This is a genomic window from Gottfriedia acidiceleris, from assembly GCF_050457485.1.
Taxonomy (GTDB): domain Bacteria; phylum Bacillota; class Bacilli; order Bacillales; family Bacillaceae_G; genus Gottfriedia; species Gottfriedia acidiceleris_D.
The window spans coordinates 403,700-461,370 of record NZ_JBCMJM010000003.1; the positions used below are offsets into that span (position 1 = coordinate 403,700).

Genomic DNA, 57,671 nt, shown 5'->3' on the forward strand with positions numbered 1-57,671 from the left:
CAAAAATATCATTAATTTGCTCAAAACTTCTAATCAAATTCGATTTTATTTGCTATAATATATAATAATCCCTTGAAAATTCCAAAAATTATCTTGTTTGGGAGTAACAAGATTTAGTACGTCTGCCGTATTCATTGCTTTTTTTATTAATTAACTATTATTTTTAAATTATATATTATAGGAGCTTGGAGTGATTTATTTGGTTTCTTCACACGATGTTGCGAGGCTAGCCGGCGTCTCTCAATCTACTGTTTCTCGTGTATTAAATGGATCTAAAAATATTAAACAATCTACAGTAGAGAAAGTAGAGAGAGCCATTAAAGAATTAAACTATCATCCGAATTTGATTGCCAGAAATCTCGTAAAAAAGAAAACCAATATGATTGCGTTAATTACAGGACATACTCATGATCCTTTTTATGAAGAATCTACTCGGGGAATTGTATCGATTGCAGCAAAAAAAGGATATAACGTACTCGTATTTTTTAATAAAATAGATAACGATAAAATGCTGTATAACCAAGTATTAAGCGCCCCTGTTGATGGAATCATAATGTCTTCTATTTTAATGAATGATTCTATTTTTCCCGTTTTAGAGGGTTTGGAAGGTAAACCGTATGTGACCTTCAATCGGAAGCATTCGTCTGGGACAAACTATTTTGAGATTGATAACGTAAAAGCCGGCGAACTAATAACAAATCATATGATCGAATTTGGTCATAAAAATCTAGCGTATATAGGTGGCCCGCTACAAGCATCTACTTTTCACGGTCGTTTAGAAGGGTTTAAAAAAGAGGCTAATAGACAAAAAATAGCAGTTCGTGAGGATTGGATAAAAACGACCGATACAACTATAGAATCCATCGTCCAAGCCTGTAAGGAGTTATTTTCAGGTATTGAATTTCCAACAGCCATAGTCGCTGCGACGGATGCTATTGCATTAATTTGCTTGGATTTCCTTCTTAATAAAGGCTTTAAAATACCGGAAGATATCAGCATTGGTGCAATTGATAATATCGAGTTTTCTGCCCATGCATCTATTCAATTAACAACAGTAGGAACTCATTTAAGTCAGTCTCTAGGAAATCTGGCTATGGAACATCTAATTGATTTGATTGAAAATAAAAATAAACAATTAAATTCCGTAACAACTACAATCACACCTCATTTAATTGTTCGACGATCAACTGGGAAGCCTAGAATAAAATAGATTTTAAATTCGAAACTATTTTAACAAGTAATAAATTGAGACGTGAATAACCCACGTCTCCTATTTCCGCTCCATTTATTTATAGCATTATATTCACTAACAACAATTCCATCCGAAATTCTACTCTTGAACTCGCATGCCATCATTTGTCATTAACTTAAACTCTTTTCTTTATTACTCTTTTTACGATTAATATAAAACAAAAAGGATTGTCCCCTGTGCAATACAGAGTCCAATCCTCTTTAGCAGCATTAAACTATTTGTCTAACTTTTTCGGTTCACTTTAAATGTGCTTTACTTCCACACTGTCATATATTTTTTTCGATATTTTGGATCTTCTTCTGTTTTAATCAACTCTAAAGCCTTTTGTTTAATCTCTTCGTTTTTAACTGCATCATACAGATTTCTCATACATTGAATGATATCGTAACGAATCAATGTATAGTTTTTCTCTTCTTTGCAATTTAAATAACGATTTACTAGATGATCAATGACAATCCCTCTTTGATCTGGACCAGCTAAGCCTACTCTCCATATTGACTGTAAAGTGTGTCTTGCCGTAACAAATTTTGGATCATATGTAACTTGCCAAATTGAAGGAAAATCGTTTAGCATCCTCTTCTCTGGATCACTGATCGCTAAATTTGAGAGAAACTGTGCAGCTCTTGACCTTTTATGATTTCCTTTATGCGTTAGCTCCGATTTTAATCGATCCCATACTTCATACGACCAATCCACTTTCTCTTTTGTAACGGAAATAATGTAGTTAAAGGCTTCGAATTGCAAATTCTTGTCATTTGATTCAAGGTTTTCAAAATAAGTTTGTACTTGTTGATCCATTTTACGTACCTCTTTGAGAATAGTAAATAATTCTTTTATCTAGATGATATCATTCCCTAGCATTAGCTAGCTATGAATAAAAAATTATCTAACGTACAATTTTTTTCGATTTTTACTAATACTAAGCATACCTATTATGAGTCTGAATACTTTAAAATCACGATAATCGTTGCGTTATATATTTAATTAAACGTTTGTTTAGTTTTTAAAATAAGTGGTTTCGGTAAAAAGTACACCCATGTATTAATAATTAAATTAAAATAAATGAACGATATGCAGTCCCTTGTCGTATAAGAAGTAAGGAGGGATTTTTTATGAAAACAATATTATTTGAAGAAGATAAATTATTCATTACACTTTCTAGTCTTGAAACAATATTAGGATTAAAACATACCATAGAGGTTCCCTATAGTGATATCAGTGATGTTTCTATTGAGGATATACATGAATTTCTTTGGAAAATATACGGTACACACTTAGGAGCATCTAAATATGGCCATTTCAAAAAAGACGGAGTGAATTATTTTATTGCTACAAGCACTAACAAGGGAAATTTAGTATTAACCTTGAACAATCACAAGTACGATAAAATCATTTTAGAATTGGATCATGTTGATGATATTTTCAAGCAAGTACAAGATAGGTTACGTTCTTATATTAAATAACTTAAGTAAGACTGTCTTTTACGGACAGTCTTTTCAAATTTATAAATGAATAATTTCAAAACGATTATCAAATTCTCTTAAATATTCTACGACTAGCTTGCGGTGACAATGGTGTGGTTTTTCTTCGCTACACATAAAACATGGAACGCCTTTGCTTATGAAGTCGTTTATTTTTGTTTCGATTTTACGATTTTGGATTAAGTTTAAAAAGTCTTTTTCAAAATCATTCCATGAGATTTCTTTTTTCTTAATTGCTTTAAGTAGTTCTTCTGTTGGAGCTAATTCAGTGTCATGTGTATATTGAATATTTAATAAATCCATTACAAAATGTAGATCATCTTTTTTTGCAAATCCAGCTAGTTGTGAAGTGTTATGTAATCGAGTATCAATTAGATGAGTTACGTTACTTTGTTGGAGCATTGATGCAAATGTTCTTAAAGATTTTTTTGAGAATCCGATTGTTGTTATGTTCATTTTGAATACCTCCTTCCTTTAATGTTTACTATTTTATAATTGGTTGAGTTAATCTTTATTGCTAAAAAAGCTATTCTTTGATTTCCACTAATCGATGTTCCCTTTTCTTGGGCCGTGCATTTAGCACCTACCCATTCCAATTTAATTCTTTTTCTTCAGTTGACCTAAGTAAATCTACACTTTAAGTAGTAGCAAATATTTAAAACAAGAATTTTTTTAGATAATTCAGACTTTTAACAAAAACAATACTTTAATTGTTACCAATTGTCAATTTGTACTAACCCTTTCTTTTCATACCAGAAATTAAAGGTTCTTGATGATGAAATTAATTCTAAAGAAATGACAAAACTCTTTTGCCCTTACCTCTCAGAGAATCATAGTTTATAAAATTCATCTCAACCGATTACTTTCTTTCGCCTTGGAAATAAATAAATCTGCTATAAAATCAGTTACAGAATCGAGTGGACCTCTAAACGGGGGAATTATATTAACTCTTGATACTAAAAAAAGTTATAAGTTTATATTTAAAAAGGAACGAGTTAAGGAAATAAAACACTATTTATCGGAGCAATATGGGCTAAATTTCTAATTACTTAAGTTACGTATACTATTCAGTTTTTAATAAAATAAAAGGATAGAAAAAGCTGCTGCTTCTCTATCCTTATTACTTTACTATTTAGTGGCAATCACAATAAAAGTTTCATAAGTCGTTGAATTAAAATTATGAATGTCTATTTAGTATCTTAAGACTTCACTGCCTCAACTGAAACTTCTTCAAATGGCCAAGCTGGAAGCATTTTTCTTAACACTTTATCTTCTCTATATCCAAGGTCATATTCAGCTTGCATAATTGTATGAATTTCTCTTGTTCCTTCGTAGATAACAGGTGCTTTTGAGTTTCTTAAGTAGCGTTCTACTGGGAATTCGTTTGAGAATCCGTATGCACCGTGAATTTGAACTGCATCATTTGCTGCTTCGTTTGCGGCATTGCAAGAAATCCATTTTGCTAGTGATGTTTCTCTTGTATTTCTCTTTCCGTTATTTTTTAACCAACCAGCCTTATAAACTAATAGACGTGAGATTTCAAGGTTTGATGACATTTTCGCGATCATTTGTTGTACTAATTGATGTTTACCAATTTCTTTACCAAATGTTTTTCGCTCATTACAGTATTTTACGCTTGCTTCAAGTGATGCCTGGATTAATCCGCAAGCACCAGCTGCAACTGTGAATCGTCCGTTATCAAGCGCAGACATTGCAATTTTAAACCCTTCACCTTCGAAACCTAGTAAGTTTTCAGCTGGGACTCTTACATCATCTAAAAATACTTCACCAGTATTCCCTGCTCTAATTCCCATTTTTCCTTTGATTGCTTTTGTGGAAACGCCTTCAAAAGTCCTTTCTACGATAAAGCAAGAAATGCCATGATGCTTTAAGTCATGATTTGTTTTCGCAAAAATTAAGAAATGGTCAGCTACATCACATAATGAGATCCATGTTTTTGATCCGTTTAAGATATAACTATCTCCATCTTTTACAGCCGTTGTTGCCATTGCTACTACATCTGATCCTGCATTTGGCTCTGTTAATCCAAACGCACCAATTTTCTTACCTTGCGCTTGAGGAACAAGATACTTTTTCTTTTGTTCTTCAGTTCCCCATTGAAGTAATGTCATACTATTTAAACCAGTATGTACTGAAACAGCAGTACGGAAAGCAGTATCTCCACGTTCTAATTCCTCACATACAATTGCCAATGTGTTATAATCCATTCCTACTCCACCGTATTGTTCTGGAATACATACACCCATTAGTTGTAAATCTGCAAGTCGTTTTAGAATATTAGCTTCAAAATGTCCTTTTTCATCCCATTCTTTTATAAAAGGGATAATTTCTCTGTCTACAAATGACCTGACTACTTTCCTTACACTAATTTGTTCCTCTGATAATGAAAAATCCATTTTTATTTCCTCCTTAAATTGTTTTATTTCGTTGCATTTCTTCTATTTCAATTTGGGAATATCCTAGTTTACTTACTATTTCTTCTGTATGCTCCCCATGTAAGGGTGGGTGTCTTAATACTTCAATAGGTGTTTTTGATAATTTTAACGGTGATCCGACTAATTTCAGATCCTTTATAAAAGGATGTTTTACATCCAACACCATATCTCTCGATTTAGCTTGTTCAGACTGTAGAGCTTCACTCACATTATTTATTGGACCATTTGGGATCCCTATTTGATCTAATAATTGTTTCCACTCATTTTTACTTTTCAACTTTAACTTATTTTGAATTAATTGCTCTATTTGTTTTCTATGCTGTAAACGGCCAGTATTTGTCTTAAATTTTTCATCTAATAAATCTGGTTCATCAATTAGTAAGGTAAACCTTTTAAATTGTTCGTCATTACCTACCGCTATGACTAATTCACCGTCACTTGCAGTAAAGACTTGATATGGAACGATATTTGGGTGTTGATTCCCCATTCGTTCAGGAACAATTCCACTACATAAATAATTACTAGCTACATTTACTAAAGCAGCTAGCTGAGAGTCAAATAATGAAATATCGATTTCCTGACCTTCTCCTGTACGATCTCGATTCTGAAGTGAAGCAAGAATCCCAATACATGTAAATAGACCAGTTAAAACATCCGAAATGGCTACACCTACTTTTGTTGGCTCGGCCTCTTTCTCACCAGTAATGCTCATTAATCCAGACATCGCTTGGATGATATAATCATATCCTGGTAAACTTGAATTCGGTCCTTCACTACCAAACCCACTAATCGATGCTAGTATTATGTCTTCTTTTATTTTTTTCAAATCCTCATACCCAAAACCTAATTTTGTCATTGTTCCAGGTTTGAAATTTTGAACAACTACATCAGCCTCTGAAACTAGCTTTTTTAAAATTTCTTTACCTTGTTCACTTTTTAAGTTTAGTGTTATGCCTTTTTTATTGCGGTTCGCACATAAATAATAAGCGCTTTCACCTTCAACGAAAGGTGGCCCCCATCCCCTTGTTTCATCGCCATTATTTATACTTTCTACTTTTATAATCTCTGCTCCTAGATCCCCAAGGATCATCGTACAAAAAGGTCCGGCTAGTACTCTTGTTAAATCAATGATTTTTACTCCATGTAATGCACCTGGCAATTTTTCCACCTCTATTAATCTAGTTAATAAGCCAGTAAAACGATCAATCACAATAGTTGAATTGAATGTTTAACTGGCTTACAACTGCGCTTTGTATTAACAGTAGATTTATTAAATGTCTAACCCAATTGAAATATATTTAACTTCTAAAAATTCCTCAATTCCAAAGTGACCGCCTTCTCGTCCAAGACCGCTCTCTTTATAGCCGCCAAATGGAACTTGTACAGCAGAAGGTGTACCATCATTTAGTCCAATAATTCCGTACTCAAGTGCTTCTGTAACGCGGAAAGAACGACTTAAATTTTCCGTATAAACATATGCTGCCAGACCGTAATTTGAATTATTTGCTCTCTCAATTACTTCTTCTTCGGTTTTAAACGTAGTAATTGGTGCAAGTGGACCAAATATTTCTTCCTTCATACATGCCATTTCATCCGTAATACCCGTTAATATAGTTGGTGCATAATAATATCCATTTTCCTCTGAAGGTTTATTCCCACTATATACGATTTTTCCACCATTATTAGTAGCGTCTTCAACCAGTGTTTTTACCTTTTCTAAAGCAGCATGATCAATTAGTGGACCAACATCAATTCCTTCTTCTAAACCGTTACCCACTTTTAATTTTTCTAGCTCTTTTGTAAATAACGCTGTAAATTCTTCGGCTACACTTTCCTGTACATATATACGATTTGTACAAATGCAAGTTTGACCTGCATTGCGGAATTTTGACTGAACTAAGCCAACCGCTGCTTTTGATAAATCAGCATCATCCATGACAATAAATGGTGCATTTCCACCAAGTTCTAGCGAAACCTTTTTGACATTCTGTGCTGCTCCTACCATTAGCGTTTTTCCAACTTCAGTGGAGCCAGTGAATGTAATCTTTGTTACTCTTGGATCTTTTAGCCATACATCGCCAATTTCAGAAGACTTACCAGTAACAACATTAATTACACCTTTTGGAATTCCCGCTTCATGAGCAAGTTCTGCAAGCTTTAATGCTGTTAAAGGAGTTTGGGTAGCTGGTTTAATAACCGTTGTACAGCCAGCTGCAAGTGCAGGAGCAACTTTTCTAGTAATCATTGCTGCTGGAAAATTCCATGGCGTAATTGCAGCTACAACTCCTACAGGCTCTTTTCTAACTAGAATTCGTTTATTAGGTTGTGATGCAGGAATTGTTTCTCCATATACACGTTTGCCTTCCTCTGCATACCAAGAAATAAAACCATTTGCATAAACAGTCTCACCTAACGCTTCTTTTAATGGTTTACCTTGCTCAATTGTCATTAATTTAGCAATTTCTTCTTTCTTTTCGTCAATGAGACGATACCAATTCATTAATAAATGGTATCTTTCTTCTGCTGTCTTTTTTGACCAAGTTTTAAATGCTGTATGAGCAGCATCAACAGCTAATTTAGCTTCATATGTACCACCCGTTGGAATTGCCCCTACAACTGCACCAGTTGCAGGATTTGTAACCTTCGTATAATATTCATGATCGTTCCCTACCCATGTACCATCTATATACATTGGGTAGACTTCATACTTCTCTTTAATTTGGCTCATGAGTTTACCTCCAATTGTAATTCTGGTAGTAATACAGCTTCAATTGACTCCCTTATAATATCTAGTCCCTCTTCAAGCTGTTCATCTGTAATCGTTAGTGGCATTAACAAACGAATAACATTGCCAAAGATACCTGCGCTTAACAACATTAACCCTCTATTGTTAGCTTCTTTTACAATCTTTCCAACTGTCACTTTATCTGGTGTTTTATCTTTCTTATTTGTTACAATCTCCATTGCACACATTGCGCCAATTCCGCGAATATCCCCTATTTGTTCAAACTGCTTAGCCCATTTGTGCATTTCCTCATTAACTTTTTCGCCAATTACAACAGCTCGCTCATTTAATCCTTCTTCCTCAATGATATCGAGTACTGCTAATGCTGCACGACATCCAAGTGGACTTCCAGAGTATGTTCCACCTATTTCTCCGGCATCAGAAGCTTCCATAATTTCTTTTCTACCGATAACGCCACTAATAGGTACTCCTGCACCCATTGATTTTGAAATTGTAATTAAATCTGGCTCAACTCCAAAGTGCTCAATTGCAAAATATTTACCTGTTCTAGCAAAACCAGTTTGAATCTCATCTGCTACAAATAATATTCCATATTGCGTACAGATTTCTCTAACCCTTTTTACAAAATCAAGATCAGGAACAATAAAGCCACCTTCACCTTGGATTGGTTCCATTACAACTGCAGCAATTGTTTCTGGTGCAACCTCTGCAATTAAAAACTGTTCAAATTGTTCAATGATAAATTTACTATATTCTTTTTCATCCATTTGATCTGGACGACGGTAAACATATGGATAAGGTGCTTTATATACTTCAGGAGCAAATGGTCCAAACCCATACTTGTATGGCTTAACTTTACTTGTCATCGTCATTGTCATTAATGTTCGACCATGGAATCCTCTAGTAAAAGAAATGATTCCTTGACGCTTTGTATACTTTCTTGCAATCTTCACTGCATTTTCAACAGCTTCTGCGCCACTATTAAAAAATGCTACTTGTTTTTCAAAACTTCCAGGTGAAAGATCTGCTAATCTTTCTGCAAGCTGAATATAAGATTCATACATCATGACATTAAAGCCTGTATGAATATAATCACCGGATTGAGCTTGAAGCGCTCTTACAACTCTAGGATGGGAATGTCCTACATTTAACGTTCCAATTGCACCTGCAAAGTCAATAAATGTATTACCATCAATGTCCTCAACAAGTGCACCCTTTGCTTTTTTTACAAACGCTTCACTATTATTACTAATTCCTTTTGGAACCACTATATTTCTTCTAGCAAGTAACTCTTGTGATTTTGGTCCTGGAATTGAAGTTTGGATTTTAACAAATTTTCGATCTGCCATCATTACACCATCCTATCTATAACGATTTTTTCAGTGGGTAGACAAAGTCCTAAAAATCTAATTTCAGACTAATTGAAAACGCTTGACTTTCAAGGCGCTAAACCTGATGAAAAGCGGAGTTACCCAAAAGAGTAATGAGCACCACAGACAGGCGAAGCAACGAAGAAAGTGAGCGTTTGGTGGGCAGTCTGAGCATGTCATGATTATTTGTCATGACATGCTGGATGAATAAATTAAGCTTTAATAGTAGCTAAAATTTCTTTAAATGTACTTACTACAATATCAACCTCTTCATAGCTAATTTTTAATGAAGGCTCGATACGGATTGTTTTTGAGTTAATTAATGTACCAGCAACTAGGATCCCTTTATCAAACATTCCTTTAGAAACTTCATAGCCGATTTCATCTTGATGGAACTCAATTCCAATCATTAAACCTTGACCACGAATTTCTAAAACTTTGTCTTCATGTCCTTTTGCTGCTTCTTTTAATTGATCTAAGAAGTAAGCCCCAACTACTTCCGCTCTTTCAGGTAATTTTTCTTCAAGTAGCACACTGATTGTAGCAATAGCAGCTGCACATGCTAATGGATTTCCACCAAATGTTGTTGTATGCATGAATGGATTTGGGAACCAGCTTTTGAATACTTCTTCTTTTGCAACTACTGCTCCAGCCGGCATAACTCCGCCGCCAAATGCTTTCGCAAGACAAATAATGTCTGGAACTACTTCATATAGTTCAGCAGCAAACATTTTACCAGTACGGCCCATACCTGTTTGAACTTCGTCAAAAATTAATAATGATCCATATTCGTCACATAGTTCACGAACTTCTTTTAAGTAGTTTGGAGGAGGAAGAATAATTCCACCTTCACCTTGAATTGGCTCAAGTATAACTGCTGCAACATCTTCGCCTACTAAAGAGCAAGTTTCAAATGTTTTTCTCATCATATCAATGTCACCAAATGGAACATGACGGAATCCAGGAATTAACGGTAAAAATGGTTTACGGAACATGCCTTTTGCAGTACCTGATAAAGAACCTAAGCTTTTTCCGTGGAATGCACGTGTAGTTGAAATAAATGTACTGCGTTCACTATACATTTTTGCAAGTTTTAAAGCTGCTTCTACACTTTCAGTACCACTATTTGTAAAGAATGAGTATTTTAAATCACCAGGTGTAATCTCTGCTAAAATTTTAGCAAGCATTGCACGTAATGGATCTAATAAATCTTGGCTATGAAGTGCCTGTCTTTTTAACTGATCCGTAACAGCCTTTACAACCTTTGGATGACGATGCCCAACATTATAAATTCCAAATCCACCTAAACAGTCAATATATTCTTTACCATTTACATCTTTAAAGCATGAGCCACTATCAGACCATTCAACAGATGCAAATTGTCCGCCTTCAGTAACAGTTTTGCGGTAAGCAAGGAACCCTGGATTTACGTGCTCTCTAAAACCATCAACTGTTTCCTTTGTGATCCATGCAGCGTCTTCTTCTGTAACAGTCTCTTTTTCTATTAAACTTAAAACCTTATTAATGTACTCGGTTACATTTTTTTCTTCACTTTTTAATTCGTTTTTTAAATTGATACTCATTTTGTTCACTCCTATAGTCGTTTTATTTATTTTTTTCTTTCCTATATGTCTCTTCTTATAACTGCCTAAAATTATTCTGCAAACCATCCAATTGGTTCAACTTGTAGGTTAATGTTAATTTGCTTAATTTCTTGGAATTCCTCTAATCCAAATGTACCTAAGCTGCGTCCTACACCACTTTGTTTGTAGCCTCCCCAAGGTGCTTCATTATAAGTTGGGTGGTAGGAGTTAATCCAAGTAATGCCTGAACGTAACTTTTTGATCACTCTTAAAGCTTTCGCTCCATCTTTACTAAATACTGCACCTGCTAAACCATAAACAGTTCCATTTCCTAGTTTTATTGCTTCTTCTTCAGTTTTAAACTTTTGAATACATACAACAGGGCCAAAAATTTCTTCTTGAACGATACGCATAGTTTGTTCAACATCTACAAAAACAGTCGGTTCAACAAAGTAACCTTTTTCTAAACCATTTTTTTCAATGCGATTTCCACCACATGCAACTCTTGCGCCTTCTTCTTTACCTATTTGTATATAACTTAAAACTTTTTCTAAATGCTCTTTGCTTACAAGTGGACCCATTTCTGTTTCAGGTGCATCTCCAGGACCAACTTTAATTTTCTCAGCACGCTCTACAAATCGCTCAACAAAGCGATCATAAATTGATTCTTCAACTAAAATTCTTGATCCAGATGAGCAAACCTGGCCTGAACCTGCATAAATTCCGAATAAAGCATAATCTACAGCCGTTTCAAAATCTGCATCAGCAAAAATGATATTTGGAGATTTCCCGCCAAGCTCAAGCGATACTTTTTTCATCGTATCGGCCGCTGTTTTCATGATATGTTTACCTGTTTTTGTTCCACCTGTGAATGAAACCATATCTACATCAGGATTTGAAGCGATTTCATTTCCAACTACCGGCCCTGCACCCATCACCATGTTTGCTACACCGTGTGGAAGACCAACCTCTTCAAAAATCTCAAATAATTTCTTCGGAGTAACTGGTGTAACTTCTGATGGTTTGTAAACAACTGTATTACCTGCCGCTAGTGCTGGTGCAAGCTTCCAAACACTCATTAATAATGGGTAGTTCCACGGAACAATTAATCCACATACACCAATTGGTTCACGAACAACCATCGCTTGCATAGGATCTGCTACATGATAAGTAAACCCATCCGGCTTTGTAATTAACCCCGCATAATAACGGAAGCACGCTGCTGCATCAGCTACATCGAAGCCAGCTTCACGGTTCGGTTTCCCATTATCTAAAGTTTCAAGTTTCGTTAATTCTTCTTGGTACTCTTCTATTTTGTCTGCAATTTTAAATAAATAAGTTGCTCTTTCTTGAGCAGATAAATCAGACCATCTTCCATCATTGAATGCTTTACGAGCAACATCAATTGCTACTTTCGCATCCTCAACCGTTCCTTCAGGAGCATATGCAATGATTTCTCCATTTGCTGGGTTAATAACAGGGCGTTTCTCATGATTGCTAGAATCTTTCCATTCGCCATTAATAAACATCTTTAAATCAATTGTTTTAAATTGAACATCGACCATTGTATATAAACCCTCCTTAAATTCTTAACAATTTAATAGTTTGCAAGAACCGTGCCAACTTCAATACACCTAATTTATAAGGGTTTTACTTCAATAACCTGTACATTGTTATTCAATTTTGCATAACACTATTACACTTTGCATAATCTTTAAAACTCTTAAAAAATCTACGATAATTAAACGTTTTTAAAACTATTTCTGTAAACCGACATATTAAGAAAATTCATTGCATAGGCTAGAACACCATGAAAGGAGGAAATATTATGTTGCTTGCAGGAACATGCATTGCAGTAGGTCTCATCATCATATTCATGGCATTTAGTCTCTCGAGGGATCAAGTTAGTATGACTGAAGTAATTAATAGTAATGTTGAAAATATAGGGGATTTAGAGAAATAAAAAAAACGCACTTTGTGCGTTTTTTTATTTAAATGACATAAAGTCACTATTCATATCTTTTTCATTCATTATTTTTTGATACTTACGACTAACCGAGGACTGACTAATGCCTAAAACTTGTGCAGCCTTCGTTGTTGTTTTATATTGCTTCATCGCAAGCACGATGAGCTGCTCTTCGACATAATCAATTGCTTCTTGAAGAGGAATTACTTTATTAATTACAGGCTTTGATTTATTAAAGTCATAGCTATTTGGTAAGAATTGATTAACATCCTCTGCATTAATAATTTGATCTTCAGCAGAGACAACTAATCTTTCTATGATGTTTTGAAGTTCTCTGACATTACCTGGCCATGAATAAAATTCTAATACGTTAATTGCATCTGGTGTAAGATGAAAACTCTTATTATATTTTTCATTTAATTGCTGTAAGAAATGGAAAGCTAATAATGAGATATCTTCAATTCTTTCTCTTAACGGTGGAATATTTAAAGGTATAACATTTAGGCGATAATACAAATCCTCCCTAAATGTACGTTCTTCAACCATTTTTTCTAATCTTTTATTTGTAGCAGCAATAATTTGCACATTTACTTTAATTGGCTTTGTACTTCCAACTGGAATTACTTCTTGTTCTTGAAGGACTCTAAGTAGTTTTACTTGTAAATGCAATGGCATTTCACCAATTTCATCTAAAAATAAAACGCCTTCATCTGCTTGCTTAAAATAACCGTCCTTATTTTGATCTGCTCCTGTAAACGCTCCTTTAATATAGCCAAAAAGCTCACTTTCCAGAAGATTTTCAGGTATTGCACCACAATTTAGCTTTAGAAATGGTTTTGAAGAACGATTTCCTAACTGATGGATCGCCTGTGCAATGACTTCCTTTCCTACCCCGGACTCTCCATGTAGTAATACAGTGGAAGAAAAGTCAGCAATCTTTTTTGCTTGATTAAGAATTTGCTCCATTTTAGGGCTACAATAAATCAGTTTTTTAACAAAACGATCTTTGCTTTTAATATCTTCAAGTTCTTTTTTATATTGCTCAGAAATCTTCTTCATTTCTTTTAATTCAGTTTTAAGGCGTGAAGTTTCCGTAATATCTCTAGATGCAATAATAATACGTTCAATCTCCATATTCTCGTCAAAAACCGGATTTCCTACAGCAAGTACTTTACGTCCATTTATTGTTTCTTGAACGATAGATACTTTTTTCTTCTTTTCTAAAACTAATTTTGTAACTGATGGTGTAAAAAGTCCCTGGTTTCCAAATTCTAAGATACTCTTCCCAAGTAATTCCTTTAAATCTACATTCCAAAATCCAGGAATTATATTCTCACTGTAACGAATTAGTTCTCCTTTACGGTTTACTACAAGGATTTCATCATAAATACTCGATAAAATAGCATTCAAATCTTTATTTAAATCCTTAACGTATTCAATTTCAGAGGCCATTTCTTCAACCATTGGGAGATCTTGTACAACAATAATTACTCCTTCAACCTCGTTATCAACGAAGATTGGGCTATAATCGACAAGAACGCCTATATCATCATTTATTTGGATTTGATTAAGAATTGTTTTACCTGTATCAAATACAATTTCAACTTGTTCACCGCTAAAAATAGTTTCTGCTTTTGTATTAATTACTTTTTCGGATGTTGATTTAATCATTTTCAACCCAGCATCATTGCAATTTACAATTACTTTATTTTTATCTACTACAAACGTTCCCATTGGTATCGATGTTAAAATGCTCTTTAATAAATCCACACTTTTATTTTCTTGTTTGAATAGCTCCGCTAATATATCTTCGCGAAGTATGTAACCCATTGGCATGTCTTCATCTTCTTTTACAATTGAGATTGGTTCACCAATAATTTGAAATAGATCCGTTAATGAAATTTGCTCACTTAAGCGATATACACTAGTAATTGATTGAGAAGAGCTAGTAATCTTTGAAATTGCTATATTTTTCTTTTTATTATTACTTTGAGTAATATTATTTAATTGAACATAACCAAAAATCTGATTTTGCCTACGTAAGAATAAAAAGGGTTCATTTATATTGGATAAATCGATTTCATCATTTTCTTTAAATTGATCGATATCTATTGTGATGACTGGTCTTATTTGTTTCTCATTTATTGATAACATTACTTTCCCCCCTTATGTCTAAACCATTATACATTCCTATTTTAGCAGAATTTTTAAATTTATCATAAAAATCAAAAATTATAATTTACTAATCTATTTAACACAAACAAAAAGAAAGGGCAGTCTCTTAAGTCTATTCGACCAGAGACACCCCTTTATTTGTTAGAAAAGATAACGCGTTAATTGAATCAAAGTTGTTATTTGTAGATCCTCGAAATCTTAATCACACTTTACTCAATCGCTAGCGGTAACAAACAAATCTTCTTTAACATACGCAAGAACCATTCCAGGAACTATTTTGTCTCCATTTGAGACCTCCAATGAAACAACTTCACCACTTATTCCTTGATGAATAACTTTTGTAATTCCATCTGTAGTTTTAATAAAGAATAAAGGCTCCCATTCATAAATTCTTGAATCTTTCTGAATGGCAGTCTCTTCAACTGTTCCATGGTAGTCACTGACAATGACTCCATAATACATAAAACTCACTCCTTTTTTTGCACATTAAGAATGTAACTATTTGCAGCGAAGAAAGTGATTCGCCGTAGTTGCAAATTTTAGTAATTAAGAATATTTGCAACTTCACCTATGTCTTCGTCTTTAAGCTTGCCAATCAGCGATCCTTCTTTATAAATAATTCCTGATATTATAACTCGCAAATGTGTTTTGATGGTAAAACCAGGCTAAAGAAATTTTGGATTTCTAAAATATCCTCTTCAGCAATACCTAATTTAGGAGCCCAATAATGTTCAGAATGAATATCTTCTAAACATAATAATGCCATTTTACTAGATTGAATTGATGTAACCATTGATTTCCCATAAAAGTGGCTTGAAAAGGCAATTGATAAATCATATCGATGGTTTTGCGTTAATAAACAATAATGGTGTACAAGCTGTCTTTCCGTTGATTCAGAAATAATATCAATCATTCTAGATCTCTCCTTTTGTTTTAGTATCTTACCCAACCTCTCAAGCGACAAGCTTCAGCGATTTTACGAATTCCTTCGATATAAGCTGCTATTTTCATGTTTACATTATATTTTTGTGATGTTTTATAAACTTTTAAAAAGCTATCTGTCATTTTTTCTTTTAATCTCTCATCTACAGTACTCTCAGTCCAATAATAACCTTGCATATTTTGACACCATTCAAAATATGAAACAACAACTCCACCTGAGTTAGCTAAAATATCGGGAACGACTAAAATCTCTTTTTGATCAAGAATTTCTAGGGCTTCTTTAGTTGTCGGTCCATTCGCTGCTTCAACAACAATCTTGCACTTCAATTTATCCGCATTACGGTTGTTAATAACTCCACTTATTGCTGCTGGAATTAAGACATCACATTCTTTTTCTAATAACTCTTGATTAGAAATCGTATTTTTAAATAGATTAGAAACAACTCCAAATGAATCGCGATTGTCTAATAGATATGGAATGTCTAAACCTTTCGGATCATAAATTGCTCCGAGTACATCTGAAACTCCAACAACCTTTGCCCCAGCTTCATGTAAGTATTGTGCTAAGTAACTACCAACATTTCCAAATCCTTGAATAATGACCTTCATATTTTTAATCTCGATTTTCTGTATTTCACTAATTAATTCAAGAGCATAAAATACTCCTTTTGAAGTTGCCGTTTCACGACCTACTGAACCCCCTAAAGTTATAGGTTTACCAGTAATAAAGCTTGGTGAATCAAACTCTCTAATATGGTCATATTCATCTAACATCCAAGCCATTACCTGTGCGTTTGTATACATATCAGGCGCTGGAATATCTTTAGTAGGCCCTACAATTTGACTTACAGCTCTTACATAACCTCTACTTAGTTTTTCTAGCTCATTCATACTTAATAGTCTTGGGTCACAAACAACCCCACCTTTTGCTCCCCCATAAGGTAAATCAGTAATACTGCACTTTAAACTCATCCATCCAGCTAATGCTTTTACTTCCTCTGGCGTTACATCAGGGTGAAATCTGATTCCCCCTTTTGTAGGTCCTAATGCATCGTTATGTTGAGCTCGATATCCTTGAAATACTTTTGTCTCACCATTATCCATTTGAACGGGAATACTAAATTCTAAAAATCGCATTGGTGTTTTTAGAAAATCAAACACTTGACTCGGATAGTTCATTATTCCGATTGCTTCATTTAACGTTTCTCTAAACTCCTGAAGGGAATCATCTATTTCTACCTGTTCACTACTCTTTTCATTTTGTTCTACTTTAGTTAATTTTGAGCTCATTTTCTACACCTCATTAGTTATTTTAAAAATTTAATAGCAATTCCTGTGCCAACTTGAATTCATTTCATCATTTTGTGAAGTGATAAATAGACAAAAGCTTATAAGAAAGCCAATTACAAGACCTTCGTATATTTTTTTAAACGATCCTATTTATTGTTTTTTCCTTCAATAACCTAATTCGATCCATTAGTAAAAATATGATTGAATGCATGAATTATTCAATTTTGCATTAATCATTATTCAAAATTGAATTACTTAAAATGCATTTCAAAGAAAAGGGAAATGCGAACTAAATATTCCAGAGTAGACACAAAAAAAGTCACAAGGAGTGAATTTCCTTGTGACTTTTCTTCATTGTGAGGTTACTATACAGCAGCCTCTTCTTCATATTTAGGAGGTGCAATTTGGAATGCCTTAGTTAAGTAAATTAAATATAATAATCCAACGACGAACCAAACTGTTCCCATGATTAACGAGCTTTTTTCAATGTTAAACCATAGGATTGCTACAGAACCGGCTCCAATTAAAGGCAAAAGCAGGTAGGAAAAGAAGCCTTTGAATGATCTATGCTTTCCTCTAATGAAAAAATGGTTAATGACTGATAAATTAACAAAAGTAAATGCCATTAATGCTCCAAAGTTAATTAATGAAGTGGCTGTTACCAAGTTGAAAAAGATTGCTGATAACGAAATCACACCAACGAAAATTACGTTAAATGCTGGTGTTTTCCATTTTGGGTGAATAAATCCGAACCATTTATCTGGGAAAACCTTGTCACGCCCCATTACAAATAACAAACGTGAGACACTCGCATGTGACGCCAATGCAGAAGCAAGTGTATTAATAAAAGTAATGCATAAGAAAATTGATTGAAATAGTTTGCCACCCACATAGAGTGCAATCTCTGGTGATGCAGCATCTGGATGCTTAAATCTAGATATGTCCGGATAGTATAATTGAATAAAAAATGATGTAACCGTGAAGATTACTCCTCCCCAAAGAGCTGTATAGAGAATCGCTTTAGGAATTGTTTTCGCAGGATTTATTGCTTCTTCTGATAAAGTTGAAACAGCGTCAAACCCTAAAAATGAGAAGCAAAGGATTGTTGCACCGGTTACTAATGTACCAAAATGCATTCCTGCATTAAATAGTGGTTTGATGCTGAATCCACCATATCCTTCCCCATGATGTAAACCTTGGATTACTAGAATGATAAAAACAACCATAATCACAAGCTGGACTAATACAAAGAAGGTATTAAAGTTCGCCAGCATATTTATACTTCTTAAGTTTAAGAAAGTAACTAGTCCTACAAATCCAACTACCCAAATCCAAGTTGGAACACTTGGAAACAGTGCATTTAAGTAAATTTTAGTTAATAAAGCATTTACCATAGGAAGGAACAAGTAATCTAGTAAAGATGACCATCCAACAAGGAAGCCTAAGTGACCACTAATCGCTTTCTGGGTGTATGTATATGCAGACCCAGCTTCAGGAAATACTCTTACTAATTTGCCGTAGCTAACAGCTGTAAATAACATTCCTATTAGAGCTACTATATATGCACTTGGTACGTGACCATTAGTTACATCAGAAACAATTCCAAATGTGTCGAAAACAACCATAGGGGTCATATAGGCTAACCCCATCATAACTACTTGCCATAACTTTAAGGATCTTTTTAACTGTGTTTTATTTTCCACCTATCATATCCCCTTCGTTTTTTAGATTAAGCGCTTACATCGAAATTACTACTTCCTTATAATTCTTATTTTTCCGACAGAAACCTCCTTTTTTTGAATATTTAAATAAATCTTTTTTTAGAATTGCAAGTTTTATGCCAAAATATTAATTTTTTGTAAACGTTATAAAGAACAGCTACAATTGCATTGAAATTATTAAGTATTAATAGAAAAAACGAATTTCCTATCACTAAAATCTACTTTTATGATCAGCCTGGTCGTTATTCAGTCCTGCATACATTATTCAAGACCTCATAGGATTTACTTCTCTTTTTATACGAATCTCTAAAAATACTCACATCTATTAGACTGGCACGGAAGTTGCATTGTTAACGATAAACTATCACTCTGCCCAATTTTAGGTACGAGAAAAATAAGTAGATTTTTTACCCGATCGATAATAAAACTTTTAGTTAATCTAATCGGACTAACTACGAGTTTAATTATAAGAAAATTCTGTAAATATATTCAAATTTGGAGGAGATGATTTATGAGTAAACAAGGTATTGATTCAGATGCTTTACAATCGTTTAACTACAAACAGGAATTACAGCGATCATTAAAGTTTTTTAGTTCATTTGCAGTTGCATTCTCGTTTATCTCAATTACAACTGGTATTTTTAGCTCTTATAGTCTTGCTTTAGGAGCAGCCGGACCTGCTGGAATTTGGACATGGCCATTTGTCATGGTGGGCCATTTACTTGTAGCATTAATATTTGCAGATTTATCGAGCAAAATTCCTTTAAGTGGCTATGTATACCAATGGGTTAGCCGTTTAACAAATCGGGGATTTGGTTGGTTTACAGGTTGGGCAGCGTTATGTTACTTAATTATTGTTGTACCTACTGTTGATTATGGTGTAGCACCAATTTTTCTTGATTTAATTGGTATTAAGAGTACTACTACAGTTCTTACAACCGTCGTATTAATTACAATCGTTATACAAGCATTATTAAATATTTACGGAGTAAGGATCGCTACAATTATGAATAATTCAGCTGTCTATACAGAAGTAATCGGATTTATTGGCATTATTATAATTTTAAGTTTTGTCTTATTTTTCAAAGGAGCAGATTTTTCATTATTAACTTACACTGCTCACAAGGTCGGCTCAAATGGGAGCTATTTAACAGCATTTGTACTATCAGTCGTAATGGGCTCTTATACATTAGTAGGCTTTGAAGCAGCGGCAAATTTAGCAGAAGAAACAGTTGATGCTAATAAAACCGTACCTAAAGCCATCGTTTACTCAATGTTACTTGCAGGTGTAATTGGATTTGTTTTCTTAATCATTGTTACTTCGGGCATTAAAGATATTAATAGTATCATGGCTTCTGCTTCCCCTATTTCTGATATTTTACAATCACGTTTGGGCACTGCAGTTGCTGACTTCTTTCTTGCATTAGTAATTGTGTCAATTTTTGCTTGCGGATTAATTATTATGGCTTCTGCTTCTCGACTTATTTATGCCCTTTCAAGAGACAATGTGTTTTTCGCTTCAAATGTGTTTAAAAAGGTAGATAAAAAACATAATGTACCGTACAATGCGATAATTTTAGTTTCTGTATTAGGCATTATTGCCGTATTCTATTTTGGGAAACTATCATTATTAATAGGTACTTCTGCGGCACTTCCGGCCATAATTTACTTAATCACTGTAATCGCATACGCTACTAAAATTAAGACCTTACCGGATACAGATGGTTTTAAGCTAGGAAAATGGCGACTGCCTGTTACGATTCTTGCGATTATTTGGTTAGTATTTGAAGTTGGTATTTTAACGCTACCAAAAGAATTCCTACCAACTACTAAAGTTATCCTTTACTTATTTCTTGCTGGAATTGTTATTTACTGGGCTCTATTCAGATCTAGAATACAGGAAGGGAAAATTGGTATTAATTTAGAGAAGGATTTAGATGTGTAAAGTATGAAGTTATAAAATAATAGATTAATATAAAAATAACGTACATATTCATTTACAAATATGTACGTTATTTCTTTTATCTTTTAATTAAGTTGTTCCCCGTTAGTTTCAATAACATTTTGATACCAATAAAATGATTTTTTCTTTTTGCGCTCTAAAGTTCCACTTCCATCATCTTGTTTGTCTACATAAATAAAGCCGTAACGTTTAGACATTTCACCTGTAGACGCACTTACTAAGTCAATGCATCCCCATGGAGTGTAACCCATCAGTTCGACACCATCCTCGATCGCTTCACCGATTGCCTCAATATGACTACGTAGGTAATCAATACGGTAATCATCGTTAATCGAACCATCTTCTTCAATTTGATCGTATGCTCCAAGACCATTTTCTACGATGAATAGTGGTTTTTGGTAGTGGTCATATAACTGATTTAATCCAATGCGCAGACCAGTTGGATCGATTTCCCATCCCCAATCACTTTCTTTTAAAAATGGATTTTTAACGCCACCAACTAAATTACCTTGGCTACTTTCTTGGTTCGTTTTATGTTTTTTCTCAGTTCGTGACATATAGTAGCTTAGCGAAATGAAATCAACTGTTCCTTCCTTAATGATTTCTAAATCACCATCTTGAATATCTAAATTGATATCATTTTCTTTCCAGTAGCGTTTTGCAAATGCTGGATATGCTCCTCTAACTTGAACATCACCACAGTAGTTATTCCAAAGGCGAGACTCTTGTAGAGCATACATCACATTTTCAGGGTTTGAGTCGTAATTATAAGTTGGTACATACACAAGCATACAACCAATTTGGCTACCTGGAATGATCTTGTGACCTGCTTTTACAGCTAACGCACTTGCTACAAATTGGTGATGAAGTCCTTGGAAGCTATCCTGCAATTGTGTTTCTTTACTTTCAGGTGAAAAACCAAGTCCTAATAGTGGTAAATGTGTTGCACCATTAATTTCGTTAAAAGTTAACCAGTATTTTACTTTGTTTTTATAGTACTCGAATAATGTTGTTGCATATCGATTAAAGAATTCGATTACTTTACGGTTACGCCAGCCACCATATTCTGTAATTAAGTATAATGGAATTTCGTAGTGAGAAATTGTTACAACCGGTTCGATATTATATTTTTTCAATTCATCAAACACACGGTCATAGAAAGCTAAACCTGCTTCGTTTGGTTCTATTTCATCGCCTTTTGGAAAGATACGACTCCATGCAATACTCATACGATATGTTTTAAATCCCATTTCTGCAAAAAGTGCAATATCTTCTTTATAACGATGATAGAAATCAATTCCATCATGATTTGGATAGACATATTTTTCTTTATTTATTTTAAAATCAAATCCTGGTTCTTGAATGACCTTTAATCTTACTTTTCCTCCAGGCATAACATCTGCTAAATTTAACCCTTTTCCACCTTCTTGGTAAGCACCTTCTAATTGATTGGCAGCAGTTGCTCCGCCCCATAAAAATCCTTTAGGAAATGAATAGTTTTTTGTCATAATGTTCCCCTCCACAATTTTTATTAAAAGATTCTGACTGCTGACTTAAAATCAGACAGTCAGAATCGTTTTCTAAATTAACCACAAATCGTTAAAAGTGTTTCATTTTCTTTAACGTTTTCTTTATTTACTGCATTAATTTCTACATAATTAGTACTATTAGTAATAATGACAGGAGTTGTAACCTCATAGCCTGCTTCTTTGATTTTTACTAAATCAAATTCAACTAGTAAGTCTCCAGCTTTCACGACATCACCTTGGCTAATGTGTGCTGTAAAAAATTCCCCATCTAATTTAACTGTGTCCATTCCAACATGAATTAGAATTTCAATTCCATTTTCAGATGTAATGCCAATCGCGTGCTTCGTTCTAAATAAAGTTGTAACAACACCATCTACAGGAGAAACAACTTTACCCTCTTGAGGTTCAATGGCAATACCTTTACCTAAAGCTTCACTTGAGAATGTGGCATCCTTAACATCAGTTAAAGGTACAATTTTTCCTTTTATAGGACTTACTACTTCTTGAATACGGTTTAGATCAACGTTTTTTACTTCATTTACTACTTTTTCTTCCTTTTTGTCTTCTTTTACTTCTACATCCTCGAAGCCAATAAAGTATGCTGCGATTGTACCTGCGATAAACGCAATCGGGAGACCGATCAACGCATAAACAAATGTTTCACCAATAAAGAAAGGAATTCCTGGAAGGCCAGCGTTACTAGGAATAACGTAAAGTTTTACGGCCATCAATGCATAGTAAGCTCCACCGATTGCTCCACCTACTAAAGCCCCAATGAATGGTTTTTTAAGTCTCATATTTACACCATACATCGCTGGTTCTGTTACACCCATTAAAGCTGTCATACTAACTGAAAGTGCTAATGATTTAAATGATTTATTTTTTGATTTTAAGAATACTGCAAAAGCCGCTCCAGCTTGCCCCATATTGGCCATAAACATTGCTGGAAGAATTGTATCGTATCCTTTTGTGCTTAAGTTTCCAACTACAATTGGAAGAAACGCGTAGTGCATCCCAGTCATAACGATTAAAGAGAATGTACCTCCAAGCAGAAGCCCTGCAAAAATACCTGTATGAGCATATAGGAAAGTAACACCTTTAGAAAGACCACTACCAATGAATACACCTAATGGACCAACAACAATTAAAGTGATCGGAACCATTACTAATAGAGTAATAGTCGGTACAATAATTAGTTTAACCATGCTCGGAGTTACTCGATCAGTCCATTTTTCTACATAAGATGCAATCCAAATGGCCAATAAGATCGGAATAACGGATGAAGCATATGTTACAGCCGTTACAGGAAGACCGATAAAGTGTACTGGTTTGCCACTACTTAATAACGCTGTAATAGATGGATGCATAATCGCTCCAGCGATCGAAACTGCAACAAATTGATTGGATCCAAATTTTTTCGCTGCACTAAAAGCAACTAAGAACGGTATGAAGTAGAACGCACCGTCTCCGATCGCATTCATAATGATATACGCTTGGCTTTTATCTGAAATCCAGTGGAATGTCAAAAGAATAGCAAGAATTGCTTTGATCATACCTGCTCCAGTGATTGCAGGTAATATTGGTGCAAATGTTCCAGATATTACATCAAAAATACTTCCTATCCCTTTTCCTTTAGCCTTTTTATTACCATCTGAATTACTAGAATTAATATTGGCAATTTTATTTATTTCATCAAATACTTTTACAACATCGTTTCCGATGATTACTTGAAACTGAGTGCCGCTTCTGTTTACCCCCATAACACCATCAATTGCTTCGATTTTAGCCTTGTTTTTATCTGCAATGCTATCGTCGTTCAAATTAAATCGAAGTCTAGTAATACAATGAATCAAATTGGTTATATTTTTTTCCCCACCGACTAAATCTATAATCTCACTTGCAGTTCGCTTATAATCCATAAATACCCCTCCTTAAATTATGGAAAATTCCAAAAATAATTAAGACATCTTTCAATTTGTTATTTTAGTAAAATAAAAAACCTAAACTACAGGTGTATGTAAAAATCATCATACACTCTTGTAATTTAGGTTTTGCCTGCATGACCAGTAACAATCCTGAATTTTGTTATTTAATTTTTAATTAAATACAACGATATGTAAACTGGCTCATCTTGAGTTCCCTCGTCCGGATCAAAAGTGTCCCAAGAAAACAAAAAACCTAAACTGCACGCCTCTTAAAAAACATAAGAGACGACAATTTAGGTTTTGCCTGCACGACCAGTAACAATCCTATAAAATCGGATGTATTTAATTGATAACTTGATATTATCACTGTAAATCAACATTGTCAACGCTTTCATCAAAAAATTAATTTCTATTTACAACGCGAGCAAGATGAATTGTTAGATAAAGTTTTTCTTCTGTGCTTAATTCATACTCATATTTTTTTAGAACAAAATCTTTAATTTTTTCTGTACAAACAGAGGAATCTTTATATTTCTCTTTTATTGTATTGAACAGAAAATCTTCCTCATTATTTAAATATGTCTTACTAAAAATCCTTTGAGCAAAAAATTTAAGATGTGTGACAAAGCGATAATAGTTTAAAGATTCCTCATCAAACTCCATTTTAAAATGATATTTTACAATAGTTAATATTTCTTGAATGAACTTTGTAATATTTACAATATTTGTCATTTCCTCATTCAATTCCGCGTTTACTACATGCAAAGCAATAAAACCTGCTTCATCCTCAGGTAAACGGATCCCTGTTTTTTGCTCAATAATGTTTAATGCATGCTTCCCAACCGAAAATTCTTCCTTATACAGTCGTTTTACTTCCCAAAGTAAAGGATTCTTGATTTCCAGCCCATTTTTCTGTCTATATAAGGCAAAATGAATATGATCTGTCAGAGACACATAAATACTTTCACTTAATTTTTTTCCCAATGTCTCTTTTGCAAAGCGGATAATTTCATCTGATAGTTCCATATATTGTAAGGGAATTTCTTCAAGCAGCTTCTTAAAATGCTCAGATAAATCCTTGTTATCCAACTTGAAAACCTTTTCAATCAGTTGCTCATCAACAGGATCACCTGGTTTTTTCTTAAAGGCTAGCCCTCTCCCCATAACAACCATTTCTTTATTTTGCTCATTCAAAACGCTCACTACATTGTTATTAATCACTTTATGGATGATCATCTATCTCACCTCTTTTGCGTAGGATTATTTGCGAAACTATTTATTATTCCTATACTATATCTTCTTATTTTACAGGTCAATTTTACTACATCTATAGATAAAAAAAACCTAAATAACCAATGTCTAACATTAAGACATTGATTATCTAGGTTTTGCCTGCATTGCAGTAACAATCCTTTTACATATAAGATACAGATAATTATAAAAAATATCATATTTATAAACAAGTTATTTTTATTTTTTGATTCTGTAAGAGTATAAGATTGCTATATACACATAAAGACCAGTGTACTTTTTACTATTTTGCTCTGCTAGTTTATTCCAAATTCTTCAGATGGAAGAATGACTGAGTACTCTCTGTTGTCTGTTACAAAAAAACTTTTACTTAAAGGATACCGAATTTTCAGATAAAAAAGGAGATGCTAATTCTAATAAGAATTACATCTCCAAACAATTTCTCTTCAATTAAAAGCAAGATCTTTTAATCAATTAAAATATGTCGTTCACGCTCTATTCTCCAAATCACACTCATTAAGCTGAACAATTTTTGTTCTTTTTATTAGTTTATATCCAATCCATAAAACAAGGAATAATGGCAACCCTATATATGAAACAAGTACACCGTTCCAGTCAATTGCTTTGCCCATAAATGCTGAATAATTTTGTCCAAGAATAACGACCCCACATAGTACGAAAGCAAATATCGGTCCGAACGGGAACCACTTTGCTTTATACGGTAGGTCATTTAAATCCTTCCCTTGTGCTACGTAGGCTTTACGGAATCGATAATGACAAATTGCTATTCCAAGCCAAGCAATAAAACCAGACATACCTGAAGCATTCAGTAACCAAACGTAAACAACTCCGTCACCGTATAGTGAAGCTAAAAAGGCTAATGTACCGACTGCCGCTGTAATGATTAATGCATTAACAGGTACACCTCTTTTATTTAACCTACCTAATGCTTTTGGAGCTTTTCCTTGACGAGCCATATCCCACAGCATTCGAGCTGAAGCATACATTCCTGAGTTTCCTGCTGATAAAACAGCCGTTAGGATAACTGCATTCATTACAGACGCTGCAAATGCAATGCCAGCTTTATCAAAAACTAGCGTAAATGGACTAACAGCTACATCTCCACTTGCTAGATTATGATTTGTATAAGGTATTAGTAGACCTATTACAAATACAGATAATACGTAAAATAATAAAATACGCCAAAATATTTGGCGAGCCGCACGAGGAATATTTCGCTCTGGCTCCTCGCTCTCCCCAGCTGCTATCCCTAATAACTCGGTACCTTGGAAAGAAAATCCAGCTGCCATAAAAATTCCAAGTGTCGCCATGAACCCTCCATGAAACGGAGCATCACCAACTGTAAAGTTTTTAAACCCTACTGCTTCTCCACCAATAATGCCAAAAATCATTAAAAATCCCGAAATTAAAAAAATGATTACTGTAACAACTTTTATAATAGAAAACCAGTATTCAGATTCCCCAAACCCTTTAACAGACAGATAGTTTAACAGAAAGATAATAGCTAAAAATAATGAACTCCATAAAAGTGAGGATGTATGTGGTAACCAGAATTTCATTACCATTGTAACTGCAGCTAATTCAGCTGCTATAGTAATTGCCCAGTTATACCAGTAATTCCAGCCAAGTGCAAAACCAAGTGCAGGATCAACGAATTTTGTTGCATATGTACTAAAAGATCCGGCAACTGGCATATATGTAGCCATCTCAGCAAGGCTTGTCATTAAAAAGTACACCATTATTCCAATCGCTATGTACGCCGCGAGAACACCACCTGGTCCTGCATTATGGATTGCACCTCCACTTGCCAAAAATAGACCTGTTCCAATTGTTCCTCCTAGTGAAATCATTGTAATATGGCGTGGTTTTAATCCACGCTTTAACTCTTGAGGCATAGAAGGAATATGATTCTCAGAATCAATGACTGTAATTGTGTTTACCGTATTTTTCATTAAAATACTCCTTTTCAGTCGTTTTTTGGATTCGATAATTTTCTGCTTTTTTTCAAACATCCATCGGTTGTTTAGGAAAAGTTTGAACATTAGAGAAAATGAGAAGCGAATGGTCGCTTCTCATTTCTTATTTGGAAAAGTCAAAATAATTCCTCTTTAATAATCTTTCTTGCTCGATCAACCCATTATATGAAGTTGATTTACCAAGCAGCTTAGTATCGATTAAGTATAATTGCTCCTCAATCGCACTAACAGTATCATCTATTTGATATGTTATTTTACAATCTAAGCAAATGATACATGGTGTTTCTTTAATCTCAATTGCCTTCGTACCATCAGGAAGTTCCCAGTAGACCGTATTTGTTGATTCAACTATGTTAGCTGATTCACACCACTGACATTTCATCATTCAGCGTCTCCTTGCGCACTTCCTACTAGCTTTTCACTAACTTGGATTTTTGTAATCTGTGCTTGGAATTTCTTTTCTTTTAATTCGTCGCGTTTATCGCGCTTATCTTTCAAAGAAGCATGCTCTGGGTTTGTTGCATATGTTTTACGAACTTCCATACGTTGTAAACCTTCTGGTACAAGATTGAATTTTGTTTCATTCATTAATCCTGCGATTCCTGCATTGGAACGCTTTTCATCCATATTAGGATAAATTTCTTTAAAGTATGCTTCTGCTCTACCTGGTACGTAATTTTGTGGTTCTGGATAAGTAGTAATTACACCTTCAAAATTACGAAGAACAACTTTATCAGCACTTTGAGAAATTAAGTAATTTGGTTGAAGAGAAATTTTTCCTCCACCACCTGGTGCATCTACTACAAATGTTGGTACTGCATATCCAGAAGTATGGCCGCGTAATCCTTCCATAATTTCTAAACCTTTTGAAACAGGCGCACGGAAGTGTCCAATTCCTTCTGATAAATCACATTGATAAATGTAATACGGACGAACACGGATTTTAACTAAATCATGCATTAGCTTTTTCATAATTGGTACACTGTCGTTAATTCCAGCCAAGATTACGGCTTGGTTTCCTAACGGTACACCAGCATTTGCAAGCATTTCACAAGCTCGTTTCGATTCCTCTGTAATTTCAATTGAAGTATTAAAGTGAGTATTTAACCAAACTGGATGATATTTTTTTAAGATATTACAAAGATTTTCAGTAATACGTTGTGGGAATACTACAGGTGCCCTAGTACCAATACGGATAATTTCCACATGTGGAATTTCACGTAAATTTTTTAAAATATACTCTAAAATATTATCGTTAATTAAAAGACCGTCCCCACCTGAAATAAGTACATCTCGTACTTGAGGATTGTTGCTAATGTAATTAATAGCAGCATCAAGTTGTTTCTTTGGCACTCCCATTCCAATTTGTCCTGAGAAGCGACGTCTAGTACAGTAACGACAGTACATTGAGCATTGATTTGTTACTAAAAATAGTACACGATCTGGATAACGATGTGTTAAACCTGGTACAGGAGAATCTTCATCCTCATGAAGAGGGTCCTCTAAATCATACTTAGTTTTATGAATCTCCGCAGAGATCGGAACTGATTGCATACGAACTGGACAACGTGGGTCATCCGGATTCATTAACGATGCATAATATGGGGTAATGTTTAGTGGAATCGTTTTTGTCGCGATTCGTACCCCATCTTCTTCGTCTGGCGTGAGGTTAATAACTTGCTTTAACTCATCCAGTGATTTGATGGTGTTTGTAAGTTGCCAAACCCAATCATTCCATTGTTCTTCTGTTACATCTTTCCACAATTCAACTTCTCTCCAATGTCTTTTAGGTGCATAGACTGCATTTACCATACTTACATCCCCTTTCAAATTGTTTGTTTTAATATATAGCAAGAGCCGTGCCAAAAATTTACAAATATTTAATAAAACCGCCACAAATATAGAAAATTCAAACTATTCATGCTGTTTTTTTATTTTTTAAAGTTAAAATCTTGAGTTATGATCTTTCTATGATGAAGCAAAAATAATAAAACCGCCTAAAATTAGGCGGCTTGGCTATTGAATGAAGTGCTAAAACTAGATTTTTATTAGCTTAAAAAGTAGTTTATACTACGATATTTAACTTTTGAATTTTATATTGAAGAGTTTGCCTAGGTATTTCAAGTAGTGCTGAAGCTTGTTGAATATTAGAATTCGTTTGTAGCAATGCCTGTTTAATAAGTGAAATTTCCATCTCCTGCATTGCTGAACGTAAAGGCTGAACTCCTTTTGTTTCAGTACTTTTCTTAATTTGTTGTAGTTGAATCGGAAGATGTTTAACCGTAAGAGTATGCCCTTCTGCCATAATCATCGCATGCTCAATCGTGTGCTTTAGTTCTCGGACATTACCAGGCCAATTATATTGGTGAAATAACTCAAATACGGTATGTTCTACATTTCGAATATTCTTTGAGAAGCGTTCATTAAATTGCTCAACAAAATGAGACGTGAGTAGCTCGATATCATAATTCCTTTCTCTTAACGGAGGTATGAACAAAGAAAATACATTCAAACGATAATACAAATCCGGTCGCATAATACCGTTTTGAACGCAATCTAAAGGTGATTCATTAATTGCAGCGATTACCCTTACATTAACTTTACGCGTCTTTTGATCACCTATTCGGCGAACAACTCCATCCTCTAGTACTCTTAGTAGCTTAGCTTGGAGCTCTAATGGCATTGAATTTAGTTCATCTAAAAACAAGCTTCCACCATCAGCAAGTTCAAATAACCCTGCTCGATCTATCGCTCCCGTATAACTACCCTTTGTCGTACCAAATAGTATACTTTCTAGTAATGATTCTGGTAAAGCAGCACAGTTTTGAGCTATAAAAGGGCCTTCACTTCTATTTGAACTATGGTGAATTGACTGGACGAAAAGTTCTTTTCCAGTTCCAGTTTCACCTACTACCAGTACTGCAGAGTCTGCATTTGCTACCTTTTCAACTTGATTTTTAACGGCCATTAATGCAGGGTCATCCGTTAATATATCTGAGATCGTATATGAGTGAACTTGTTTAGCTTTTCCTTTTTTTACTTGCGGTTTAATCCTCGCTTGTAAGTCTAATACCTTCTCACCAAGCGATTTAATAGTAGAATAATCCTTTGCAATTTCAACAGCACCGATCAATTGATCATCCAAAATGATTGGAATTGTCGTGTTAACTGTATCAATGAATTGGCCTTTAATGTTTTCATAGCGTTGAGGCTGTTGAATAATCGCTTGCTTTGTTTCTAGTACTTTCAATAAGGTACTTGTTTCTTTCGTTAAAGAAGGGAAAGCTTCTAGTACATGCTTCCCCAGAACCTCTTCAACTGAAACACCGTCATGGTCAGCCGCAACTTGATTATAAAATATAGTCATTCCATTTTTGTCGACTGCGTGAATTGATTCATCAATACTATTTAATATGGCACTAATCATTTCATTAGTTGGAATTGTTGCGTTCATTTCATAACCATCCTTTCACTGCCGAAAAGTTGGCAATTTGACGCTCATTTTTCGGCAGTTTGACATTAAAAGACTACTTTTGAAAGATCCTTCACCCATACATTCATATCTTCTAATTTATCAAAGATATAGCAGTTGTTTGCCATTCTTCCGGTATACTTATACCCTAATTGATGAAAGGCTGCATTCATCCCATATGATAATGATCGTGCTATCGTATAAGAGCAATAAACTGATTGGCTTACTAAATCCTGTTCCAACTTCTTCATTAGCTCTTTCATCAACCCATGCTTACGGTGTTCCTCAAGTGTTGCACAATTTGTTAGCTCGGCATTTCTTTGACCGAAGTCCACTTCAGCAGATGCTGCACTTACAATATTTCCATCTTTCTCATAAATCCAATAAATAGTCCCTTCATCCATCGTCTTTTCAACATAAGCGGATTCATTTAAAGGTGTAGGGTATACCTTAAAAACTTGACCATATAATTTAGCAAGTTTTTTTGAGTCATTTTTTTCAGCTCTTCGTAAAACATAACCGTCAGGAATTACTTTTTCTTTTGATTGATCACTCTTTAAAACAGCATCTAAAATGTCTTCTCCAGCAGCCCAATAAAGACTATTTCTTCTTTCTTGGCTAGCATATTTCGTAACAAAAAAGCCATCACTACCTTGAAAATAGCCTTTCAGTGCAGATTCAATCATATATCCTGATTGTAAGAAGGAATATAAATGTTCACTTCTTGCTTTAATAATTAGCTTAGTAAATTTGTATTCTTTTGCTAGTTTTTCTATTCTCTCAATTAGTAGTGATACATTCCCTAAGTAAAAATCAACTCGAATTCGCTCATTAAAATAATCTAAAGCACCTTCGAAGTAATAGTTTTCCTGTTGAACTTTAATTGTTTCATAATACTTTTTCGTTTTCATATACTCCCTCACCTTCATATTGTTGGCCCTCAACTCCACACCAGTCAATTAATGTACAGGCAATGATTTCTGCTGCTAAAAACATTTCATCTAAATCAATAAATTCATCTGGGTAGTGAGCTACTTTTGTCTCCCCTGGTCCAAAAACAATCATCGGAATATTTAATATTTGTGTAAATAAACCTCCATCAGTTCCCCATGGTGCAGCTTCAACTACTGGGTTTTGTTTCATTGTTTCAAGATAGTTTCGTTGCAAAGTTTGCACTAATTCACTATCAGCTTCAACAGTACCAGGAACCCATCTTGCTCCAAACCACTCTACTTCTACAGGATTTTCTACGAACCAATCATCAAGATTTTTAATATTATCTATCCAATTCTCAAATTCTATTTTCGCATCTTCTAATCTTTCATTTGGCGCTACTCCGAATCTTCCTTCTAAAGTCACTAGATCAGATACAGAAGATGGCCATGTTCCACCATGAATTGTTCCAATATTAATTGGAATCGGAATTGGTACTCCATCATATAACGGATCAGCTATTCGTTCATTTCGTAATTGCTCAAGTTTTTGGATTTGTTGAATGATGAGCACGCTTTTTTCGATAGCGCTTACACCTTCGTAACGAGTACCTCCATGCGCTACCTTACCTTTTACCTTAAGACGGAACCACATTGATCCTTGTTGCTTAATGAAAAACTTCATATTTGTTGGTTCAGGGATAATAACTCCATCAGCTGTATATCCTCGCAAAATTGTAGCAAGTGTACCAGCACCACCACTTTCTTCCTCAATTACACTTTGAAAATAAACATTACCTTTTAGTGTAATTCCACTTCTTTTTATTGCTTCAATTGCTAAAATTAGCGCAACATTTCCGCCTTTCATATCAGTTGCCCCGCGCCCATAAAGCTTGTTATCTACAACGGTTGCACCGTAAGGAGGATAAGTCCATTGCTGAATATTTCCTTCTGGAACAACGTCTATATGTCCATTTAAGATCATGGACTTTCCTCCGCTCGTTCCTTTAAGTGTAGCGACAATATTAGGACTACCAGTAAAACTGTCTCTTGTTGAAATAAAATAAGGATGCTCTTTCATTTCGTTTAGATCTGGTTCCCATACATCTAAATCCAATTCAAGCTCTCTCAGTTTTTCAAGGACAATCGCTTGTGCCTTACTCTCATTACCAGACACACTATTTTCCATTACTAGCTGTTTAAGAAGATCAATTATTTTATCTTTATGATCGCTTATATAATCTTGAATAACTTTTTTGTAATGACTCATCCTCTTCACCCTTTTCTATATAAACATTTTTAAATCCGTACTTATTTCTAGTTTGGCACCAGTTTTTTCGATGACATCCTCTACAGTATATGGACTCATTAGTTCCTTAAGCACTAAAGTGTTATTGACTACTTCAATAACAGCCATTTCCGTTATGATTAAATCCACACAAGATTTAGAAGTTAATGGCAAACTACATTCTTTCACAATTTTTGGATTCCCAGCTTTATCGGTATGATTCATAACGACTATTACTCTTTTAGCCTTTTGAGCTAAATCCATCGCTCCACCTATTCCTGGTACTCGCTTTCCAGGTACAATCCAGTTTGCTAAATCTCCTTTTTCACTAACTTGTAATGCCCCTAGTACCGTTAAATCTAGTAAACCTCTTCGTATAATGCCAAAAGCTGTAGCACTATCAAAATAGCTAGCACCTTTTAAAACAGTTATTGGGAAACCACCTGCGTTACATAAATTTTCATCTTCTTTTCCTTTTTCGGGACTCGGTCCAATTCCCATAACGCCATTTTCCGCATGGAACATAACATGTACATCTTCCGGTAAGTAATCAGGAACAATGGAAGGAATTCCGATCCCTAAATTTACGATCATTCCGTTTTTTATTTCCTTAGCAGCTCGCATTGCAATTTTTTGACGAAAGTCTATTCCCATGCCCATTTCCAGTTCACTCCTTCTGATGAAATTATGTAATCAACAAACACACCTGGAGTTACGATTTCCTCAGGATCCAATGAGCCAAGTGGGACGATTTCTTCCGCTTCCACAATCGTAATATCTCCTGCCATAGCCATATGAGGATTCATATTCCTTGCACTCTTGTCAAAAACCAAATTTCCAAATGGATCAGCTTTCTTTGCAAAAATAATACTGACTTCTGCTTTAAGAGCTTCTTCAACTAGAAATTGTTTACCTTTAACAGATACCTTCTCTTTACCGTTTTCTGCCATACTATCAAGACCTACATCTACTAATACTCCTCCAAGTCCCATTCCCCCAGCTCGGATGCGCTCTGCTAACGTACCTTGCGGAGAAAATTCTACTTTGAGCTTTCCTTCCGTCATTAATTTTCCTGCAAACGGATTCGACCCTATATGAGATGTCACAATTGACTTGATTCTTTCATTCCTTACCATCCTTCCAATGCCAATGTCAGGAAATCCAGTATCATTGCAAATCAAGTGAAGATCTTTAACTCCACTATCAAATAATGTTTGAAGTAAAGTTGGCGGTGAACCGACTCCTCCAAATCCTCCAACCATTAGTGTCATGTCGTCATGAAAAAATTGAAGAATTTGTTCCATTGTTGCTATTTTTTTATAAGTATTTTCAACTAAATTCATACAATTTCCCCCTTAGCTGTATAAGTTAGATGGGATTGTTCCATTTCCAATTCTTTTAAACCCACTGTAAGAATTTGAAGCAATTCATCCAGTTCTCCATATGTAATCGTTAAAGGTGGAGCAATCATGAAAGCTGAATCTTCTTTTCCGTTTTTTCCAGCAACAGAAGGGTATAAAAGTAAACCCTTACCCATTACTTTTTGAATAAAGGAACTTGATTTAATATTATGAATAAATTCAATGCCGATTAACAAACCTTTTCCTCTAACATCTCCTATGAATGAAAATTTCTCTTTTAATCCTTGGAGCTTATTCAACAGATAATTACCTTTTTCTTCTGCGGCTTGTACTAAATTATGTTTCTCAACATATTCAATAACGGCCAATGAAACAGCAGCTGATAGTGGGTTGGCACTAAAAGTATGTCCACTCATTACAAGCTTTGAACCTTGCATAATTGGTTCAATAACTCGATCGCTAGCAATCGTTGCAGCCATTGGTGTATAGCCAGATGTTAATCCTTTTCCAAGCGTAACGATATCAGGCTGAACACCCCAATGTTCCATTGCAAACATTTTTCCAGTACGACCAAGGCCAGTCATAACCTCGTCTGCAATCAGTAAAATATCGTACTTTTCACAAATAGCTTTAATTCTTTGGTAATAACCTTTTGATGGTACAATCGCACCACCTGCAGCACCGATAATTGGTTCAGCAATAAATGCTGCAATATGCTCAGGGCCAATTCGATCAATGGCTGTTTCTAATTCAGATGCACACGCTAAATCACAAGATGGATGTTCTAAGTTGAAAGGACATCGATAGCAATATGGTGGTGAAACTGAAGGGTAATCCTCCAAGATTGGAACAAAACGTTGACGTCTTAAAGGGTGACCTGACATAGATAGTGCCCCAATTGTTATGCCATGGTAGCTCATCCAGCGTGAGAGAATTTTATTCTTCCCTTTCATTCCCTTTTCTTGGTAATGCTGTATCGCTAGTTTCATAGCAGTTTCTGTTGCTTCAGTACCACTATTAACAAAGAACGTCCAATTTAAATCACCTTGAGTAATATCACTCAGCTTCTTTGCTAGCTTCTCAGCAGGTTCACTAGTAAACTGTGAACGATAAACAAAAGATACTTGTTTTGCTTGTTCAGTCATAACATCAATGATTTCTTCAACCCCATGACCAATTCCTACAGTAATTGCGCCAGATGAACCATCAATGTACCTATTACCATCTTTATCAAATAGGTACACACCCTTTCCATGAGAAATCATAGGATAATGCTGGCCAAGTAATGGTTTAATTAAATAATCTCTTTCCACTTTTTATCCCCACCTTCTTTATATAAAACGAAAAAAGCCACACTACTAAATATTGGAAATTTAAATAGAGGGTATTTTTTAGTATTCTTGCTTTCTGAGATACTTCCTTTTTATTTTTTTACACTTAACCTCTGAATTTAATAATTTAATTACTTGTTACTTCTTAAACAAAAGATTTGTACAGATAGTTGCCCGCCCCAATTGATGGCCATATACATATCTATATAAAGAAAACTGGTCGATTGACAATCCTTTTAGGTGAAGTCAGAGGCGTAGTTGCACTTATACTTAACTCCAAAAATTGGCAACAACGTCGAGTAAGATTACCTACTGCCAATTTATAATTTTTAACGTGAAAAAATAGAGATCACAATCAGTTGGCGGTGAAGATTAAAAATGGATTTATCGGAGAAAGTTAGAGCTGAGATAGATAGTCTAATAGATAAAATTAAATTGGATCAAAGTGATGATGGTTCTTGGAGATATTGTTTCGAGAGCGGCCCTATGACTGATGCCTATATGATTATTATTTTAAGAACGATTGAATGTCATGATGAAGAACTAATTAAAAAGCTAGTAAATCGTTTATTAATAAAGCAAGACGCCAGTGGAGCCTGGAAGCTTTTTGATGATGACTCAGGTAATTTATCGGTAACTGTAGAGGCTTACACTGCATTACTGTTCTCTGGTTATATAGAAATTACTGATGATAAAATGAAGAAAGCAGAAGCGTTCATTCGTCAAAATGGGGGATTAGAGAGTGTACACATCTCCACAAAATTTATGCTCGCTTTACATGAATTGTACCCATGGCCCAGGTTTTTTCCAGTCCCTCTACTTTTAATGACTTTACCAAAGTTTTTTCCTTTGTCATTCTTTAAATTTAGTTCCTATGTTCGATTCCACTTTGCTCCACTTTTAATATTAGGACATAAAAGATTTACGATTAAAAATAAATGGACGCCTACTATACAACATTTGTCTACAAACAATACATTTAGCAAAAAGCGGAAATTCCCAAATTTTAAAATGCCTTTCACTAAATCATTATCCAAAGTGGCTATTAAGAAGGCCGAGCAATATATTCTTCAAAATATTGAAAGGGATGGAACCTTATCTAGTTATGCCAGCGCTACTTTTATTGGGATTTATGCACTTCTCTCATTAGGCTATCAATCTACCTCACCCGTAATTCAAAATGCTGTTTTAGGTATAAAATCTTTCCTATTTGAATTGGAAGATTCCCTTCATACCCAAAATTCCCCTTCAACAATATGGGATACAGCACTTACTAGTTACGCATTGCAGGAAGCAGGTGTACCAATAAATGATAGGGCAATCGAGTCCGCTTCAAACTTCTTAGTCCCTCTCCAACATACACTAGTTGAGAAGGACCATAAGATTTGTTTAGGTGGATGGGGATTTTCAGACAGCAATACTCTAAATCCCGATGTAGATGATACACAAGCAGTCTTAAGAGCAACAACTGATTTCTCTTTAATAGATGACGATTATCGAAAATCTTGGAACGCTGGAGTGAAATGGTTATTTGATATGCAAAACAAGGATGGCGGATGGGCCTCGTTTGAAAAAAACAGTTGCAAGTACTTAAAACTCATCTTCCCTATCCAAAATTTTGTTGATACCGCAGTAGATCCATCTACAGCAGATTTAACCGGTCGAACAATCGAATTTCTAGGATCAAAATTAAAGTTGAATATGCTTCATCCCAGAATTGAAGACGGGGTTAATTGGTTAATCCATCATCAACACGAAGATGGTTCCTGGTACGGTCGTTGGGGAATTTCATATATTTATGGAACATGGGCCGCTATTACTGGTATGAAATCGGTCGGTATCCCTTCAAATCATCCTAGCATTCAAAAAGCTAACAACTGGCTACTGAAAATAAAAAACGAGGACGGCGGCTGGGGTGAGTCCTGTAAAAGTGATATCGAAAGAAAATATATCCCACTTTCTTTTTCGACAATTGTGCATACGTCATGGGTAGTCAATACCCTTATTTCGATCAACGATTACCCTACTAGTGAAATTGACGATGGAATAGTAAACATTTTAAACTGGTTAAAAATTCATGATAAACGATTGACCTATCCAACAGGTGGAGGATTACCAGGCCATTTCTATATAAATTACCATAGCTATCGTTATATTTGGCCCTTATTGACATTAAGCCATTATCTAAAAAAGTATAAGACAAGTGACTAATTTACAATTTCTAGTTAAACGCCTTGTCCTTATTTTCTTTGACGGCATATAATACATTGTTATTTGTGTATATGTCATTTTAGTTAATGGTTTAAACAATAAAGGAGTGGCTTTATGGGAAATCTTGACCCAAGGTTAATGAGAGAATTTTGTGGTAAAGTTTGTGATCCTCGTCATTTTCCACGTATTTTTAATATTTGTCGATCATTTCGTTGTAATGATTTAAAAAGCCGAGAAGGTGCATGTAGTATGATTGACAGACTATCGGAATGTTGTAATGTATCAATAACAGAAGAAGAACGTGAGAACGCTTGTGAGTGGCTAATGAATTGTAATGTGGATCCAAAAAATCCTTCACATCAAAGAGAAATGTGGAATTTAATAAAGAGCAGTAGAAGACGTTCTTGGTTTTAATAAATTGCAGACAGTAATTTTAATATTTTTTTAAATAAAAGGCCTATAAACTCCCTCTTTTGAATCATTGTAAGGGGAATTTTATAGGCCTCTTTGTATGGATTATTTTTTACAAAAATTAGGAGAATACGATAGTTGTATTGCCCTCTACAAACGTTTAAACCAACTACGTATAATATTTTGCATAGCTGATAACACATAAAAGCTAGTCAAATGCCGCAGGAGGGTTTGGCTTCTTGTTACTTTCGTTTTATACATAAAAACCGTTTTTCTTATTCAGCTAAATGGCAGTTTAGTTGAATAAGGATTAATTATTAAAGGGAATATCTATTAATTCAAGAATTTACATATTATGGAAAAAAGATTAGTGGAGGTAGATTGATGGATTACGGATTATTGATTATTGGTATAGCATTTTTACTTGTGTCCTACCTAGTAGCTGTAAAAAAACAAACATGGTTGTTAGCCGGTTTTAATGAGAAAATGATTAAAAATAAGTCATTGTTAGGAAAAGTGGTAGGTGGAGGTTTTTTTCTTCCTCTCAGCCTGTTAATAATTATCAATAGTATTTTCAACTATCCTTATGAAGTAACGGTTCTTATAATAATAATGTTGATTTTATTAACAATGGTGTACCTATTTATCAATAGAAGATTACTCGATTAGTTCAACTAACGCAGTGCATTAGTTACTTAATCTTTGTACCATTTGAGGTGTGGAAATATGAATATGAAAATTGATCTTGTAAAAAGAACGTTAGGCGATTTTTCTTTCATGGATGTTAGATTAATTACTGACTTTCATTTTAAAATATTTGAGGAAAATTTTGAAAAGAAAGCTGTACTTGATATTGAATTTGTAATACAAAGCACTGATTTAAGATATAAAATTATGGTTAGATTTCATGATCCACAAAAAATCAATTTTGAATCTTCTGGAACCTATCACCAAATATATTTAGATATAAGAGATATTAGCGAGCGGAGATGGGAGAAGGTAAAGCTTGAAATAATTGACTATGAACACGATGGGTTTCATTTTTATTGTTCAAAAGCTGAAATTTTGGATATAAGAAAAACATCATATAGTATTTAAGCTATTCAACTACTATGGAAGTAAGTTATAAACTTCCATTCACTGTGGTGAATTATTGATTCATGGTTGGCTAACGCATGCTTTAGTTATATAGAGTGTCTTATAACTAGGAGGAAAAATGGAAGAGCAAAATAAATATTTTACATTTGGGGCTGAAATGGGAGATGCATTTGCAGCTGATGCTGTATCTCCCAATCTTATACAATTGAGAAAATTATTAATTCAGCATTGTAATAAAGTTTATTGTAATGAAATTGACGAAATTGCACCAATACTTCGAGTTGATGGTGAGTTTTCCGATTTTAATTTCGAGGGAACTGAAAGGTTACGCTTAAGTAAAAAATTTAGATACATTACTATTGATGTTGGTATGCCTCAAGCAAGTTGGAGAAGTAAAACAGATTTTGAAATAAGAGAGTATATAATTGTTAATCTTAAAGGTGCATTAGAAGCAATGGTAAAACGATTAAAAAAAGAAAAATATGAAGTGCAAGAAACTCAATTATGGGAAGACTTTAGCGAAGTTGAGAAGCAATTCTTATGCAACTAACGCATGCAATTGTTGAACAAGAAAAGACTACATTATTGTAGTCCTTTTTTGTTATCAGTTAAATTTTCGTGACGGTTTTTCCGCAAGTTTATGAAAAATCACAAACACTAAAATACTTGCTTTCCTTCATTGGAAATATTATAAAATCCAAAAACTCCATTTGAACCAAATGCCATTAACTTGATAAGAATTTTGGCTGTTTCCTCTGGCGTAGTCGCCATGTCCGTGATTAACCAATGTTGAATACATCCAATATAGTTGGATGTTATAAAAACTAGTAAATACTCAAATGGAATATCTAGTTTTTCTTTTTCAAATTTATTTTCTGTGTTTTTGGTAATTCTATCTATAAAAACTTTTTTTAGTTTGTTTTGGAAAGATGGATTTGCCTGGGGTCCAAGAGCAACTTTAATAAAAGTGGCATTTTCTCCAATGAATTCAAAGAGTTTAACAATGAAAAGAGGAGGTTCAATTTTATCAGCCTTAATAAGATCTGTTGGATAGAAATCTTTAAAGCCAGAAATGTATTCCACCATACTTGATATGATTTCGTTCTCGTACTTTTCGAGAAGCTCAAATTTGTCTCGATAATGTAAATAAAAAGTTCCACGATTAATATCTGCTCTTTTACTCAAGTCATTTACAGTGATTTCTTCGAAACTCTTTTCATTTAATAACTCGACAAAAGCATCTCGTATTATTCGATTTGTTTTAGCTATGCGTCTATCCTGTGTTTTCTCATTCATAACAAAACCCTCACTTAGAATCTTTAATAATTATCAACAAAATGAATTAGTTTGTTCATTTGTGTACATTTTTGATTTTATTGATTATTGTATTTTTCACTATCTAAAATATAATATACAGTAAGTCCAGTAATGAACACAATGTTAATAAATGAAAAGGAGAACACTAAATGTCAAATACACAAGAATTTTCAATGAAGACAGCAATTTTACAATTAACAGCTGTAATCGCAGGTATGTTCATGGTTATGTTAGACGGTACAGTTGTCAACGTTGCGATGAATTCCCTAACAAAAGACTTACATAGTTCACTTTCAACTATGTCATGGACTATCTCTGGCTACACACTTGCTGTTGCAGCAGTTATTCCACTAGCAGGTTGGTTAATGGACCAATTAGGAGCTAAAAAGGTGTTCCTTGTTTCCATTGTCCTCTTTACTTTAGGATCACTGCTATGTTCGTTTGCAACAACAGCAAACCAACTCATCTTATACCGAGTTATACAAGGTTTAGGTGGTGGAATGGTTGCACCAATCGGTATGGCGATGGTGTTCAGAATTGCACCACCAGAAAAAGCGGGTGCTTTAATGGGGGCTCTTGGGGTTCCAATGTTACTCGCACCTGCACTTGGACCACTACTTGCTGGTTACTTTGTAGAGTATCAAACTTGGCATTGGATTTTCTTAATCAATATTCCAGTAGGGATTATTGCTGTACTCTTAGGACTCAAATTCCTACCAGATTTTGACCGCAAACATGTTCCGAAACTCGATATTTCAGGCTTGATTTTAGCACCAATTGCCTTCTCTATGTTGGCTTACGGTGTTACTGAAAGTTCAAAAGGTTGGACCGAAACTAGTACATTAACCGGACTTATAGTAGGTGGTATTGCACTTATTTTATTCATTATTGTCGAGCTACGTCACTCGAACCCAATCATGGAATTAAAAGTATTTAAGTCAGGAAAGTTTACTTTAGGAGCAATTACAATGTGGTTGATGATGATTGCCATGTTTGGCATGATGTTAATCGTCCCACTTTATTTACAATCGATTAAAGGCTTATCACCTTTTGAAGCAGGATTAGTCATATTCCCACAAGCTTTAGCATCGGGTGTTATGATGCCGATAAGTGGTAAACTATACGACAAGATTGGTGCTCGTCCTTTGGCAATTATCGGTCTCGCGATTATTGCGGGCACATTGTTCATCTTATCAAACATAAGTGTAGATAGTAGTAAAACATTTTTCGTCTTATGCCAAATTGGCATGGGGCTAGGCATGGGAACTTCTATGATGGCGTTAAATACGCATGTATTGCAATCTGCACCACTAGCGCTTGTTAACCGTGTAACACCACTGACTTCTGCTGCTCAACAAGTTATGATGTCATTTGCTGCGGCAGGGATGGTGAGCTTCTTGACATCAAGATCAGAAGAGCATACTAAAGCTTTAAAAATACCTGGTAACATTTTGGGGGCAGTAAAATCAGGTAACATAACACCAGATGTATTACCATTTGTGAAACAAATCCAAGAGGCAACAGTCTCTGCTTTCAGTGATACATTCCTTCTTGCATCAGGAATCGCTGTTTTAGGTTGGTTGCTTGCATGGACTCTAAAAAGGCCAAAGCAGGCGCCAGCAACAGGTAATGAAGATAAAGAAGCAAAGGCTGCAATGATGGCGGGGCATTAATCAATTTGTTTCTCAGTTTTATACAAAAATAGGCATCTCGAAGCTAACTTCGAGTGCCTATTTTTTTGATCTTTCGGCTATTCTATACCTTTTTGTTGATATTTAAAAGTGAAAATTTGATTTTATTACTAATACCCTTATTAAACTAAAGCATGCATTAGTTGAACAACTTAATCGTCTGTATCGACGATTTTTTATTAAGCTACATGGCAAGATAGTTCAATAAGGAAATGGCTATGTAAGTGAGCTATTACAAACCTCTTGTTCAAACGGTAGAACAAAATTTAGGTGTATATTCTAAGTAAATAATCGAGGGCTTGTTTCTGTTTTGAAAACATATATCGATAAAAATCTCTTTCTTAAAGTGCACATATAAACAAACGATTCTAGAAGAAATTAAGTGACCTTAGCCCTTTAGAGTTCAGGGCTAAGGTTATTTAATAAACACCTGTTTATTTACTTTCTACTTGATAGGGATAAGTCCAATCAAAATACCTTTTTTTATCTTATTAACATAGTCTTTTAATAAGTCAAAATATAGTTTTTAAATTAATGTCTTGCATCAATAACAGTACAACGCATTGCACCTTTTCTTAATGCGCGTTCTGCTTCTTCTAATGAAATTCGTACAAAAACAGCTCGATCAATATCATTTTCCACATCAAAAAGAGCGAAAGCCTGATGATTCGTTATAAAGATACACTTGAACTCTGCTGTTACGTCATCTTCATTTCTAGGAGCAGTGTCTCTTATTTCACAAAAATGTAGTCCGGCATTTTTAAGTCTTTTTGCTGTTTCCATATTAATACGAATGATAACAAATACCTCTAAATCTACTCCAGGAACTTCTGATTCTATTTCAACAACTGCAAAAAAACGGTTCCCTACCCTTAGAAGACAATTGGCACCTATTTCGAAAATTTCTTCATTCATATATCCACGACCCTTTTTGAAATTTTATATACAAATACTCTTCTCTTCATTACTAAAAACTTATGGAAATTATTCAATGGAATTTTCTAGTTCTTAAATCTGATGAAAGAATTAACTAGGTAACTAGTCTCATTTCATAATATTCATTAGTAGATAGTTGGTAACCGATAGACAAACTGTGAGAATACCCATTTTTATACATTAATGATAAGCCCATTTATGTTTTTTAATAGAAAGCACCTTGCAAATCCAGGGTGCTTTCTACGTCTAAACCTTATTCAACTAAAGCAATACTTTAGTTGAATAAAGAAGTGCGCTAATGTAGTAAGGAGATATTGGCGAAGTTCTTATCCGGACAATAAAACGTTTAGAAGAAGCATCCAATGAGGAGTTTAAAACTCTTTTACAAAGCTTAGCTCGTAAGTTCATTCGAACATACTATTCAATGGTGATGGAGCGATCTCAGATTTGGACCACACGAATTCATGAACAGTGTGAAGTTTTTATCCACTACTTTCAACATAAAGAACCTATTATTCGGACCTTGCAGAAATGGATTGAGGTGCCACCGGCTGACCGAGAACTAGTACTAGAATTCTTTCAAAATGAGGGTCAGTGGGTTACTATGAACTTCGAACGTGAAGCCCGTATCCCTTCTTGAACATAAGGGGGGATTTTGCAAATTCATCATATATACGATTTGAACCACTACCACTTACAGTTTAAATAGTACTAATAAAAAAGAGAGTGTCCCTAAAAAGTCACCCCTTTAAGACACCCTATGCTTAATTAAAAATTTCTTAACCAAGTCCTCGAACCGATAATCCACCATCACTAGAAATGACTTCACCAGTGATTGCACGTGACTGATCAGATGCTAAAAGTACATATGCTGCAACGTGATCTTCAGGCATCTGGGCTAGTTGAAGTGGATTTCTTCTTTTTATATTGCTTGCTTTTGTATCATTATCTACAGATTTAGTAAATGTACGTAAAGGTGGGATGACAGTTAGTGCTGTTAAAGTCCCTCCTGGCGCTACTGCATTTACTCGTATAGTTGGTGCTAGTTCAAAAGCAAGCTGACGCATTAATCCGATTTGAGCATGCTTACTAGCCGTGTACCAAACTCCACCACCGTCTGGGTAGAAGCTTGCACCAGATACTGTAAAAATAATATTACCATTTGTTTTTTGTAATTCCTCTAAAGCTGCTTTTGCACCAAAAAATGATCCTTTTACGTTTATATTTAAAAGATAATCATATGCATCTGATAGGGCATCAGGTGTCACATCAGCAAATTTTGCAAATCCATCGAAAACACCTGCATTCGCAATAAATACATCTAGTTTACCAAACTGTTCAACAGTCGCTTTTACAGCTCGCTCATTGTCTTCATATTTGCTTACGTCGCCTTGAATGATAAGGAGATTGTCATTAAATTCTTCTTTCATTTGCTCTAGTGTTTCAAGTGAGCGCCCTATAATACTTACCTTTGCTCCTTCTTGAATGAAACGTCTTGTAACGGCTGCTCCTATTCCAGATGCGCCTCCTGTAATTAACACTACTTTATCTTTTAATAACATCACTTAGCCTCCTCTTTCATCTATTAAACAAAGATTGCAAGATTTCTAGTGTTAATTGTTGTTTGATCTACAATAAATACCCTCTTGGAAAGCTTCCATTTTCCATTTTCATATGTAAACTCGTCATTACGTTCTCCTGAAATTAGATCATGGTGTATATCTGTGCTACGGCTACGATAGATCAGTAAATAACTAGTAACTACTGCTTTTTCTTCTTTAACTAGCTCTTTTACGCTTACATTGCTTACAAAACGGCGGGTTCTTGAAGGAGGAATTTCAGCCCATGCATAGTCAGTTTTCAATCGATCTACTCGAAGCTTTAATAGTTCAATATCATCATTAAAAGTAAACATCTCAGTTGAATAGTCTGGGCGTTCAGTTCCTTCTTTATTTACACGTACAGGCATTTGATAGATTAAATTCGAATGCATTAAATTAAACCAATCATCAAATTCAATATCATCAAGTAATTTTGCTTCATCAATTAACCACTGTTCAAATTCTAATTTCGCTAATAATTTTTCAACATTCATTTCCCTTCCTCCCCCCCTTTATTACTTTGTCATTAATTCAAGCCAGTATTGGTAGAAATTCCGTTGACTCGCTTCTGTAAATTTATCATCATAGGCGACCCCTGGTCCGACAAAATCGACAGGTTCACGATGTAATCCCATTGTATAGTTATAAGTTAAATTCTTTTGAAACGGCATTGGACCTTGGGCTGCTTCTGTTATGTCTGTGAATACTTCAGTATCATCCTGTTCAAAAATTCCAGATGGACTAAACGTTAAGATAAAGGAATCTCTTGATCGATTCTTCCATTCCTGAGAAGCATTTTTTTCTACTAGTAACCATGCAATTACTTCCATTTTATTGTGACTAATTGGTCTCCACATTCTAATTGAAGTATTCGAAATTAATTCGCCCTTAATTTTTGTGTGAGATATTAAAAATGACATATTTGGAAAAGCATTTCCAATCATATTTTTTAAGTTTGATAGAACTTCATATTGTTCTTCTGACAAGTTACTTTTATACTCATCTTTCAATTCTTCAGGGAACGCAAAGTCTGGGTTTGGTGTTCCAAGGTTTAATCCGTGTCCGTTATCAGTATGAATTTGAAAACCGCGCTTCGAATATGTTGCATTTGGCACCATGCCTAATTTTGCAATTGAACCGTGAGTAACCATCGTGTGGTATGAATCACCTACAAAGTTATCAGAACCGACCTTCCAGTTTGATTTAACAATAAATCGTTGCGGAGCTCCAATTACTTCCATCTCAGCACGTCCTACTACGATATCTAAATACCACTTAAAATCGCCGAGAAATTCTTCAAGAGGCTCTGCATTTTCGTCCCAATTTCCAAATAAAAGTCCTTTATATGATTCTAGCTTCACTCGGTGAAGACCCATTTTTGATCGGTCAAGTCTCTCGCCATAAATATCTTTTTGAAGCGGAACTCCGACAAGCTCTCCTGTATTTTTAAAGTTAAATCCGTGATATGGACATGTAAATAACGTCTTATTTCCTTTATCAGCACGGCACAGCTTCATGCCACGGTGTGTACACATATTGTAAAATGCATTGATTTTTCCCATACTTTCGCGTGAGATTATAATTGAATATCCTGCAAGCTCACGAGTCATAAAGTCCCCTGGATTTGGAATTTCAGATTCATGTCCAAGAAAAACCCATGTTTTTAAAAATACTTTTTCATGCTCTAATTCGTAAACAGCCTTGTCGCCTAGAAGATATGCAGGGATGATTCCTTCATCTGGTTTGACTGTTTCGTTTAAGTAATTTACTAGCTGCTCTTTTGACAATTCATCTAAAGTTTTTTCTGTTATAATCACGTCGCACTCTCCCTTCATATTTTTAACTCTTTATCCAATCTGTACATATTTATCTTTGTTTTGTAAATTTGCCAAAACACTAAGCGCTGCTAAATAACTTGTTTTAGGGTTATTTGGCATTGGATCATTTTCGATTTCAAGTTTAAGTTTTCCGAACGCACCAGATGCTTCAATCGTATGACTATTTTTTACGGCAATCGGATCAGCAATAATTTTCACTCTCGTATTGTTTGCACCGATTCCAGCTAAGGATAATACAATTGCCACATTAATATTTCTTGGATATAGCTTGATTGCTTCAGCTGCAGAGCCTTCAAACAAAATTGTTTCATTATCTAATACTTCTCCCGATAATGCACCAGGTGGTTTTCTAGTTGTAATTGAAACATCGTCTAGACCATTCGCAGCTTTTGCTGATTTTAAAATATCCAATCCACCGATTGCTCCTGATGGTAAGTAAATGTTTACACCATTTCTTGTACAAACCTCTCGAATTCTTTCTTCAAAAGCAGAATCAGCCATGACCCCAATGCTGCTTAACAATAAGTCTTTTCCACTTTCGAGAACTTTTATAGCGTACTCCTTTGCTGCTTCAACTGTTGCAGCTTCAATGACTAAATCTAGATCAGAAAAAAGGAGCGTTTCTACACTTTGATAAGCATCTGTTTCAAACTTCTTAGCAAGTTGAACGGCTGATTCTTCGCAACGCGTATAAATTGAAACAATCTTTCCACCTGGTAACATCCCATCTTTATTTATTGCTTGAAGAAGAAATTGACCAATATTACCACAGCCGATTAGTCCTAGTTTCAAGCGCATTCACCATCCTTAATTTGCAAATCCGTATGAATCTGCAAAGAATTCCAATCCACAATGTCTCGTCTCTCTTGAAACTCCACTCTCTTTTAACCCTGGAAAATCCAATGCTAAATCACTAAAGATTGTATGATTATTATGAAAAACTGCGCCTGCTTCTAAACGATCTGCCATTTCAACTGCCAATTCTTCATTTTCAGTCCAAACAGAAGCCCTTAATCCAAATTCACTATCATTTGCTAGTTTGATAGCATCGTCAATAGTTGAAAAAGGTAGAATAGGAATTACTGGTCCGAATTGTTCTGAACGAACGATCTCACTTTGTTGATCAACACCTGTTACGATTGTTGGTAAGATGTAATATCCTTGATCCCACATTTCAGGATTCAGTTGAATTCCAGCTGTTATTACATTTGCACCTGCTTTTTCAGTGCGCTCAATTAATCCGTTAACATAGTCATACTGAGCTTTATTATTTAATGGGCCCATTGTTACATCAGGTTGAATACCATCACCTACAACAGTACGCTCAAATTCTTTCTTTAGTTTTTTTACTAATTCAACATATCTAGATTCTTGTACATATACGCGCTTAATAGCCGAACATACTTGGCCAGCCGCTTTTAAAATACTCATTCTTAATCGTTTAATTGCTTCGTCATCTAAGTTTGCATCCTCTAAAATAATTGCTGGGTCATTCCCGCCAAGCTCCATATATACTTTTTGAAGATTTCCAGAAGATTTTTTCATAATATCTTTTCCAGTTTGCGTACTACCGACAAATGCAATTGTACGAACTCTTGAATCAGAACAAAGCTTGTCACCAATCACTTTTCCTGAACCTGTTACGATATTAATCACACCAGGTGGAAAATATTCAGCCACTACTTTTAAACAAATCATAATTGTAAGTGGACAATTTGTCGCCGGTTTTACGACAACTGTATTCCCTGCTAAAACAGCCGGTATTACTCGCTTAAACGTTAAGATCATAGGCGAATTCCAAGGAGTAATGACTGCAGTAACCCCTCTTGCTCTTCTTCTTACTTGAACTTTTTGATTTCCTGGAAGTAATTCAGGATTCCACCATTTAAGTAGTTCATCTGCTCCACCATTCATTACTTCCACACAGCGTAATAAGTCTTTTTTAGCTTCTACTAGTGTTTTTCCATTTTCACGAACAAATAATGAAACATTTTCTTCAATGATTTTAGAAAGTTCCCGCGCTGCTGCTTTCATTCTTTCTACACGATCCTGAATCTCACTCTGTGACCAAAGTTTAAATGCATTTGCTGCAGCATTAATTGCTTCGTTTACGATTTCCTCAGTACATAATGCAACTTTGCCGATTACTTCCGAATTATTTGCAGGATTAATGATATTCGATGTTTCATTCATTTCTTTCCATTCACCATTTATGAGATATCTTCCTGATACAACTGGATATGTCGAAATCATATTGAATCTCCTTTATAATTTTTTTGGCTTAAAGCTTTCAGCTGCTCCTGGAGGTCCACCAAATGGTATTGCCATAGGTCCAACCGCTTCCATATCAACAACGATCATTGTTGGCTTTCTTCTTTCAGTTGCCTTTTTTAGTTCATTAACAAACTCGTCTCCTGAACCAATACGTGCTGCTTCAAAATGCATTGACTCAGCTAGTTTTACAAAATCTGGACTTAACAAATTCACTGCTACTTGGCGTCCGTATGCCGCTTCTTGAATATTACGAAGAACCCCATAGCCAGAATCATCAAATAACACAATTACGATCGGCAAATTTTCTTCGGCTGCAGTTACCATTTCACCTACATTAACCATAAATCCACCATCTCCAGCCATTAATACGACCGTTTGATGAGGACAACCCAATTGTGCACCAATAGCAGTTGGAAGGCCTTGACCGATCCCGCCACCGGATGCGTGAATAGATGTTCTCGGTTCGTAAATGTCAAATATTCTGCTACCCCATACATTTGCTTGTACTGTCACATCTCGAACTAAAATCGTATCTCTCGGTAAAACCTCTCTCATTCCATCTACAAATTGCTCAAATGGACCAAGTGTTTTGCGAAGCTGTCCTCGTACTTCATTTCTTAATGCACGTACTTCTTCTATATAAGAAGGTAAAACCGAAACAGATTTTTCATCGATTTTATTTATTAGAGCCGATAAGATATCTTTAGCATCTCCGACTAAGCCAACTGTTGCTTTATAATTACGATTAATTGCATTAAAATCTGCATCAATCGAAATATGTTCTTCTGGGACAGGTACTTTCCAGTTAGAAGTTTCATTTCCTCGGAATCGTACACCTACACTAATCATTAAATCTGCATTTCTCAAAAACTCTTTTGTAGACTCATTGGCTGCAAAATGACCGATACATTGCTCATGATTTTCTGGTATCGAGCCTTTTCCGGATTGACTTGTGATGACAGCAGCTCCGAGAATTTCTGCTAAATTTGTTAATTCTTTTGAGGCATTGGCAGAAATAACGCCACCTCCAGCCCAAATAACTGGACGACGTGCTTCCAAAATTTTTGAAATTGCAGTTTCTGGTATAACAGTAGTTAGTTGCGGTTTAAAAACATCTACCTGTACCTTATCGATTGAAACATCCTCGATAATAGCTGATTGAAAGTCGATTGGAATTTCTAAACTAACTGGTCCTGTTGGAGCAGTTAATGCTTCTTCAATTGCTTTTCTTACTACACCAGCCGTTTGTTCTGGTCTTCTAAGTCTTACAGCATTTTTACAAGCACCACTCATCATTGAAAGCTGGTCTTTGCATTCATGTATGTACCCTTTACCTGTACCAAGATAAGGTGATGCTACTTCTCCAGTCAGATGAAGTAGTGGAACTCCCGCTGCCCATGCTTCTACTAATGAACCAGCAGCGTTTCCAGCTCCTGTCCCTGTACTAGTAATAACAACACCTAATTTCCCTGTCGCACGTGCATAACCATCAGCCATATTTACTGCTCCACTTTCGCCACGTGAACAGATTAGTTTGATACTTCCATCCCTTAAAATCGCGTCATAGATGGGCATATTGTGAATACTTACAATTCCAAAAGCGACTTCTACGCCTGCTTGAACTAACTCTTTTACGACAGCATCCGCAGTAGTAAATACAATCTCTTCTTGATTTTTCATCTTGGTATCCTACCTTTATCTAATAATTTATTTAAAGTGCTTTACCGATTGCACCTGCAGTTTCAATTGTAGAACCAGCTACATAACTCGCTTTGTCTGAAGCAAGAAAAACAATTACACTAGCAACTTCTTCTGCTTCCCCTACACGACCTAGTGGAATATTTCTTTTTATCGCAAGATCTCTATAATATTCTTCAGGATCCATATTAGGAGCATTTTTCAATCTTCTACGTTCCCATTGGTCGGTTCGAATTAATCCAAGACTTACTGAATTTACTAAAATATTGTCGGATGCTAATTCTTGAGACAAAGTTTTGCTTAAATTTAAAAGTCCTGCACGTGTCGCTGCTGTTGCTACCATATGACGCTCAGGTTCTTTTGCTAGAGTTGCATTTATATTAATAATTCGTCCCCCTCCTCTTTTTACTAGATAAGGATGAGTTGCACGAACTGCATAAATAATTGCGAAATACTTTAACTGAATTTGTTCCTGCCACTGTTCATCAGTTATATCGAAAAAATGCCCCATAACACTTTGACCAGCTGCATTCACTAACGTATCAATTCCACCAAATTTTTCTGCTGTTTGTTGAATAAACGAGTTAACTTCCTCTTTTGATGTAACATCACAGGTCGCAGCAAATAGATCTTCGCTTTTGCCATATGATAGTAAATGCTTTAATGCTTTATCTGCACGCTCTTTGCTTCTTCCGCAAATCGCTACTTTAGCACCTTCACCTAAAAATAATTCAGCTGTCTTCAGTCCAACACCAGAGGTGCCACCCATAATTACTGCAACTTTTCCCTTTAACCCAAGATCCATCCCGTCACCCCTTATTAAAGCTTTCATGGTTCGTCTTACTTAAAGCATTTTTATTTAAACTTTTTATCGCACTTTAACCGTTGTATCTACCCAGCCAGTATCCGGCTCACCGCCCATAGCTTTACGAGCTTCTGGTTTTGGTGGGCCAGCAATTCCCCATTGATCCATTAGATGTGGCACGCGTTTCCAAACTCGCGCTCTCCATTCGGCCTCATCTTCAATTGTTTCAAGATAACATGTATATTCCATGACAAATCCACCAAGATCTTGAAAATAACAAAAGATATTATTACCAGGACCGTGGCGACCCGGACCCCATAACTCACTTAGTCCAGCCTTCCTAACATTACTAATGCCTCGCATCAGCTCATCCACCGAATCAACCTCATAAGCAATATGATTAACCGAAGCGTGTACATCTTGATTAAATGCAATCGAGTGATGTTTTCGATTGCACCTTAAGAAGGACATTTGGTGCTCACTCCAATCCGTCACTTTGAATCCAAGCACATCTGTATAAAACTCCACAATCATATCTAAATCTTTTGTGTTCATAACTACATGGTTTAATTTCACGGGATCAACGTTTTTATTAGTCCAAATAGATGTTTGAACCTCTACCCAAGCGGAAAGTTCAATTACACGGTTTTCTGGATCAACAAATCGAAGTCCATATCCTCCACCGGCTTCATCCAAATAACCTGGCTCTTCAACAATATGTACACCTTTTGAATGTAAGATTTCTGCTGCACGATCCACTGCATTTTTATCAACCATTCCAAATGCGATATGATGTAAACCGCATTTATCCCCTTTTCGAAGGCTTAGTATATGATGTTCTGGACCTGCCCCTCGAAAATATGCAATATCATTGTCATCTGAACCAATTACACGATCTAACCCCCAAACCTTTTCGTAAAAATTCACTTGTTCGTCAAAGTTTGGAGTGATCAAACTTATATGTCTTAAATGAGTAATTCCTAGCATCAACAATCCCTCCCATTTATCAATATAAAGCGCTTTCTTTTATTAACTCTATTGAAAAAGGCAGCTGCAATTTATTCAAAATATGCAGCTGACCCTTTTTCAATTTTTTCAATTAACCTTTGATGATTGCTTCTCTTTCTTTAGCACGTTGTTTACGAAGTTCTTCAAGCGCGCTACCCTCTGGATAAGTTGGAAGGTTTGGTTTCACTGCGCCAAGCATAACTAACATACGTGCTTCAGTATCTCCATCATTTCGAATGCCTCGATGAACACCAGGAGGAGAACTGATACAATCTCTAGCATTTAATTTAATTTCATGTACTTCATCTTTATCAACCTCTTGAATTAAAGCAGTAACTTCTCCCTCAAGAATAAAAAATACTTCTTCTACATCATCGTGTAGATGTAAAGGTCCAATACAGCCAGGAGGTAGAACCATTGTACTTAATGTAAAATGTTCTGCTGTAATTACATTTGAATCATTATTCGCTGTCGCACCGCGTCCAATATAACGCATTTGAGCACGCTTATATCTCGGATCAATTTCCTCTTGAAACTTTAATACATTCCAATCTAGCGTACGGTCTTCTAAGCGAGCCACGTATTTTTTTTCAAATTCTTTAACTGAAAAAGTTTCATTTGTCATTTTAAAAATCCTCCCTGTATTGTTGTTCTTTTTTTAATCAAAATGTTTTGTATTTAACCATGAATTCGTTTTATATACAAAACAGTGTTTTATCTATAAAATAATTCTAGGACGGATTATTCTTTGTGTCAACATAGTTTTTAGAAAATTTCGATATGTCATAAAAGTTAAATATAAAAAATCATTGTATTTTCAAGGTTTATAACTAGTTTTTTTTGCAAAAAAAATATGGATTCCTTTAGTATGGAACCCATATTTTTAACTTGCACTATTTTATTTTGTTGAAACTCTGCCGTTGTAACCCATATAGTTTGATAGTAAAACAGAGACATCTAGAAGTTTAGGCAATGCAACTTTATTCATGAAATCTTCCTGATAAGATAATTCAGTTGCTACGATATTCAGTGCTGCTAATACCTTTCCAGTTCTACCGTATATTGGGGCAGCAATCGAATGAATACCTTGATGGAACTCTCCACTAGTCATAGAGTAGCCATTTTGACGTATTTTTTCTAATTGGTCCATAAACTCGCCAGGAGTCGTCAATGTCTTATCTGTATATGGTGTTAAATTTGTAACTTGAAACAGCTGCATAAGACTATCCTTTGGCTCGTATGCAAGAAGTAGCTTTCCATTTGCAGTTGCATGAGCTGGTAGTCTTAAACCAATATTGACATTGACTGCTGATACTCCTCTTACCGGAGCACTCCCTACATAAACTACCTCATGTCCATCTAAAATTGACAAATGACAAGAGGCACCTATTTCATCACGTAATGATTCCATATAAGGTTGTGCAATTTCAGGTATTTTCAAGCTATTTATATAACTAAAACCTAATTCAAGAACTTTAGGAGTTAACGAATATTGTTTCGTATTTTCATCCTGTGTTAAGTATCCAATCGACTGCAGTGTATAAAGTAATCGATAAGGTACTGTTCTGCTTACCCCTAACTTTTTTGCAATCTCTGAAAGTGACAAACTAGGATGTTCCTCATTAAAAAGCTTAATAATTTCTAGTCCTCTAACTAAAGAATTGGCGCTATATTTTTCTTTTTCTACATTATCCATCGAGCAAACCTCTCCTAATACATAGATTCAATTCTACTTTTGACTTATCGATTGTTTCTTTAAAAAGTTTAACACGGATTGATTAAATATTTTAGGATCTTCTTGATAACATAAATGCCCAGTATTTGGAACGATAACAAATTCCGAATTTGGAATCAACTCGTGAAATATTTGTGATTCACTTACTGGAGTTACTTGATCTAACTCCCCGCACATAACAAGTGTTGGTACAGATATTGAAGACAGAATCTCCATTTGGTTTAAGTTTGATAAAGAGTAGGAAACAGAACGATAACCAGATAGACGTACTTGTGACATTATACGCTCAGCCTCTTTTATAACCTCAGCTGATGCATTTGGCGCAAGTAATGCTTTTACTCTTTTTCTGGCTAGTTCACTTGGATGTAGATTTTCAATGGAGTTTAATCTATTTTGAAGTTTTGTCTCGTTTTCTTCTCTACTTAATCCAGCTGCTCCACGTGTTGCATCTGAAATAATTAACGCATCGACCATATGTGGAAAACGACTCGCAAAATCAATTGCAATTGCCGATCCCATTGAATGACCTAGTAAATAGATAGAATTTAGCCCTAGACTATCCAAAAACTCTTTAAGTACATTTGCAAACTCGGAAAAATCCCGAAACTCCTCTTTTAGATCGGAACTTCCACCATAACCTGGAGCATCCCAAACGATTACTCTATAATGTTCCTTCAATTCATTTAATTGATGCTTCCATGACTGAGAATTGTTTCCCAAACCATGTAAAATTACAAGGGCTTGTCCTTCACCAGATTCTTGATAGTGAATCGATAACTCTTTTAAATGACTAATTGGCATCCACAGTACCTCCACTCTATTTTCTTTACTCAAAGTCTACTAAACTGAATAATACATAGTGTTTCATATAAAAAACATGTTTTTCAACTTGAATTATAGATTTGTCAGAATTTAATGTCAATAACTCTATTTTTTTGTGGAAAGACAAATATTAGATCAGTGAAATAGAAAATAAAAACTGGAAAATTTTTCTGTAAAATCACAATTGACAAACTTTTCTAATTATTTTATCTTTAAAAGAGTTTCATTGTTAAAATACGAAACAGTGTTTTATATTTAAAACATTTACATTTTTTTGAAAGGAGTGAATCGAACAATTTAATGCAAAATTAAAGCGTGAAGTATCAAAACATATTTTTTGATCTTCATGTCTATTAGGTAAACGTAGTTTCTGCTTTTTCCTTCCAAATTTTAAACGCAATTACTTGATTTAAAAAGGAGAGAGAATTTTAATGCTACATAGACAAAAAAGATGGATTTTAATTGCTTTACCAATCTTTTTCTTTTGGTTCTTCGGACAAATTGATAAAGTTGGCATTTCTGTCATACAAACAGATCCAGAGTTTTTGAAAGCACTCGGAATGACTGGCATTGACAAAAATGCAAAAATTGGTCTTCTTTCATTTGTTTTTACAATCGCTTATGGAATTTCGAATCTATTTTGGGGATTCATTATTGATAAATTTGGTGCGAGAAAAACAGCTATAGCTGGATTATTTGTTTGGTCTCTTACTATGTTTTCATCTGGTCTCTCCACTACATATGAAGCATTTATTATAAGTCGTATTATTCTTGGATTTGGGGAAGGGATGATGATTCCTGTTTCAGGGAAATTTATTTCTGCTTGGTTCAACAAACGAGAGCTAGGGCGAGCTCAAGCTTCTTGGCTTACAGGTAACTATTTAGGACCAGCAATTGGGGCAGTCATATTAGTACTTGTTATCTCATCACTTCATTGGCAAGCTGCTTTCTTTTTGCTCGCTGGATTTAACTTTTTAATCAATATCCCAATGTTTATTTTTCTTACTAGAAATAAACCTGAGGACCATCCATGGGTTAGCAAGGAAGAGTTGGCTCTAATTCACCGTCCAGTAGAACCAATAGAACATCAAGTAAGTAGCTCCACTGGGAATAAAAACTTTATTCAAGATTATCGTTTTTGGATTGTATGGTTTGGTATGCTAGTCTGTTCTTTCCTATTCTTTGGAATAAGTATTTGGTTGCCAACATACTTGATCGAGGCAAAAGGTTTTGATCGTGAAGGTATGACAAGCATTACTTCTTTATCATGGTTATTTGCACTTGGATTTGTTCTCGCATGTGGTTTTCTTGCCGATAAAACAAGACGCCCAAGCTTAATGGCATCCATATTATTTTCACTAACTGCTATATTTTTAACAATAGCAGTTCTTGTTCCAAACCCAGTATTAGCAGGGTTATGCATGGGACTTGCTATGGGATGTCAAGGTGGCGTCTTCCATCTTAGTAATATGTTTTTAGTAAAATATTCAACACAAGAGACGGCAGGACGTGCAGCAGGCTTAATCGGATTTACAAACCTAATGGGTGGCTTTTCTAGCTATATCATGGGCTGGTTACGTGATTCATCAGGAGGCAATTTCACTACCTCAATTATTATGTTAATCATTACAGCTCTATTAGGATTGATCGCTTATCTATTTTCTATTAAAGAAGAAGCAACCGAACTACGCGCTGTTCCCTTACCTCCACAAAAAATAAATGCTTAATCCATAATTTTGAAAACGCTTTTATAATTAATAAAGAGAGAGCTTATAACGGGCTCTCTCTTTGAGTTGCAAAGTACTAAAAGCTTGATATTCAAACTGATTGCTAGCTCCTTTCAACAATCTGAGAAAATAAATAGACGATTACTATAGTAAAATGAATAATCTATAGTAATCGTCTATTCTATTACTTTTCTAAATCAATTTTAGTTCCAGGGCGGACAGTCCAGGAAGGATTTTTCCCTACTTTATCCCCTTCCTTTACCCCTTTAAGAATGGCAATATAATTCCCTTGTTTTTGGCCAGTTTTTACATTTTGTTTATAAATAGTTCCTTTTTTAAGTACATACACATATTTTGATTTTCCTGATCCTTTAACGCTCGTCTCAGGTATTGCTATCAAATCCTTTGATTGAACTACTACTTCAAGATTTGTTTCGTAGCCAGGATATAGATTCTCTTGTGAATCTA

Annotated in this window: 50 protein-coding genes (1 of these 50 cut by a window edge); 11 read left to right on the top strand and 39 right to left on the bottom strand. The window is 35.0% G+C overall.

The features are described 5' to 3' along the window. The first annotated feature begins 190 nt into the window (after nucleotides 1–190). Nucleotides 191–1,210 (top strand): LacI family DNA-binding transcriptional regulator, encoded by a 1,020-nt coding sequence (locus ABEY15_RS04485; RefSeq protein ID WP_429888709.1) that lies wholly within the window; start codon nucleotides 191–193, stop codon nucleotides 1,208–1,210. A 294-nt stretch (nucleotides 1,211–1,504) separates the two neighbouring features. Here ABEY15_RS04485 and ABEY15_RS04490 read toward each other — a convergent pair whose 3' ends face one another. After that, nucleotides 1,505–2,050 (bottom strand): hypothetical protein, encoded by a 546-nt coding sequence (locus ABEY15_RS04490; protein ID WP_429888711.1) that lies wholly within the window; start codon nucleotides 2,048–2,050, stop codon nucleotides 1,505–1,507. A gap of 314 nt (nucleotides 2,051–2,364) precedes the next feature. Between ABEY15_RS04490 and ABEY15_RS04495 the strand changes: the two genes are divergently transcribed. Next, nucleotides 2,365–2,715 carry a hypothetical protein gene (locus tag ABEY15_RS04495; protein WP_429888712.1) on the top strand — a complete coding sequence of 117 codons (351 nt, stop codon included), beginning with the start codon at nucleotides 2,365–2,367 and terminating at the stop codon, nucleotides 2,713–2,715. A gap of 39 nt (nucleotides 2,716–2,754) precedes the next feature. Here ABEY15_RS04495 and ABEY15_RS04500 read toward each other — a convergent pair whose 3' ends face one another. The 7 genes from ABEY15_RS04500 to ABEY15_RS04530 all read right to left on the bottom strand — a co-directional run bounded on the left by ABEY15_RS04500 (nucleotide 2,755) and on the right by ABEY15_RS04530 (nucleotide 12,453). Further along, nucleotides 2,755–3,189, bottom strand: coding sequence for a DUF488 family protein (locus ABEY15_RS04500; protein ID WP_429888714.1), 435 nt, complete (start codon nucleotides 3,187–3,189; stop codon nucleotides 2,755–2,757). Between the two features lie 743 nt (nucleotides 3,190–3,932). Beyond that, complete coding sequence (locus tag ABEY15_RS04505; protein WP_429888716.1) at nucleotides 3,933–5,150, bottom strand: acyl-CoA dehydrogenase family protein; 1,218 nt, start codon at nucleotides 5,148–5,150, stop codon at nucleotides 3,933–3,935. A gap of 13 nt (nucleotides 5,151–5,163) precedes the next feature. After that, nucleotides 5,164–6,348, bottom strand: a complete 1,185-nt coding sequence (locus ABEY15_RS04510) for a CaiB/BaiF CoA transferase family protein (protein ID WP_429888717.1) — start codon at nucleotides 6,346–6,348, stop codon at nucleotides 5,164–5,166. Between the two features lie 111 nt (nucleotides 6,349–6,459). Next, on the bottom strand, nucleotides 6,460–7,881 hold the full coding sequence (locus ABEY15_RS04515) for an NAD-dependent succinate-semialdehyde dehydrogenase (protein WP_429888852.1): 1,422 nt from the start codon (nucleotides 7,879–7,881) through the stop codon (nucleotides 6,460–6,462). A gap of 32 nt (nucleotides 7,882–7,913) precedes the next feature. After that, nucleotides 7,914–9,284: a 4-aminobutyrate--2-oxoglutarate transaminase gene (gene gabT / locus ABEY15_RS04520; protein WP_429888719.1), complete on the bottom strand. Its 1,371-nt coding sequence runs from the start codon at nucleotides 9,282–9,284 to the stop codon at nucleotides 7,914–7,916. A gap of 233 nt (nucleotides 9,285–9,517) precedes the next feature. Beyond that, nucleotides 9,518–10,888 carry a putrescine aminotransferase gene (locus tag ABEY15_RS04525; protein ID WP_429888720.1) on the bottom strand — a complete coding sequence of 457 codons (1,371 nt, stop codon included), beginning with the start codon at nucleotides 10,886–10,888 and terminating at the stop codon, nucleotides 9,518–9,520. Nucleotides 10,889–10,959: 71 nt separating this feature from the next. Continuing rightward, nucleotides 10,960–12,453 carry an aldehyde dehydrogenase family protein gene (locus ABEY15_RS04530; RefSeq protein WP_429888721.1) on the bottom strand — a complete coding sequence of 498 codons (1,494 nt, stop codon included), beginning with the start codon at nucleotides 12,451–12,453 and terminating at the stop codon, nucleotides 10,960–10,962. 263 nt (nucleotides 12,454–12,716) lie between these two features. Between ABEY15_RS04530 and ABEY15_RS04535 the strand changes: the two genes are divergently transcribed. Then, the gene (locus ABEY15_RS04535; protein WP_429888723.1) at nucleotides 12,717–12,851 is read left to right on the top strand and encodes a hypothetical protein; all 135 of its coding nucleotides are present in this window, start codon (nucleotides 12,717–12,719) and stop codon (nucleotides 12,849–12,851) included. A gap of 24 nt (nucleotides 12,852–12,875) precedes the next feature. Here ABEY15_RS04535 and ABEY15_RS04540 read toward each other — a convergent pair whose 3' ends face one another. The 5 genes from ABEY15_RS04540 to ABEY15_RS04560 form a co-directional block, all read right to left on the bottom strand. Continuing rightward, nucleotides 12,876–15,008: a sigma 54-interacting transcriptional regulator gene (locus ABEY15_RS04540; protein WP_429888725.1), complete on the bottom strand. Its 2,133-nt coding sequence runs from the start codon at nucleotides 15,006–15,008 to the stop codon at nucleotides 12,876–12,878. A gap of 234 nt (nucleotides 15,009–15,242) precedes the next feature. Continuing rightward, on the bottom strand, nucleotides 15,243–15,491 hold the full coding sequence (locus ABEY15_RS04545; RefSeq protein ID WP_097973126.1) for a hypothetical protein: 249 nt from the start codon (nucleotides 15,489–15,491) through the stop codon (nucleotides 15,243–15,245). Between the two features lie 166 nt (nucleotides 15,492–15,657). Continuing rightward, nucleotides 15,658–15,942, bottom strand: a complete 285-nt coding sequence (locus ABEY15_RS04550; protein ID WP_429888727.1) for an SAV0927 family protein — start codon at nucleotides 15,940–15,942, stop codon at nucleotides 15,658–15,660. Nucleotides 15,943–15,962: 20 nt separating this feature from the next. Continuing rightward, nucleotides 15,963–17,261 (bottom strand): Glu/Leu/Phe/Val family dehydrogenase, encoded by a 1,299-nt coding sequence (locus ABEY15_RS04555; protein ID WP_429888729.1) that lies wholly within the window; start codon nucleotides 17,259–17,261, stop codon nucleotides 15,963–15,965. A gap of 365 nt (nucleotides 17,262–17,626) precedes the next feature. Next, nucleotides 17,627–18,964, bottom strand: coding sequence for an APC family permease (locus ABEY15_RS04560; RefSeq protein WP_429888730.1), 1,338 nt, complete (start codon nucleotides 18,962–18,964; stop codon nucleotides 17,627–17,629). Between the two features lie 529 nt (nucleotides 18,965–19,493). On the opposite strand from ABEY15_RS04560, the gene ABEY15_RS04565 reads away from it, so the two are divergent. Further along, nucleotides 19,494–20,927 carry an APC family permease gene (locus ABEY15_RS04565; RefSeq protein ID WP_429888731.1) on the top strand — a complete coding sequence of 478 codons (1,434 nt, stop codon included), beginning with the start codon at nucleotides 19,494–19,496 and terminating at the stop codon, nucleotides 20,925–20,927. A gap of 83 nt (nucleotides 20,928–21,010) precedes the next feature. Here the strand turns inward: ABEY15_RS04565 and ABEY15_RS04570 are convergent, their stop codons facing one another. From ABEY15_RS04570 to ABEY15_RS04625, 12 genes are all read right to left on the bottom strand, one after another. Beyond that, entirely contained in the window at nucleotides 21,011–22,453 is a 1,443-nt protein-coding gene (locus tag ABEY15_RS04570) for a glycoside hydrolase family 1 protein (RefSeq protein ID WP_429888733.1), read from the bottom strand. A gap of 77 nt (nucleotides 22,454–22,530) precedes the next feature. Beyond that, a complete protein-coding gene (locus ABEY15_RS04575) occupies nucleotides 22,531–24,393 on the bottom strand; it encodes a beta-glucoside-specific PTS transporter subunit IIABC (protein WP_429888734.1) in 1,863 nt (620 codons plus the stop codon). A 408-nt stretch (nucleotides 24,394–24,801) separates the two neighbouring features. Continuing rightward, complete coding sequence (gene licT, locus ABEY15_RS04580) at nucleotides 24,802–25,635, bottom strand: BglG family transcription antiterminator LicT (protein WP_429888736.1); 834 nt, start codon at nucleotides 25,633–25,635, stop codon at nucleotides 24,802–24,804. A gap of 503 nt (nucleotides 25,636–26,138) precedes the next feature. Then, on the bottom strand, nucleotides 26,139–27,566 hold the full coding sequence (locus ABEY15_RS04585) for an amino acid permease (RefSeq protein ID WP_429888854.1): 1,428 nt from the start codon (nucleotides 27,564–27,566) through the stop codon (nucleotides 26,139–26,141). Between the two features lie 184 nt (nucleotides 27,567–27,750). Then, nucleotides 27,751–28,029 carry a YokU family protein gene (locus ABEY15_RS04590; protein ID WP_429888856.1) on the bottom strand — a complete coding sequence of 93 codons (279 nt, stop codon included), beginning with the start codon at nucleotides 28,027–28,029 and terminating at the stop codon, nucleotides 27,751–27,753. Beyond that, the gene (gene ablA / locus ABEY15_RS04595) at nucleotides 28,029–29,459 is read right to left on the bottom strand and encodes a lysine 2,3-aminomutase (RefSeq protein ID WP_429888738.1); all 1,431 of its coding nucleotides are present in this window, start codon (nucleotides 29,457–29,459) and stop codon (nucleotides 28,029–28,031) included. The genes ABEY15_RS04590 and ablA overlap by 1 nt, the downstream gene beginning before the upstream one ends. Before the next feature lie 253 nt (nucleotides 29,460–29,712). Next, nucleotides 29,713–31,101 carry a sigma-54 interaction domain-containing protein gene (locus ABEY15_RS04600; RefSeq protein WP_429888740.1) on the bottom strand — a complete coding sequence of 463 codons (1,389 nt, stop codon included), beginning with the start codon at nucleotides 31,099–31,101 and terminating at the stop codon, nucleotides 29,713–29,715. 65 nt (nucleotides 31,102–31,166) lie between these two features. Further along, on the bottom strand, nucleotides 31,167–32,030 hold the full coding sequence (gene ablB / locus ABEY15_RS04605) for a putative beta-lysine N-acetyltransferase (protein WP_429888742.1): 864 nt from the start codon (nucleotides 32,028–32,030) through the stop codon (nucleotides 31,167–31,169). Continuing rightward, entirely contained in the window at nucleotides 32,008–33,321 is a 1,314-nt protein-coding gene (locus ABEY15_RS04610) for a peptidase (protein WP_429888744.1), read from the bottom strand. Before ABEY15_RS04610 ends, ablB begins: the two co-directional genes overlap by 23 nt. A 15-nt stretch (nucleotides 33,322–33,336) precedes the next feature. Continuing rightward, nucleotides 33,337–33,999, bottom strand: coding sequence for a 3-oxoacid CoA-transferase subunit B (locus ABEY15_RS04615; RefSeq protein ID WP_098846183.1), 663 nt, complete (start codon nucleotides 33,997–33,999; stop codon nucleotides 33,337–33,339). Beyond that, complete coding sequence (locus tag ABEY15_RS04620; protein ID WP_429888746.1) at nucleotides 33,984–34,682, bottom strand: CoA transferase subunit A; 699 nt, start codon at nucleotides 34,680–34,682, stop codon at nucleotides 33,984–33,986. Before ABEY15_RS04620 ends, ABEY15_RS04615 begins: the two co-directional genes overlap by 16 nt. Beyond that, on the bottom strand, nucleotides 34,679–36,013 hold the full coding sequence (locus ABEY15_RS04625) for an aspartate aminotransferase family protein (protein ID WP_429888747.1): 1,335 nt from the start codon (nucleotides 36,011–36,013) through the stop codon (nucleotides 34,679–34,681). Before ABEY15_RS04625 ends, ABEY15_RS04620 begins: the two co-directional genes overlap by 4 nt. 396 nt (nucleotides 36,014–36,409) lie before the next feature. Between ABEY15_RS04625 and ABEY15_RS04630 the strand changes: the two genes are divergently transcribed. The 5 genes from ABEY15_RS04630 to ABEY15_RS04650 all read left to right on the top strand — a co-directional run bounded on the left by ABEY15_RS04630 (nucleotide 36,410) and on the right by ABEY15_RS04650 (nucleotide 40,301). After that, nucleotides 36,410–38,242, top strand: a complete 1,833-nt coding sequence (locus ABEY15_RS04630) for a terpene cyclase/mutase family protein (protein ID WP_429888749.1) — start codon at nucleotides 36,410–36,412, stop codon at nucleotides 38,240–38,242. A 114-nt stretch (nucleotides 38,243–38,356) separates the two neighbouring features. Continuing rightward, nucleotides 38,357–38,656 (top strand): hypothetical protein, encoded by a 300-nt coding sequence (locus ABEY15_RS04635; RefSeq protein WP_429888751.1) that lies wholly within the window; start codon nucleotides 38,357–38,359, stop codon nucleotides 38,654–38,656. Between the two features lie 381 nt (nucleotides 38,657–39,037). Next, nucleotides 39,038–39,322: a DUF3784 domain-containing protein gene (locus tag ABEY15_RS04640; protein ID WP_429888752.1), complete on the top strand. Its 285-nt coding sequence runs from the start codon at nucleotides 39,038–39,040 to the stop codon at nucleotides 39,320–39,322. Nucleotides 39,323–39,379: 57 nt separating this feature from the next. Continuing rightward, nucleotides 39,380–39,751 (top strand): hypothetical protein, encoded by a 372-nt coding sequence (locus tag ABEY15_RS04645; RefSeq protein WP_429888754.1) that lies wholly within the window; start codon nucleotides 39,380–39,382, stop codon nucleotides 39,749–39,751. Nucleotides 39,752–39,869: 118 nt separating this feature from the next. Then, nucleotides 39,870–40,301, top strand: a complete 432-nt coding sequence (locus ABEY15_RS04650) for a hypothetical protein (protein ID WP_429888755.1) — start codon at nucleotides 39,870–39,872, stop codon at nucleotides 40,299–40,301. Between the two features lie 107 nt (nucleotides 40,302–40,408). Here ABEY15_RS04650 and ABEY15_RS04655 read toward each other — a convergent pair whose 3' ends face one another. Next, complete coding sequence (locus tag ABEY15_RS04655) at nucleotides 40,409–41,047, bottom strand: TetR/AcrR family transcriptional regulator (RefSeq protein ID WP_429888757.1); 639 nt, start codon at nucleotides 41,045–41,047, stop codon at nucleotides 40,409–40,411. Nucleotides 41,048–41,217: 170 nt separating this feature from the next. On the opposite strand from ABEY15_RS04655, the gene ABEY15_RS04660 reads away from it, so the two are divergent. After that, nucleotides 41,218–42,741 carry a DHA2 family efflux MFS transporter permease subunit gene (locus tag ABEY15_RS04660; protein ID WP_429888759.1) on the top strand — a complete coding sequence of 508 codons (1,524 nt, stop codon included), beginning with the start codon at nucleotides 41,218–41,220 and terminating at the stop codon, nucleotides 42,739–42,741. 549 nt (nucleotides 42,742–43,290) lie between these two features. Here ABEY15_RS04660 and ABEY15_RS04665 read toward each other — a convergent pair. The 12 genes from ABEY15_RS04665 to ABEY15_RS04720 all read right to left on the bottom strand — a co-directional run bounded on the left by ABEY15_RS04665 (nucleotide 43,291) and on the right by ABEY15_RS04720 (nucleotide 55,455). After that, nucleotides 43,291–43,674, bottom strand: coding sequence for a hypothetical protein (locus tag ABEY15_RS04665; protein WP_429888760.1), 384 nt, complete (start codon nucleotides 43,672–43,674; stop codon nucleotides 43,291–43,293). Nucleotides 43,675–44,474: 800 nt separating this feature from the next. Further along, nucleotides 44,475–45,257 carry an SDR family NAD(P)-dependent oxidoreductase gene (locus tag ABEY15_RS04670; protein WP_069032681.1) on the bottom strand — a complete coding sequence of 261 codons (783 nt, stop codon included), beginning with the start codon at nucleotides 45,255–45,257 and terminating at the stop codon, nucleotides 44,475–44,477. Nucleotides 45,258–45,280: 23 nt separating this feature from the next. After that, nucleotides 45,281–45,790 carry an aromatic-ring-hydroxylating dioxygenase subunit beta gene (locus ABEY15_RS04675; protein ID WP_429888761.1) on the bottom strand — a complete coding sequence of 170 codons (510 nt, stop codon included), beginning with the start codon at nucleotides 45,788–45,790 and terminating at the stop codon, nucleotides 45,281–45,283. Between the two features lie 21 nt (nucleotides 45,791–45,811). After that, a complete protein-coding gene (locus tag ABEY15_RS04680; RefSeq protein ID WP_429888762.1) occupies nucleotides 45,812–47,113 on the bottom strand; it encodes an aromatic ring-hydroxylating oxygenase subunit alpha in 1,302 nt (433 codons plus the stop codon). Nucleotides 47,114–47,143: 30 nt separating this feature from the next. After that, a complete protein-coding gene (gene nadX / locus ABEY15_RS04685; protein WP_429888763.1) occupies nucleotides 47,144–47,932 on the bottom strand; it encodes an aspartate dehydrogenase in 789 nt (262 codons plus the stop codon). Nucleotides 47,933–47,941: 9 nt separating this feature from the next. Beyond that, on the bottom strand, nucleotides 47,942–49,387 hold the full coding sequence (locus ABEY15_RS04690) for an aldehyde dehydrogenase family protein (protein ID WP_429888765.1): 1,446 nt from the start codon (nucleotides 49,385–49,387) through the stop codon (nucleotides 47,942–47,944). Nucleotides 49,388–49,399: 12 nt separating this feature from the next. Next, nucleotides 49,400–51,088: a thiamine pyrophosphate-binding protein gene (locus tag ABEY15_RS04695; RefSeq protein WP_429888767.1), complete on the bottom strand. Its 1,689-nt coding sequence runs from the start codon at nucleotides 51,086–51,088 to the stop codon at nucleotides 49,400–49,402. Nucleotides 51,089–51,119: 31 nt separating this feature from the next. Next, nucleotides 51,120–51,911 (bottom strand): SDR family oxidoreductase, encoded by a 792-nt coding sequence (locus ABEY15_RS04700; RefSeq protein WP_429888769.1) that lies wholly within the window; start codon nucleotides 51,909–51,911, stop codon nucleotides 51,120–51,122. 63 nt (nucleotides 51,912–51,974) lie between these two features. Next, nucleotides 51,975–52,898: a VOC family protein gene (locus tag ABEY15_RS04705; protein ID WP_429888771.1), complete on the bottom strand. Its 924-nt coding sequence runs from the start codon at nucleotides 52,896–52,898 to the stop codon at nucleotides 51,975–51,977. A gap of 112 nt (nucleotides 52,899–53,010) precedes the next feature. Continuing rightward, the gene (locus tag ABEY15_RS04710) at nucleotides 53,011–53,544 is read right to left on the bottom strand and encodes a cupin domain-containing protein (RefSeq protein WP_429888772.1); all 534 of its coding nucleotides are present in this window, start codon (nucleotides 53,542–53,544) and stop codon (nucleotides 53,011–53,013) included. A 273-nt stretch (nucleotides 53,545–53,817) separates the two neighbouring features. Beyond that, nucleotides 53,818–54,615 carry an IclR family transcriptional regulator gene (locus tag ABEY15_RS04715; RefSeq protein WP_429888773.1) on the bottom strand — a complete coding sequence of 266 codons (798 nt, stop codon included), beginning with the start codon at nucleotides 54,613–54,615 and terminating at the stop codon, nucleotides 53,818–53,820. A 33-nt stretch (nucleotides 54,616–54,648) separates the two neighbouring features. Continuing rightward, a complete protein-coding gene (locus ABEY15_RS04720) occupies nucleotides 54,649–55,455 on the bottom strand; it encodes an alpha/beta fold hydrolase (RefSeq protein WP_429888774.1) in 807 nt (268 codons plus the stop codon). A 452-nt stretch (nucleotides 55,456–55,907) separates the two neighbouring features. On the opposite strand from ABEY15_RS04720, the gene ABEY15_RS04725 reads away from it, so the two are divergent. After that, the gene (locus ABEY15_RS04725; protein ID WP_429888776.1) at nucleotides 55,908–57,203 is read left to right on the top strand and encodes an MFS transporter; all 1,296 of its coding nucleotides are present in this window, start codon (nucleotides 55,908–55,910) and stop codon (nucleotides 57,201–57,203) included. Between the two features lie 184 nt (nucleotides 57,204–57,387). Here ABEY15_RS04725 and ABEY15_RS04730 read toward each other — a convergent pair whose 3' ends face one another. Further along, nucleotides 57,388–57,671, bottom strand: partial view of an efflux RND transporter periplasmic adaptor subunit gene (locus ABEY15_RS04730; RefSeq protein WP_429888778.1) — the final stretch only. It continues 979 nt past the right edge of the window; 284 of the gene's 1,263 nt are visible here — the last part of the coding sequence; its start codon lies beyond the right edge, outside the window — the gene reads right to left on this strand; its stop codon occupies nucleotides 57,388–57,390.

Excerpts from the sequence above, each read along its gene's own strand:
- ABEY15_RS04490 (WP_429888711.1), bottom strand. The coding sequence starts at position 2,050 with ATGGATCAACAAGTACAAACTTATTTTGAAAACCTTGAATCAAATGAC.
- ABEY15_RS04495 (WP_429888712.1), top strand. The coding sequence starts at position 2,365 with ATGAAAACAATATTATTTGAAGAAGATAAATTATTCATTACACTTTCT.
- ABEY15_RS04500 (WP_429888714.1), bottom strand. The coding sequence starts at position 3,189 with ATGAACATAACAACAATCGGATTCTCAAAAAAATCTTTAAGAACATTT.
- ABEY15_RS04505 (WP_429888716.1), bottom strand. The coding sequence starts at position 5,150 with ATGGATTTTTCATTATCAGAGGAACAAATTAGTGTAAGGAAAGTAGTC.
- ABEY15_RS04515 (WP_429888852.1), bottom strand. The coding sequence starts at position 7,881 with ATGTATATAGATGGTACATGGGTAGGGAACGATCATGAATATTATACG.
- gabT (WP_429888719.1), bottom strand. The coding sequence starts at position 9,284 with ATGGCAGATCGAAAATTTGTTAAAATCCAAACTTCAATTCCAGGACCA.
- ABEY15_RS04525 (WP_429888720.1), bottom strand. The coding sequence starts at position 10,888 with ATGAGTATCAATTTAAAAAACGAATTAAAAAGTGAAGAAAAAAATGTA.
- ABEY15_RS04530 (WP_429888721.1), bottom strand. The coding sequence starts at position 12,453 with ATGGTCGATGTTCAATTTAAAACAATTGATTTAAAGATGTTTATTAAT.
- ABEY15_RS04535 (WP_429888723.1), top strand. The coding sequence starts at position 12,717 with ATGTTGCTTGCAGGAACATGCATTGCAGTAGGTCTCATCATCATATTC.
- ABEY15_RS04540 (WP_429888725.1), bottom strand. The coding sequence starts at position 15,008 with ATGTTATCAATAAATGAGAAACAAATAAGACCAGTCATCACAATAGAT.
- ABEY15_RS04545 (WP_097973126.1), bottom strand. The coding sequence starts at position 15,491 with ATGTATTATGGAGTCATTGTCAGTGACTACCATGGAACAGTTGAAGAG.
- ABEY15_RS04550 (WP_429888727.1), bottom strand. The coding sequence starts at position 15,942 with ATGATTGATATTATTTCTGAATCAACGGAAAGACAGCTTGTACACCAT.
- ABEY15_RS04555 (WP_429888729.1), bottom strand. The coding sequence starts at position 17,261 with ATGAGCTCAAAATTAACTAAAGTAGAACAAAATGAAAAGAGTAGTGAA.
- ABEY15_RS04565 (WP_429888731.1), top strand. The coding sequence starts at position 19,494 with ATGAGTAAACAAGGTATTGATTCAGATGCTTTACAATCGTTTAACTAC.
- ABEY15_RS04570 (WP_429888733.1), bottom strand. The coding sequence starts at position 22,453 with ATGACAAAAAACTATTCATTTCCTAAAGGATTTTTATGGGGCGGAGCA.
- ABEY15_RS04575 (WP_429888734.1), bottom strand. The coding sequence starts at position 24,393 with ATGGATTATAAGCGAACTGCAAGTGAGATTATAGATTTAGTCGGTGGG.
- licT (WP_429888736.1), bottom strand. The coding sequence starts at position 25,635 with ATGATCATCCATAAAGTGATTAATAACAATGTAGTGAGCGTTTTGAAT.
- ABEY15_RS04585 (WP_429888854.1), bottom strand. The coding sequence starts at position 27,566 with ATGCCTCAAGAGTTAAAGCGTGGATTAAAACCACGCCATATTACAATG.
- ABEY15_RS04590 (WP_429888856.1), bottom strand. The coding sequence starts at position 28,029 with ATGAAATGTCAGTGGTGTGAATCAGCTAACATAGTTGAATCAACAAAT.
- ablA (WP_429888738.1), bottom strand. The coding sequence starts at position 29,459 with ATGGTAAATGCAGTCTATGCACCTAAAAGACATTGGAGAGAAGTTGAA.
- ABEY15_RS04600 (WP_429888740.1), bottom strand. The coding sequence starts at position 31,101 with ATGAACGCAACAATTCCAACTAATGAAATGATTAGTGCCATATTAAAT.
- ablB (WP_429888742.1), bottom strand. The coding sequence starts at position 32,030 with ATGAAAACGAAAAAGTATTATGAAACAATTAAAGTTCAACAGGAAAAC.
- ABEY15_RS04610 (WP_429888744.1), bottom strand. The coding sequence starts at position 33,321 with ATGAGTCATTACAAAAAAGTTATTCAAGATTATATAAGCGATCATAAA.
- ABEY15_RS04615 (WP_098846183.1), bottom strand. The coding sequence starts at position 33,999 with ATGGGCATGGGAATAGACTTTCGTCAAAAAATTGCAATGCGAGCTGCT.
- ABEY15_RS04620 (WP_429888746.1), bottom strand. The coding sequence starts at position 34,682 with ATGAATTTAGTTGAAAATACTTATAAAAAAATAGCAACAATGGAACAA.
- ABEY15_RS04630 (WP_429888749.1), top strand. The coding sequence starts at position 36,410 with ATGGATTTATCGGAGAAAGTTAGAGCTGAGATAGATAGTCTAATAGAT.
- ABEY15_RS04635 (WP_429888751.1), top strand. The coding sequence starts at position 38,357 with ATGGGAAATCTTGACCCAAGGTTAATGAGAGAATTTTGTGGTAAAGTT.
- ABEY15_RS04640 (WP_429888752.1), top strand. The coding sequence starts at position 39,038 with ATGGATTACGGATTATTGATTATTGGTATAGCATTTTTACTTGTGTCC.
- ABEY15_RS04645 (WP_429888754.1), top strand. The coding sequence starts at position 39,380 with ATGAATATGAAAATTGATCTTGTAAAAAGAACGTTAGGCGATTTTTCT.
- ABEY15_RS04650 (WP_429888755.1), top strand. The coding sequence starts at position 39,870 with ATGGAAGAGCAAAATAAATATTTTACATTTGGGGCTGAAATGGGAGAT.
- ABEY15_RS04655 (WP_429888757.1), bottom strand. The coding sequence starts at position 41,047 with ATGAATGAGAAAACACAGGATAGACGCATAGCTAAAACAAATCGAATA.
- ABEY15_RS04660 (WP_429888759.1), top strand. The coding sequence starts at position 41,218 with ATGTCAAATACACAAGAATTTTCAATGAAGACAGCAATTTTACAATTA.
- ABEY15_RS04665 (WP_429888760.1), bottom strand. The coding sequence starts at position 43,674 with ATGAATGAAGAAATTTTCGAAATAGGTGCCAATTGTCTTCTAAGGGTA.
- ABEY15_RS04670 (WP_069032681.1), bottom strand. The coding sequence starts at position 45,257 with ATGTTATTAAAAGATAAAGTAGTGTTAATTACAGGAGGCGCATCTGGA.
- ABEY15_RS04675 (WP_429888761.1), bottom strand. The coding sequence starts at position 45,790 with ATGAATGTTGAAAAATTATTAGCGAAATTAGAATTTGAACAGTGGTTA.
- nadX (WP_429888763.1), bottom strand. The coding sequence starts at position 47,932 with ATGCGCTTGAAACTAGGACTAATCGGCTGTGGTAATATTGGTCAATTT.
- ABEY15_RS04690 (WP_429888765.1), bottom strand. The coding sequence starts at position 49,387 with ATGATTTCGACATATCCAGTTGTATCAGGAAGATATCTCATAAATGGT.
- ABEY15_RS04695 (WP_429888767.1), bottom strand. The coding sequence starts at position 51,088 with ATGAAAAATCAAGAAGAGATTGTATTTACTACTGCGGATGCTGTCGTA.
- ABEY15_RS04700 (WP_429888769.1), bottom strand. The coding sequence starts at position 51,911 with ATGGATCTTGGGTTAAAGGGAAAAGTTGCAGTAATTATGGGTGGCACC.
- ABEY15_RS04705 (WP_429888771.1), bottom strand. The coding sequence starts at position 52,898 with ATGCTAGGAATTACTCATTTAAGACATATAAGTTTGATCACTCCAAAC.
- ABEY15_RS04710 (WP_429888772.1), bottom strand. The coding sequence starts at position 53,544 with ATGACAAATGAAACTTTTTCAGTTAAAGAATTTGAAAAAAAATACGTG.
- ABEY15_RS04715 (WP_429888773.1), bottom strand. The coding sequence starts at position 54,615 with ATGGATAATGTAGAAAAAGAAAAATATAGCGCCAATTCTTTAGTTAGA.
- ABEY15_RS04720 (WP_429888774.1), bottom strand. The coding sequence starts at position 55,455 with ATGCCAATTAGTCATTTAAAAGAGTTATCGATTCACTATCAAGAATCT.
- ABEY15_RS04725 (WP_429888776.1), top strand. The coding sequence starts at position 55,908 with ATGCTACATAGACAAAAAAGATGGATTTTAATTGCTTTACCAATCTTT.